At 40.6% G+C, this 57,671-nt stretch carries 39 protein-coding genes and 2 pseudogenes (2 of these 41 running past the window's edge); 21 read left to right on the forward strand and 20 right to left on the reverse strand.

Features of this window, described 5'->3' with window-relative positions:
- Both AACU25_RS12010 and AACU25_RS12015 read left to right on the forward strand, forming a co-directional pair.
- Positions 1-291, forward strand: the 3' end of a protein-coding gene (locus AACU25_RS12010) for a 2OG-Fe dioxygenase family protein (protein ID WP_096575866.1). Its footprint begins 378 nt before the window's first position; 291 of the gene's 669 nt are visible here — the last part of the coding sequence; its start codon lies off the left edge, out of view; the stop codon is at positions 289-291.
- Between the two features lie 373 nt (positions 292-664).
- Entirely contained in the window at positions 665-1,933 is a 1,269-nt protein-coding gene (locus tag AACU25_RS12015) for a tetratricopeptide repeat protein (RefSeq protein ID WP_096575868.1), read from the forward strand.
- A gap of 244 nt (positions 1,934-2,177) precedes the next feature.
- On the opposite strand, the gene AACU25_RS12020 is transcribed toward AACU25_RS12015, so the two are convergent.
- From AACU25_RS12020 to hoxU, 5 genes are all read right to left on the reverse strand, one after another.
- Entirely contained in the window at positions 2,178-4,982 is a 2,805-nt protein-coding gene (locus AACU25_RS12020) for a bifunctional acetate--CoA ligase family protein/GNAT family N-acetyltransferase (RefSeq protein WP_096575870.1), read from the reverse strand.
- Positions 4,983-4,991: 9 nt separating this feature from the next.
- Entirely contained in the window at positions 4,992-5,429 is a 438-nt protein-coding gene (locus AACU25_RS12025; RefSeq protein WP_045870643.1) for a hydrogenase maturation protease, read from the reverse strand.
- Positions 5,430-6,081: 652 nt separating this feature from the next.
- Positions 6,082-7,530 carry a Ni/Fe hydrogenase subunit alpha gene (locus AACU25_RS12030; protein WP_096575872.1) on the reverse strand — a complete coding sequence of 483 codons (1,449 nt, stop codon included), beginning with the start codon at positions 7,528-7,530 and terminating at the stop codon, positions 6,082-6,084.
- A 197-nt stretch (positions 7,531-7,727) separates the two neighbouring features.
- Positions 7,728-8,270, reverse strand: a complete 543-nt coding sequence (locus AACU25_RS12035; RefSeq protein WP_096575876.1) for an NADH-quinone oxidoreductase subunit B family protein — start codon at positions 8,268-8,270, stop codon at positions 7,728-7,730.
- Entirely contained in the window at positions 8,258-8,974 is a 717-nt protein-coding gene (gene hoxU, locus AACU25_RS12040; protein ID WP_096575878.1) for a bidirectional hydrogenase complex protein HoxU, read from the reverse strand. Before hoxU ends, AACU25_RS12035 begins: the two co-directional genes overlap by 13 nt.
- Positions 8,975-9,455: 481 nt before the next feature.
- Between hoxU and hcp the strand changes: the two genes are divergently transcribed.
- Positions 9,456-11,090 (forward strand): hydroxylamine reductase, encoded by a 1,635-nt coding sequence (hcp, locus tag AACU25_RS12045; RefSeq protein WP_096575879.1) that lies wholly within the window; start codon positions 9,456-9,458, stop codon positions 11,088-11,090.
- Between the two features lie 288 nt (positions 11,091-11,378).
- Here the strand turns inward: hcp and AACU25_RS12050 are convergent, their stop codons facing one another.
- The gene (locus tag AACU25_RS12050; RefSeq protein ID WP_096575881.1) at positions 11,379-11,858 is read right to left on the reverse strand and encodes a hypothetical protein; all 480 of its coding nucleotides are present in this window, start codon (positions 11,856-11,858) and stop codon (positions 11,379-11,381) included.
- Positions 11,859-12,101: 243 nt separating this feature from the next.
- On the opposite strand from AACU25_RS12050, the gene AACU25_RS12055 reads away from it, so the two are divergent.
- On the forward strand, positions 12,102-14,549 hold the full coding sequence (locus tag AACU25_RS12055) for an ATP-binding protein (RefSeq protein ID WP_096575883.1): 2,448 nt from the start codon (positions 12,102-12,104) through the stop codon (positions 14,547-14,549).
- A 341-nt stretch (positions 14,550-14,890) separates the two neighbouring features.
- On the opposite strand, the gene AACU25_RS12060 is transcribed toward AACU25_RS12055, so the two are convergent.
- From AACU25_RS12060 to AACU25_RS12075, 4 genes are all read right to left on the reverse strand, one after another.
- Positions 14,891-20,308, reverse strand: a complete 5,418-nt coding sequence (locus AACU25_RS12060) for a trifunctional serine/threonine-protein kinase/ATP-binding protein/sensor histidine kinase (protein WP_321206588.1) — start codon at positions 20,306-20,308, stop codon at positions 14,891-14,893.
- 201 nt (positions 20,309-20,509) lie between these two features.
- Positions 20,510-20,860, reverse strand: a complete 351-nt coding sequence (locus tag AACU25_RS12065; RefSeq protein WP_096575887.1) for a DUF952 domain-containing protein — start codon at positions 20,858-20,860, stop codon at positions 20,510-20,512.
- Positions 20,857-21,309, reverse strand: a complete 453-nt coding sequence (locus AACU25_RS12070) for a KGK domain-containing protein (RefSeq protein WP_096575889.1) — start codon at positions 21,307-21,309, stop codon at positions 20,857-20,859. The genes AACU25_RS12065 and AACU25_RS12070 overlap by 4 nt, the downstream gene beginning before the upstream one ends.
- Before the next feature lie 471 nt (positions 21,310-21,780).
- A complete protein-coding gene (locus AACU25_RS12075; protein ID WP_096575891.1) occupies positions 21,781-23,298 on the reverse strand; it encodes a thioredoxin-like domain-containing protein in 1,518 nt (505 codons plus the stop codon).
- A gap of 182 nt (positions 23,299-23,480) precedes the next feature.
- Between AACU25_RS12075 and glsA the strand changes: the two genes are divergently transcribed.
- Positions 23,481-24,368, forward strand: a complete 888-nt coding sequence (glsA, locus tag AACU25_RS12080) for a glutaminase A (RefSeq protein WP_422641102.1) — start codon at positions 23,481-23,483, stop codon at positions 24,366-24,368.
- A 10-nt stretch (positions 24,369-24,378) separates the two neighbouring features.
- Here the strand turns inward: glsA and AACU25_RS12085 are convergent, their stop codons facing one another.
- Positions 24,379-26,133, reverse strand: coding sequence for a hypothetical protein (locus AACU25_RS12085; protein WP_190445629.1), 1,755 nt, complete (start codon positions 26,131-26,133; stop codon positions 24,379-24,381).
- 721 nt (positions 26,134-26,854) lie between these two features.
- On the opposite strand from AACU25_RS12085, the gene psaA reads away from it, so the two are divergent.
- From psaA to AACU25_RS12105, 5 genes and pseudogenes are all read left to right on the forward strand, one after another.
- Positions 26,855-29,113, forward strand: a complete 2,259-nt coding sequence (gene psaA / locus AACU25_RS12090) for a photosystem I core protein PsaA (RefSeq protein ID WP_096575895.1) — start codon at positions 26,855-26,857, stop codon at positions 29,111-29,113.
- Between the two features lie 125 nt (positions 29,114-29,238).
- Complete coding sequence (psaB, locus tag AACU25_RS12095) at positions 29,239-31,464, forward strand: photosystem I core protein PsaB (RefSeq protein WP_096575897.1); 2,226 nt, start codon at positions 29,239-29,241, stop codon at positions 31,462-31,464.
- 178 nt (positions 31,465-31,642) lie between these two features.
- A pseudogene (locus AACU25_RS36900) lies at positions 31,643-31,906 on the forward strand (transposase); the annotation flags it as partial.
- Between the two features lie 190 nt (positions 31,907-32,096).
- Positions 32,097-32,537 (forward strand): cyanase, encoded by a 441-nt coding sequence (cynS, locus tag AACU25_RS12100; RefSeq protein ID WP_096575899.1) that lies wholly within the window; start codon positions 32,097-32,099, stop codon positions 32,535-32,537.
- Positions 32,538-32,630: 93 nt separating this feature from the next.
- A complete protein-coding gene (locus AACU25_RS12105) occupies positions 32,631-33,533 on the forward strand; it encodes a DNA-methyltransferase (RefSeq protein ID WP_096575900.1) in 903 nt (300 codons plus the stop codon).
- A 185-nt stretch (positions 33,534-33,718) separates the two neighbouring features.
- Here AACU25_RS12105 and AACU25_RS12110 read toward each other — a convergent pair whose 3' ends face one another.
- Positions 33,719-33,913, reverse strand: coding sequence for a hypothetical protein (locus tag AACU25_RS12110; RefSeq protein ID WP_167725788.1), 195 nt, complete (start codon positions 33,911-33,913; stop codon positions 33,719-33,721).
- A gap of 467 nt (positions 33,914-34,380) precedes the next feature.
- Between AACU25_RS12110 and AACU25_RS12115 the strand changes: the two genes are divergently transcribed.
- Positions 34,381-35,316, forward strand: a complete 936-nt coding sequence (locus AACU25_RS12115) for an ion channel (protein ID WP_096575902.1) — start codon at positions 34,381-34,383, stop codon at positions 35,314-35,316.
- A 44-nt stretch (positions 35,317-35,360) separates the two neighbouring features.
- On the opposite strand, the gene AACU25_RS12120 is transcribed toward AACU25_RS12115, so the two are convergent.
- Positions 35,361-35,555, reverse strand: coding sequence for a hypothetical protein (locus AACU25_RS12120; protein ID WP_096575904.1), 195 nt, complete (start codon positions 35,553-35,555; stop codon positions 35,361-35,363).
- Positions 35,556-35,806: 251 nt separating this feature from the next.
- Between AACU25_RS12120 and AACU25_RS12125 the strand changes: the two genes are divergently transcribed.
- Positions 35,807-37,477: an alpha/beta hydrolase gene (locus tag AACU25_RS12125; RefSeq protein WP_096575906.1), complete on the forward strand. Its 1,671-nt coding sequence runs from the start codon at positions 35,807-35,809 to the stop codon at positions 37,475-37,477.
- Between the two features lie 98 nt (positions 37,478-37,575).
- Here the strand turns inward: AACU25_RS12125 and AACU25_RS12130 are convergent, their stop codons facing one another.
- Positions 37,576-38,154, reverse strand: a complete 579-nt coding sequence (locus tag AACU25_RS12130) for a hypothetical protein (protein WP_096575908.1) — start codon at positions 38,152-38,154, stop codon at positions 37,576-37,578.
- Between the two features lie 560 nt (positions 38,155-38,714).
- On the opposite strand from AACU25_RS12130, the gene AACU25_RS12135 reads away from it, so the two are divergent.
- From AACU25_RS12135 to AACU25_RS12150, 4 genes and pseudogenes are all read left to right on the forward strand, one after another.
- On the forward strand, positions 38,715-39,545 hold the full coding sequence (locus AACU25_RS12135) for an SDR family NAD(P)-dependent oxidoreductase (RefSeq protein WP_096575910.1): 831 nt from the start codon (positions 38,715-38,717) through the stop codon (positions 39,543-39,545).
- 528 nt (positions 39,546-40,073) lie between these two features.
- The gene (locus AACU25_RS12140) at positions 40,074-41,576 is read left to right on the forward strand and encodes a glycosyl hydrolase family 57 (RefSeq protein ID WP_096575912.1); all 1,503 of its coding nucleotides are present in this window, start codon (positions 40,074-40,076) and stop codon (positions 41,574-41,576) included.
- Positions 41,577-42,101: 525 nt separating this feature from the next.
- A pseudogene (locus AACU25_RS12145) lies at positions 42,102-42,755 on the forward strand (caspase family protein); the annotation flags it as partial.
- Positions 42,756-42,887: 132 nt separating this feature from the next.
- Positions 42,888-43,379 carry a DUF2808 domain-containing protein gene (locus AACU25_RS12150; protein WP_321206595.1) on the forward strand — a complete coding sequence of 164 codons (492 nt, stop codon included), beginning with the start codon at positions 42,888-42,890 and terminating at the stop codon, positions 43,377-43,379.
- Between the two features lie 95 nt (positions 43,380-43,474).
- Here the strand turns inward: AACU25_RS12150 and AACU25_RS12155 are convergent, their stop codons facing one another.
- Entirely contained in the window at positions 43,475-44,833 is a 1,359-nt protein-coding gene (locus AACU25_RS12155; protein ID WP_096575916.1) for a sensor histidine kinase, read from the reverse strand.
- Positions 44,834-45,421: 588 nt separating this feature from the next.
- On the opposite strand from AACU25_RS12155, the gene AACU25_RS12160 reads away from it, so the two are divergent.
- The 5 genes from AACU25_RS12160 (at position 45,422) to dnaN (ending at position 51,094) form a co-directional block, all read left to right on the forward strand.
- Positions 45,422-46,477, forward strand: a complete 1,056-nt coding sequence (locus AACU25_RS12160) for a permease (RefSeq protein ID WP_096575918.1) — start codon at positions 45,422-45,424, stop codon at positions 46,475-46,477.
- 226 nt (positions 46,478-46,703) lie between these two features.
- Positions 46,704-47,480: a TIGR03943 family putative permease subunit gene (locus AACU25_RS12165; RefSeq protein WP_096575920.1), complete on the forward strand. Its 777-nt coding sequence runs from the start codon at positions 46,704-46,706 to the stop codon at positions 47,478-47,480.
- A gap of 22 nt (positions 47,481-47,502) precedes the next feature.
- On the forward strand, positions 47,503-48,996 hold the full coding sequence (locus AACU25_RS12170; RefSeq protein ID WP_096575922.1) for an Ig-like domain-containing domain: 1,494 nt from the start codon (positions 47,503-47,505) through the stop codon (positions 48,994-48,996).
- Between the two features lie 224 nt (positions 48,997-49,220).
- Positions 49,221-49,733 (forward strand): translation initiation factor IF-3, encoded by a 513-nt coding sequence (infC, locus tag AACU25_RS12175; RefSeq protein WP_096729654.1) that lies wholly within the window; start codon positions 49,221-49,223, stop codon positions 49,731-49,733.
- A 209-nt stretch (positions 49,734-49,942) separates the two neighbouring features.
- Positions 49,943-51,094 (forward strand): DNA polymerase III subunit beta, encoded by a 1,152-nt coding sequence (dnaN, locus tag AACU25_RS12180; RefSeq protein WP_096575924.1) that lies wholly within the window; start codon positions 49,943-49,945, stop codon positions 51,092-51,094.
- Positions 51,095-51,385: 291 nt separating this feature from the next.
- Here dnaN and AACU25_RS12185 read toward each other — a convergent pair whose 3' ends face one another.
- The 5 genes from AACU25_RS12185 to AACU25_RS12205 all read right to left on the reverse strand — a co-directional run.
- Positions 51,386-54,703 (reverse strand): GAF domain-containing protein, encoded by a 3,318-nt coding sequence (locus AACU25_RS12185; RefSeq protein WP_096575926.1) that lies wholly within the window; start codon positions 54,701-54,703, stop codon positions 51,386-51,388.
- 437 nt (positions 54,704-55,140) lie between these two features.
- Positions 55,141-56,313 (reverse strand): TRC40/GET3/ArsA family transport-energizing ATPase, encoded by a 1,173-nt coding sequence (locus AACU25_RS12190; protein ID WP_045869790.1) that lies wholly within the window; start codon positions 56,311-56,313, stop codon positions 55,141-55,143.
- A gap of 51 nt (positions 56,314-56,364) precedes the next feature.
- Positions 56,365-56,508 carry a hypothetical protein gene (locus tag AACU25_RS12195; protein ID WP_190445628.1) on the reverse strand — a complete coding sequence of 48 codons (144 nt, stop codon included), beginning with the start codon at positions 56,506-56,508 and terminating at the stop codon, positions 56,365-56,367.
- A gap of 13 nt (positions 56,509-56,521) precedes the next feature.
- Complete coding sequence (locus AACU25_RS12200; RefSeq protein ID WP_096575928.1) at positions 56,522-56,914, reverse strand: C6orf136 family protein; 393 nt, start codon at positions 56,912-56,914, stop codon at positions 56,522-56,524.
- A 207-nt stretch (positions 56,915-57,121) separates the two neighbouring features.
- Positions 57,122-57,671, reverse strand: the 3' portion of a protein-coding gene (locus AACU25_RS12205) for a hypothetical protein (RefSeq protein ID WP_096575930.1). It continues 20 nt past the right edge of the window; 550 of the gene's 570 nt are visible here — the last part of the coding sequence; its start codon lies beyond the right edge, outside the window — the gene reads right to left on this strand; it ends in the stop codon at positions 57,122-57,124.

Below are 57,671 nucleotides of genomic sequence, written 5' to 3' on the forward strand. Positions count from 1 at the left end.
TGTTCACCAGATAATTTGGGTAATCCAGCACCAGAAGGAATTCATCAGGATGGAACTGATTTTATCGGTATCTTCTCTGTGGCTAGAGACAATATTATTGGAGGAGAAACACATTTATATACTGCCAAGAAAGAAAAACCAATTTTTAACAAAATTTTGCATCCTGGAGAACTTTTATTAGTCAACGATCATGAGTTTTACCACTTTACTACTCCCATTAAACCAGAGATGCCAGCACCAGGCACAAGAGATGTGTTTGTGCTGACTTCTCCAAGTTTGCTGATTGAGTAGCTAAAAAGGTAATTGTTAATAAACTTGGGTCTGTAGATTGTAAATGTAGGCGTAATTTCAAGGAAATAAGTTAGAGTTAGCTCTCTCATTTTTTAAATAAGTGGGAGAGCTAACTTTTGAAGAATACTTACGGAAAACACTAAAATGAGTGCATGATTTATCCAAATGAGTACTCAATATGTGTAAATAATGAAGAGTGCTGAGTTAAAAGACCGCTACCAGGACGCATGAAACAGTCAACCGTCAACAATATTTACAAATCAGTATCATTCATTCTCAGGCGGGCTAGGAATAAAATAGCGTGAGAAATGAGTTAGAGTCACGGTGAATACTTATGTAGTCATCAATTAACTGAGTTCAGTTCATCAACGCCATGAGTGACGAATTTTATTACCGAGGGTTGGAAAAAGCTAAACAAAAAGACTACGCTGGAGCCATTGAGGAGTTTAATCGTGCTTTGCAACTTACACCTTTCTTTCCTGAAGCTTACTTGCAAAGGGGACTAGCATATTATGACTCCGGGGCAATTCTGCAAGCAGTTTCCGATTACACTGAGGCTTTGAAGCAAAATCCCCAAAGTTTAGCAGCATACTATTCTCGCGCCTTGGCTAGGGTGGCGTTGAAAAATTTGCCAGGTGCGTTGGAAGATATAGAATCTGCCATTCGTCTCAATTATAATTACGCGGCTGCTCATAGCTTGCGGGGGATGGTGCGGCGGAAACAAGGATATATTCAAGATGCGATCGCTAATTTTAAGAAAGCGGCAGAATTATATCTAGAGCAGAAAGACACAGAAAATTGTCGTCTGTGTTTGGAAAGAATCAAAGAACTACAACCTCCAGAAAAATCTCCTGTTTTGCCCCAAAATTTACCTAATATCACTATTAAATCAGAAAAAGACTATTTTACGCAATTATTAGATAAGGCAGAAAAGGGAGATACCCGCGAAGCCATTGAAGATTTAAACTGGGTGTTGCAAGCCGATCCGCAAGATGCACAGGCTTACTGCTGTCGTGGCGTGGTGCGGTGCAAAATGGGTAACTATCAAGAAGCGATCGCAGATTTTAACCAAGCATTGCGGTTGGATTTTCACGATGCAATTGTCTATCGCAATCGTGGGAAAGCACGTTATTTATTGGCTGATTATCAAGGTGCGATCGCGGATTTTAACCAAGCGCTACAAATTCAACCCCAGGATGCTTTAGTTTTTGTGGCTAGGGGGAATGCATATCGTGCGATGAGCAATTATTTAGGTGCTATTCAAGACTACAGCCAAGCGATATCAATTAATCCTGACGATGCCCAAGCTTACTATAATCGCGGGATTACTCATACTTTATTAGAAGAGATGTTAGCCGCACGGGATGATTATCAAAAAGCAATCAGTATTTTTTTAGAAAAAGAAGATTGGGAGAATTATCACCAAGTTTTAAATAGTCTCAACAAAATTCAAAAATCTCTCCCAGAAAACCAAAACCAGAAATATAACTTGCTACGTCAGCGTTTGTTACGCATGGTTGGGGGACAGTGGGAAATCGCTCAACGCTTAATTCAGCAGAAAAAAGATTATTATCCACAAATGCCAGAAGAATGGTATTTACAAAAGGTGATTGCTGATTTAGAGCGCGATCGCAATAATTAAAGTAATGGGTAATGGGTAATTGGTAATTGGTAATGGGTAATTGCTAGAGTAGTCACACTACAACTAAGTGTGAAATTATACAATTGGATAATTAACCGTAGATAAATGCAGATAAAAATACCCTTATTCCCTATCTTTGAACTTGAAGGAGAAGGGTATTTTTATAATTAAATTCAACCTGATGGGGGAATTTTGCTAATTACAAATGACGAATGACGAATGACAAAGGACAAAGGACTATTGACTACAAATCAAACTCGGCTTTAACTACTGTAGGATCTGCGGTGCGTTGAATGCGGAAACCAAGTTTTTCACAGACTTTTTGCATCCCATGATTTTCCGCTAAGATATCAGCAGTAATTTTACTGAGTTGCTCATCTCGCCCGATTTCGATGAGTCGTCCGAGTAATTCTGTACCTACACCCTGACATTGAACGCGATCGCTAACGACAATGGCAAATTCGGCGGTGTTGGTGCCATGTACTTTACTCAAGCGCCCTACTGCTAAGATTTCTTTGGCTTCTTTGGTGGAGTTTTGCGATTCTACGACTAAGGCAATTTCGCGATCGTAGTCGATAAAGCAAATCCTCGTGAGGCGATCATGGGCGACTCGTTGGCTTAATTTAATTAGATGGAAATACCGGAAGTAAACGCTTTCCTCTGAGAGGGTGTGGTGGAATTGCACCATTAAAGGTTCATCTTCGGGACGGATAGGACGGATGGTAACTGGAGTTTGATTTCTCATCGTCCATCGTCCTATGTACTGTGTAGGATAGGGGCGAATCGCTAATTTTGGTAGTTGCTCTTCTGTAATGTCGGCATCGTGAAGAATAATCCGCCCATCTAAGGCAATTAATTGTTCTTCGGAAGCTAGTAAGGGGTTAATATCAATTTCCTTAATCCAGCGTTGTTCAACAACTAATTGGCTAAATGCCACCATTAATTGTTCTAAAGCTTCCATATCTATGCTCTTACGCCCTCTAACGCCTGTTAGCGCTTTATGAATCTGCGTTTGCTCCATCATTCGCCGCGCTAGGGTAGAGTTGAGAGGTGGAAGGGCGATCGCTCTATCTTGGAAAACTTCTACTAGTTGTCCGCCTGTACCAAATAGCAATACTGGCCCAAATTGCGGATCGAGGCTACTACCAATAATTAGTTCATAACCGTGGGTTTTCACCATTGGTTGCACGGTAACACCCAGGAAGATATCTGGATTTTCGCTACCTAGTTTTGCGTAATGAGGATCGGTTTGTACCTTCTCTTGTAAGGCAGATTCAATAGCACGATATGCACGTCTCACGGATTCTGCATCGGTGATATTTAATTGCACACCGCCAACATCGGTTTTATGGGTAATAATGTGGGAAAACAGCTTGAGAACGACAGGATAGCCTAATTTTTCTGCACATTCAACCGCTTGCTCCTCATTACGGGCAATACAAGTCCCAACTACAGGAATGCCGTAAGCCGCTAAGATTTCCTTCGATTCAAATTCAGTGAGAATCGTCCGCCCTGCGAGTCTGGCTGTTTGGATGATTTTATTCACATATTGCCGATTGGGGATACCGGAACCAGAATCAATAGTAGGTAATACAGGGGTTTCGTAGATACCGCGCAAGTTATAGCTAGATTGCCACATATAGCTAAATACACGCGCCGCCGTATCTGGATAAGCATAAGTCGGGATACTTTGACGATTTAAAATCATCTCTCCGGCTGCTACATCTGCACCTCCCATCCAACTTGCCAGGATGGGTTTAGCTGGCTGAGATTTTTGCTGTGAACTTTCTACATAATGTTTCAGTTGTTCGGCTGTGGCTGTAGGATCTGTCATCGATTGCGGTGTGAGAATCACCAATAAGCCATCACTATTAGGGTCTTGAGCCGCAATTTCTAAAGCTTTGGTATATCTTTGAGGATCGGCATCACCCAAAATATCAACGGGGTTGTCGTGGCTCCAATGGGTGGGTAAAAATTCGTTGAGGGCGGTGCGAGTTTGCTCGGAAATTGGTGCAACTTCGCCACCTGATGAAATTAAAGCATCAGTAGCCAGGACACCCGGGCCGCCAGCGTTGGTGAGAATTGTTAGGCGTGGGCCTTTGGGACGGGGTTGTTTGGCTAGCACCTCTGCCATATCGAACAAGTCAGAGATACTGTTGACGCGCAGGACTCCACAACGACGGAAAGCGGCATCTAAAACTTTATCACTACCTGCTAATGCTCCCGTGTGAGAAGCTGCAGCTTTGGCGGCGGCTTCGGTACGACCGGCTTTAATAACAATAATTGGTTTAGTTAAAGCTACTTCTCTAGCCGCTGAGAGGAATGACCGGGCATCACCCACGGATTCCATGTAAATGACAATACTTTTTGTATGGGGATCGTCACCAAGATAATAAATTAAATCGCCCCAGCCCACATCTAGCATAGAACCAAGGGAAACGAAGGCGCTAAAACCAACGTTTTCCCGAAAACTCCAATCGAGAATGGCTGTGCAAAGTGCGCCACTTTGACTAATAAAGCCGACGTTTCCAGGACGCGCCATCGCACTGGCAAAGGTAGCATTTAAACCAGTGTGGGGACTCATCACACCCAAGCAGTTCGGGCCAATAATCCGCATATTACCCAGACGGGCTTGTTGCAGAATTTGCTGTTCTAAAGCAATACCTTCTGGCCCAGCTTCTTTAAAACCTGCGCTGAGGATAATGGCACTTTTAACCCCGGCTTTGACACAATCAGCAATAATACCTGGGACGGTGGGTGCAGGAGTAGCAATTACTGCCAAATCTACTTTTTCTGGAACATCAAAAATTGTTGGGTAAGCTTTGATTCCCAGGATGCTATTACGTTTGGGATTGACGGGAAAAACAGTACCACCAAAAGGGCTACTAATTAAATTCCATAACAAAGTCCGTCCCACACTACCTTGTTTTTCAGTAGCACCAATGACAGCTACATTGCGCGGTGAAAAGATGAAATCGAGGGGATTAGCTTTCTCGGTGCGAAGAATATCGTAGGCAGGTTCGATAATTGAATTTAGTGTATTTTGCATGAGTTGCGACTACCTGTAATCTTGATTAATAATTTGCGTAATTTTTTCTAAAGCGATCGCCACACCTGTTTCTGCAAATTCTGAAAGGCGATCGCCTATGGCAAAATTTTCTCCGGGAACAATTACCCACCAAGCTGGGGGACAATAACCATAAAGTGCTTGTGTTAATGCTAAAAGCGATCGCGGATCTGCTGTATGTCCGGCGATGACGTTAGAAAATTCTGGAGAGAGGGGTTTTACTTGCACTTCAGTACTTTCGGAAGCTACACAAGCATCAATAAAAATTGCTAAATCAGCACTTGCTAAAGTATCTGCAAGTTCTGGAGTGAGTTGATGAACAGCCAAAGATTTGACGTTGTTAAAATCCAAGGCATGAGCTACACGTTGTCCAATACCATCATCACTACGTAAGTCATTACCATAACCGATTGCTACTACATTACTCATTGTTTTTCGCTCTGCCTCATCTATTGTTAAGTTAAGTAAAAAACTTGAGGAACTTGTGAGGATGTAGGTCGGTACAAATAAAGTTAACTCGCTTCAGACATTATCTGTCAATAGCAAATTGAGTGAGGAGAAGCTGTTTAGATAGTTTTATAGAAAAACTTAATCTCAGAATAAGAAAAAATCAAAAAATTGTAACTACAGTTATATTTTCGGAAACTACATATATGAGTTTTATGACATTAATTATTCTTATATAAATTTCTCGGTTGATAGCTGAAATTACTGACTGAGGCAGGGAAAAAGTATAACTTGATTTCGCAAGATTAAATATTAGTAAATCTTAAGTAGGGTGTGTTACGGCTATGAAAGGATTCGGGACACAGAGACAATGAAATTTAGCCGTAACGCACCGCCGCGTGGATGGTGCGTTAGGCGCTAAAATGCTTATTTGGCGACAAACTATATTGAAAATCAACGCCTAACACACCCTACAATAATTTTATTTTTACTTTATCAATAACCTCTTGGATAACCCATTTTTTGAAAAAGTGGGGTATCCAGGTAGTATTAGTTAATGGTGCGTTGCGCTGCGCGACAACACACCCTACAATTCGCATTAATTACGAATTACGAATTACGAATTACAAAAGCATTAATCCCGCCAAACTTTTTTAACGACTGTACCATCTACACTAACTAATTCAATATGCAATGGCATTTGTCCCACTGCATGAGTTGAACAACTTAAACAAGGGTCAAAAGCACGAATACCTGCTTCCACACGGTTTAACATTCCTTCGGGAATTTCTGGGCCATGAATAAAATGTTTAGCAATTTGAGCGACGGTACGATTCATCGCTAAATTATTTTGACCTGTGGCAATAATTAAGTTGGCTTTTTGAATTAAGCCATCTTCATCTATTTGATAAAAATGGAATAATGTGCCGCGTGGTGCTTCGCTGACACCGACTGTTTCTAATTGGTTAATTCCCGCATCAGCACGAAGTCGAGTTGATAGGATATCTGGATCATCGAGTAAAATTTCAATGCGCTCAATTGATGCCAAAATTTCAATCAATCGAGCGTAATGGTAGAAGAATGATGAGGTAACTGTGCCTTTACCTTTATCTCGAAATTCTTTTAACTCTGCATCAGCTAAAGGCGTACCGATATGACTACAAACATTTAACCTTGCTAATGGCCCGACTCGATACATACCACTTTCTGACTGATTACCATTGCCGTTAGGAAAACCTAAAGGACGATAGTAAGGAGATTTTAAATAAGAATCAGGCTGGACGATTTCGCCAATAAATTCGTAATAGCGGCTTGGGTCGAGTTTATCAGCAATAATATTGCCGTCACTGTCTACAAACCGCAGATTGCCGTCGTAATTTTCCCATAAACCTTCAGGTGTAACTAATCCCATAAATAAACTAGGGAAATTACCAAAGGTTTGGGCTTCTTTTTCATAGGGTTCAAGTAACTTCTTGAACATTCCCAATGCATTGAGTACTGTTTCTCGCGCTTCGGGAATCCGGCCTTGAATATGGGCGCGTCCTTCTGCGGATAAGGGTTCGCGCACACCACCAGGAATCGCCCAGGATGGGTGAATCTTCCGCCCGCCTAAGATTTCAATAATTTCTTGTCCAAATTGGCGCAAGCGGATACCGCCACGGGCAATTTCTGGTTCAGCAGCAATCAAGCCAAAGACGTTACGTTTTTGGGGATCGCTATCCATTCCTAAGAGTAAATCCGGGCCGCTGAGGTGGAAGAAACTCAAAGCGTGAGATTGGACAATTTGCCCCAAATTCATTAAGCGACGCAGTTTTTCTGCGGTTTTTGGAATTGTCACCGAGAGTAGGCGATCGCCTGCTTTTGCGGAAGCTAATAGGTGGCTTACCGGACAAATACCACAAATGCGCGCCGTAATTCCTGGCATTTCCCAGAAAGGACGACCTTCACAAAATTTTTCAAATCCGCGAAACTCGGTTACATGAAACCGCGCATCACTAACTTGTCCCGTATCATCCAAATAAATCGATATTTTGGCGTGTCCTTCAATACGGGTGACTGGATCGATGATGATTTTTTGAGACATAGATGTTGTTGGGATTGGGGAGTGGGGAGTGGGGACTGGGGATTGGGGATTGGGGATTGGGGATTGGGGATTGGGGATTGGGGACTGGGAGATGAGGTGCAGAAGCCGGGGAAAAATAACCTATGCCCCATGCCCTATGCCCCATGCCCTATGCCCCATGCCCTATGCCCCATGCCCTATGCCCCATGCCCTTTGAATTAACCAAACTTCAATAAATCACGTCCTTCTAAATGTGGTTTTTCGCCCTTCAATAAAGGTTCTAGTACGGCGCGAATTCTATCGGCAGAAGGGGGACAACCAGGTAAGTAAATATCTACTGGAACGAGGGTATGTACTGGCTGTACTTTATCTAATAATGGCGGGACAATTCCTGGTGCATCTGGTATGGGGCCGTGAAGATCCGCTGCTTCCACATAACAACTCTGCAGGACGGATTCGGTGCTTAAAGGATTGCGTAAAGCGGTAACATTACCAGTAACGGCACAGTCGCCAAAGGAAATGAGAATTTGCGATCGCTCTCTGACTATGTGCAGAATTTCTAAATGTTCTTCGTTGGCGATCGCGCCTTCTACTAATACCACATCCACCCATTCGGGGTATTGTTTAATATCAACGAAGGGGCTATAAACTACATCTACCTGTTCTGCTAAGTCAATTAACCATTCATCTAAATCGAGAAATGACATATGACAGCCAGAACAACCACCTAGCCAAACCGTTGCAAATTTCACACGAACCATTGTTTTTTCTCCCGTGCTGTGACAAGGAACTCTAGTTTTGCGCGATCGTGTTGCATTTCACCGACGCTGGAACCTTGGTAAAAAATTGCACCTGTGGGGCAGGCATTTACACATTTACCGCAGGAAGTACAAGTGCTTGAGGTTCCCCAAGGTTGATTTAAATCAGTAATTACATGGGAATTAGAACCTCTACCTGCCAAGTCCCAAGTGTGTGCGCCTTCCACTTCGTCACAAACACGGACGCAGCGAGTACAAAGAACACAACGGTTATGGTCAACACCAAAGCGATCGTGAGACACATCAACTTTGCGATCGGGGAAATGGTAATTGAGACGCACATGATCCATACCTGTCTCAATTGCCAAGTCTTGCAATTCACAATTGCCATTGGCTACGCACACAGAACAAACGTGATTGCCTTCTGCAAACAGCATTTCAATAATTGTGCGGCGGTATTTTTGCAACCGTTCTGAATCGGTTTTCACCTCCATTCCTTCTCCCACCTTGGTAACGCAAGCTGGTAAAAGGCGATTGCTACCGGCAATTTCTACCAAACACAGCCGACAAGCACCTATATCGGAGACTCCTTCTAAGTGGCACAAAGTGGGAATATGAATTCCCGCCTCTCGCGCCGCGTCGAGGATAGTTTCCTCCTCACGGGCGCTAATTAATTGGTTATTGATTGTTAAAGTTTTAACTGACATTGCTTCTAGTCTCTATCAGAATTAGCCTTTAGTCTTAAGCGTCTTAAATACCCTGCGCCTTGAGTTATAGGCAAAGAGTTTGAGGAACTTGTGAAGATAACAAATGATGAAGTTGTATCATTTACAGCGAAAACTCAAGTAATTGGTTGACTGTTAACGGTTGACGGTTGACTGTCTAGACGGAAAAATTTGTGGCGTTAGAGTCAAGGCAGCTTCATCCTAATTCAAAAAATAAATTCAGGAAAACAATGTTCAATTTACTTAGTTAAGTATTTTAAACTGTTAATTTGGTTGAGTAAAAAGCTTATAGGACAAGGTTTATAGCTTCTGAATTTGCTCCTTTCCCCTTTCCCCCTTTTTCCCTTTCCCCATATTCCTACTGATATCTTTACCAAACTTTGCAGATTCTCTTGACTTAGATCAAGGTTTTACTTGCAAATTGTCAATACTCTAAAGGCATAAAGATTGGAGTGAAAGACTTATGTTCTGTAATCAGTGTGAACAAACAACCCGCGGTGATGTATGTTATCAGTGGGGAGCCTGCGGTAAAAGTCCAGAGGTAGATGCATTACAAGATTTACTGGTGCATTGTCTGCGGGGATTGTCGCAAGTAGCGCTGCAAGCCAAATCTTTTGGTATTACTACTCGCGATCAAGATGAGTTCACCTGTGAAATGCTGTTTTCCACGCTGACGAATGTGAATTTCTCGGCTGATGATTTTGTCGCGTTTGTGAATCGGGCGATCGCTTTACGTGAGAGTCTGAAGTTACAAATTCAAGCATTAGGTAACCCGGCGATAAATTCTGCGATCGCTAATTTCCAACCTGCTGGTGATCAACAACAGCTAATTAAACAAGGAAAAGACTTAGAATTTGAGTTTATTGGTCAATCTGCTAAAAATGTTGATATTTTCTCGCTGAAGCTCACAATATTATATGGTCTTAAGGGCGTAGCTGCTTATGCTTTCCATGCTTTAGAACTTGGGGAGCATGACGAAGATTTATATGTATTTTTCCATGAAGTTCTAGCTAATCTCGATGCCCAAGACAAGAGTTTGCAAGAATGGCTAGATATTACATTGCAAGTAGGTAAGATGAACCTAAAAGCAATGGAATTGCTGGATGCTGGTAATACCAATACTTTTGGGCATCCTACCCCCACTCCTGTAACTCTAGGTGTGACAGTTGGTAAAGCCATCCTTGTATCAGGGCATGATTTACTCCACTTGCGCGCTATTCTAGAGCAAACAGCCGGAACCGGGATTAAAGTTTATACACATGGTGAATTGCTACCTGCACATGGCTATCCCCAGCTAAAACAAACTTATCCTCACCTGTATGGGCATTATGGCACCGCATGGCAAAATCAAACCCATGAGTTTGAGCATTTCCCTGGTGCAATTGTGATGACAACTAACTGCCTCATGCCTCCTCATGAAACTTACAAAGATAAAGTATTTACCTTGGGGCCTGTAGGTTATCCTGGTTTACAGCACGTCAGCATTCGCGACATTACACCGATTATCCAAAAAGCTTTGGCATTACCTGGCTTTGTAGAAGAGAGCGATCGCGGTACAGTAACTACAGGTTTCGCTCGGAATGCCGTCTTAGGTGTAGCTGATACTGTAGTTAATGCGGTGAAATCAGGTAATATTCGCCACTTCTTCTTAGTTGGTGGTTGTGATGGTGCCAAACCAGGACGCAATTACTACACAGATTTAGTAGAAACGATTCCTAGCGATTGCGTAGTCATGACTCTTGGCTGTGGTAAGTTCCGCTTCTTTGACAAACAACTCGGTGATATCGGTGGTATTCCTAGATTGCTAGATTTGGGACAATGTAACGATGCATACTCTGCCATTCAAATTGCTGTCGCCTTAGCACAAGCATTCCAAGTCAATGTTAATCAACTACCACTGTCACTGGTACTATCTTGGTACGAACAAAAAGCGATCGCAGTGCTGTTAACCCTACTTTACTTGGGTATTCAAAATATTCGCATCGGCCCCACGCTTCCAGCTTTCCTCACACCTAATGTTGCGAAGTTACTTTCAGAGACATACAATCTCAAACTCATCACTACCCCAGAACAAGATTTAGCCGCTTGTCTTGGCTAAAGATACTATCTGGAATGTATAGCTAATAAGCTGATCTGCTGCTAATTAGATATTCTGGTGTTAAGAATGTCAAGGGTCAAGAGTCAAAAGTCCAAGCTAGACTTTGACTTTTGACTCTTGACTTTTGACTGCCTAAACGCGAAATACATAATTTAAATGTGTAACAGCATAGAAAGAGAGAGGCGAAGCAAATTCGTCTCTCTTGTTTTATCAATAGCTATTAGAGGAATCAGGTTTTATGTTGGCAATAGAATTGTCTACATCAGCAACTTCAAGAATCAAATCGAATTAAAAATTCTGAGGTGGTAAAGGTTTGCCTTTACTATTAGGAACATTGGTGACTTTTAAAGCTTTAGCAATTGCGATCGCATCATTATCTAAACGCCTAGCTTTAGCATTACCAGGACAGCTAATATCTGTGGATTGCTGACCACCTAAACTGACAGTAGTAGTTGTGCCAAAAGAAGTAGACTTGAGGCACTTTGGCTTCACTGGTAAATCTGATAATGGTTCAGCAGCTTTTAAATCACGGAAAAATCGGTTCGTCAATTTCTCAGGAAGTTTACCTTTACCAGAACCATTTCCATCTACATAATTGGCTTCTCCAGTTGGAGAAACGTAAATCCGGTAACCAATGGTATTTGTGGAACCACTGTTGAGAATTACTCCCACATTATTGGGTACAAGTGCCATTAGAGGTTGAGATAAGCAAACCAAAAATGTTGCACCTGCCATTCCCAGCAAACTTTGAGAAACTAGCTGTTTCATATTATTAACCTCTTGAAAAACACTTAATAAATCTATCGAGCTAAACTAGTTATTCAGAAGAATAACTGAGGCGTATGTCACAGATATGGAGTAAATATGTCTGATTGACAAATGGGTTGGTGGTGTCGTGATAATTGTAAAATGCGATCGCCTGTGTAAGTTAACTAGACATCTCGCGTAGGGAATTATATACTTGCTACCCTTAGGGATGCTTGCTTAACAATTACGACTAGAAAATACAAAATGTCATATACAGGCTACTTACGCTCAATTAAAAATGAACTTCAGCGAACTGGTAGAACTCAAAAAAGCCTACGTGTTAAAACCATTATGGAACAGTTGGGGTACCAGCGTCGCAGTCAAGCTTTTGTAGATAATTTTAATAATGCGCTTGCTGAATTGGGACTTTCCACAGATCCCCTATTTGATTTGTATATTCCCTTAGATACTAAACTGGCTATTTCTCTTAAAGATGTCACTCCTGATGTGCAAATTGCTGATATGCAACCAATTTTTAGTAAATTGAGTGCAGCATTTCCAGTTAAGCATGATTTTTTCTATTACTTATTCGATTTTGGTTCTGAGCAAGAATATGAAAGGTTTCAAGCTTGTTTAGACTCAAATCAACCAGTGGGAATTTTTCTCATTCCCCAAGTAGAAGATTTCTTTTCTGATGTTGTGACTAAAATATTAAATTATGAATTAATTAGAAAATATCAATATAGGGGTAATAATAACATTCCTACAGCATCAAATCAAAAATTCAATACAAATATTACTACTGATGATGATGATGACGATGATGATTATTCGCTATCTGGGGCTAATATTTATCACTTTTATTTTTCTACCATGACTAGTGTCATTCTCGGCACTACTGGCTTAGATTTACTAGATTGCGAAAAATTTGATGAGCAGTTTGAACAGATATCAGTCTACGCCAATAAATATAATTCTGAACAATTATTTATAGTATTTCATTGCCCACCTGTATCAGAAATTCAAGCACAGCAACAAGAAGATGCTTTAGGCTATTTGGTAGATAGAGTAGCTAGTAAAATTCCTTTTACATTTACTCTCAGATGTAAGTACCCCAATGAAGCTGCTATTCAGCATAAAGAAGAAATTTATGCTCATTTCCGTCTGCTTTTGGAACTGCCGCATTATGAGATTGAAGAAGATGAAGCATCTTTATTAAATTACTTTCTAGAATTACAAAAAGCGCAAATCCTGGCTGATTCTCAGTTATTAATTGGGATGAAAGCCGAACATTTTTACCGTTTGAAGTGGCGAGGGGAAAGTACAGAGTATATTTATCTCAAATATTTTGCGATTAAAACCTTAGAAGCTTTAGGTTATGATTTGTCTAAAATTAACTGTGAAGTAGAATTAACTTCCAGAGATCAGGAAGCAAGCGATGATGAAGATAGCTATGATTATGAAGAATATCAAAGCGAAATCATTCCTATATATGTAGATAATCAGGTAATTGTTGAAATAGAAACTCTCAAATATCAAGATTTTGAAGATAATAATCTATTTTTAGATTCACTGAGAAGGATTTTGCAAAAATCTAAAGTCTGGCCGAATAAATTAAATACTGTGTGGTTAGTATTTCCTGGTTTTGAAATTGCACGAAACTCTTACCAAATTAAAAAGATTAAAGAAGTTCTCGAATATAAACTAGCTAACTATTATGATGATCATTTTAAAATTGTGGTTATGGCACCAGATTATGAAAATCATCAATTAGTTCCAGTGTCTTTTGATGCGCTTGAATATCCAGCTTTTGAATATGCAGCTAAAAAATCCAGTTTAGCCCCGACTTATCCCTTGACTCAACGCCTCCCAGAAACCAAGCTTGATTTTAGCCAAGTAAAAGGTTTGAAGGAAGAAAAGGAAAAATTAACCAAACTTTTGAGGTTACAATCTAAAGGCTATCAAGATGCGATTAGCGGGATTCTCTTCTATGGATTACCTGGATGTGGTAAGACACTTTTAGCAAATGCATTTGCTAATGAATCTGGCAGATATTTCTTTAAATTCTCCCCTGCTGATATTATCAGTGTATGGATCGGGCAAAGTCAGAAAAATATTCGAGATATCTTTGCTCAAGCTAAAAAGAAATCGCCTTCGGTTTTATTTATTGATGAGTTAGATAGTATTGGCTTTAACCGTAATGAAGACAACGCCCATACAGACCAAAAGGCGACAATTAATCAATTATTGATAGAATTAAATAATCTGCGAAATAGTAATGTAATTGTGATAGGCGCGACGAATTATTTAAGTGGTATAGATAGCGCCTTAAAGCGTTCTGGTAGATTAGATTGGAAAATTCCTATCTTTCCCCCTGATCAAAGGGAAAGGATAGAGTTATTCCAACATTATCTAGCAAAAATTGATTTCAATCAGATAATTAACTTTGAAATGCTAGCCGAAAAGAGTATCAGGTTTACCTCATCTGATATCGAATTGGTGTGTAGAGAAGTGAGAAACGCAGTTTTACTAGAAGAAATCAGTGCATCTCTAACAACTGCTGATATCATCACTTACATTCATAATCTGCAAGAAGGTGGTTTAACTCTCAACGAAGAACAGGTAAAAGAATTTTTAGATGAGTGTAAAAGATTGAGCGTCAAAAATCCCAAACTAGAAACGCTAAAGTTGGAATGGGGATTAACCGAATAAAAGTAGGGTGTGTTGTCGCGCAGCGCAACGCACCATTCAATTCTCAACGGTGTTGTAATATTGGGTATTTAATTTTTATAATTACCAATTACCAACCTATGCCAAAATATATTATATGAAAATACAGTTCATATAAGATTATTAGTGATTGATTGGTCACTTGTGGAAAAAGCTAGCTCAATTGGGGGATTCTCCCCCAAACCCCCGATTGGGTGACGGTTGCGTCCCCCAAACCCCCTCCAAAATGATTGTTCGGTTTTTTGTTGAGTAACTAGTTTTTTGGTTTCGTTGTCAATTAATATTCTTAACTGAACTGTCTTGTATTATAAATTACTTGATTATTAATTCCTATCAATGGGAATCTGAATAATAAACTCTGCACCCTCACCAGGGGAAGAAACACATTCAAAAGTACCACTGTGGACTTTGGTAACTATTTGATGACTAATAGATAAGCCTAAACCTGTACCTTTACCTTCTGGCTTGGTGCTAAAAAATGCTTGAAATATTTTTTCCTTGACTGAATCAGAAATTCCTAACCCATTATCAGCAATGCAAATTTTGACTTGTTGATTGCTTGCTGTAGTAGAAATTGTGATGACATTGGGATGCTGTTCTATAAAAGTATAATTCTTGCCTTCATTAGACTCTTCTAAAGCATCAATAGCATTGGCTAGCAAATTCATAAATACCTGATTTAATTGCCCAGGATAACAAGCAATCAGGGGTAAATCAGCATAATTCTTAACTACTTGAATTGCAGGACGATAGGGATAAGCCTTTAAACGATGGGATAAAATCATCAGCGTGGTTTCAATACCCTCATGAATATTTACCGCCTTTTTATCTAAGCCATCTTTGCGTGAGAAATTGCGTAGAGATTGCATAATATCTCGAATCCGATGGGTTCCTTCTTTCATGGAGGAAATCATATTTGGTAAGTCTTCTAAAAGAAAATCTAAATCTATAGCTTCTATTTCATCTGTAATTTCTGCTGGGGGATGAGGTAGATGCTGTTGATAAAGATGTAGTAAATTAATTAAGTCTTCGATATAGCGCTTGGCATGAGTTAGGTTAGTAAAAATAAAACTAACCGGATTATTTACCTCATGGGCAACTCCGGCTACTAACTGCCCTAAAGAGGAAATTTTTTCTGTATGTACGAGTTGAGTTTGAGTTTGTTGTAGTTGTAATAAAGCTGCTGCTAAATCTTGAGATTTTTCTTGTTCTTTGGCATATAGGCGGGCATTTCTAAGCGCGATCGCAGCTTGAGAAGACAGTATTTTCAATAGTTCTAGCCGTTCGGGTGTAAATGCGCCAGTAATTAAATTATTCTCTAGGTAAAATATGCCGATGAACTTGGCTTGATAAAAGATAGGTACACATAATATTGATTTACATTCATGATTTTGAATGTAGATATCTTTGTTAGAAACTGGATCAAGTTTGGCATCTCTAATTACCAAAGGTTGCTGAGTTCTCGCTACATAATTGATCAGCTTTTTGGGTACTAGTTCGCTTTCTTCTACAGGAGTTGATAGCAAAGTAATTTGGGAATCAATCATACTGCTATCAATAGCTTCAATAATTAATTGCTCATCTTTGACTAAAATTAAGCAACCTTTTTGAGCCCCAGCATTTTCTAAAATGATATGTAGTAGTGTGCGCGGTAAACTTTCTAAGGAGATTTCATTATTAATCGCCTCACTCGCTTTGACTACTGTGGCGATATCCAAGCTGATACCACTACTGGTTGTGGAGTGCGAACTCAGAGATGCATCTAATTTGAATGTTCTAGAGATGCTACCAGTAGAAGCGTAGGCGTAGCCCGTCGTAGACATCGCATGATTGCTGCGAAGAATTAAATCGGGGTATCGTTTCTCAATCTGTTTGACTTTGGCTGTACTACCCCAACGGTGGTAACCATAATAAGCTTCTGTGATGTAGACTTGGGCAATTTTTTTCTTACCCATTGACAGGTACATTTCAGCAGCGAGTTCATTTGCTAGGGCTTCTTCGTGAATGTAACCATGTTCAGCAGCACCAGCAATGGCGCGATCGTAATATTCCATTGCTTCTAAATATTCACCCAATGCGCGATGGTACTCGGCTTTAACTAAACAATACTTATGCTTGTGGTTCATGGGTGCATGATTTGCCCATGTTTTCAGCTTTTCTTGGTTAGCAACTACCCGCAACCATAAGGATTCTTTTTCTAAGCTGGGGGTGTAGGCTAACATCGCTAGCTGGGTGAGAGAATCATAAAAGTGGAAAACTGGCACCATAAACGAACCAGTTACCCCATCTAAATATTCTTTCGCCAAGTCAGCTACTTCTGCAGCTTGCTGATATTCGCCAAATAGATAACAGAGAATTAATTTGTTGACGTATAAAGTACCAATGGCATAGCGATCATTAGCTTGCAAATGTAGCGGTAACATATTTTCTTCGTCATATGCTACACCTGCCAACTTCCCAGGGAATGAAATATCACTGATTAGATGTAATAGAGATTGGCGAAAGACTTTGAGATAATTATGGGCTACTTCCTGCTTGATTTTATCTAAAACCTGACTGTAGATTGCCATCTCTGGTTCTAAGGTTTTCAGTTCCTTACCCAGGAAGTAAGAAAGGCTGCAATAATTGTAAGCACAGTAAGCGGAGTATTCTAAATCCCCTGTTTCTAAACCATTATGATGTGCATCTAATAATGGTAGTAGGGACTCGCGAATATGATGCTTCCACGGCTTCACAAATGGGTAAATCATATTGAAAGTACTAGTTTGCAGCGCTTTACCCTGGAGATTTGATAGCAAATCCAATGCTAATTTCCCAGCGCGATCGCCTGCATCAATATCCCCGATGACTCCACAGAGAATCACTCCATACCAAGCGTAGGCGAGAGTAGAAACTGGCGCGTTGCCATATTGTACTGATAGTCTTACCTGCTTAAAAACAATTAAAGGTAACAGCATCGGTACGGCTTGATAGACAGCCGCCGTCACTGTGGCGATAATCCGCATCACTGCTAAGATTTGCGGATCTGTCATTGCTGGTAGATCGATTAAATCCTCAAAACTTCTGCCTGTTAATATCAGTTGCGTGGCTTGTAAACTTTCGCTGATATCTGCCTCGCTTGGCGCATCAGGGAACCTTACACCCAAAAGTTCTAATACAGTTAAAGCTGTTTTGATAGCTTCCGGTTGTTTACTTTGGGCAACATAAGCCTGAATCTTCACCTCATAAATTTTTACTTTATCAAGTAGCGTGCGAGCATTTTGCAATACTTGACTAGCTAAATTCTCCATCAACTGATAATCGCCACCGAGATATGCTGCTTCTGCGGCTTCCACCATCAAGGCTAAAGTCAAGTCATATTCACTGAACCAGCTATCTGCGGCTAAAAGTTTGATACCAGTATTTAAATAGGCGATCGCTACTAAATATGCTGTAGCGGCTTTAGCTTTTTTCCCCGCCAGCAAATTTAATTCTGCCAAATGTTGCTTTTGGGATGGCTTGCTGATTAAGCTAGCACCCACATTCAGTTGATTAATAATATCAAAAATATTTTCTTCTAATTGTTCAGCAGGTGTATTTTGCAACAATTGCTGCCCAATTTTTAAATGTGTAACTTTTCTTTGATGGTTGGGAATGAGAGAATAGGCTGCTTGCTGGACGCGATCGTGCAAAAATTTATAGCTAATATGAGATTCATCAAAATCTAAAACCGCTAACTCTTCGGTAGCAAATAGTAAAGGTATACGATATTCATTATTCAAGGGTAAAATTAGGCCTAATTGCAAAGCAGGTTGCAATGCTTCTGCCAATCTTTGCAGATTATTACTACTGACAATTGCCAATACATCTAAACTGAAACGATTGCCAATACAAGCTGCTAATTGTAGGGCTGTTTGCGTAGCTTCTGGTAGCTTTTGAATGTTTCTCGCAACTAAATCGACAACATCTTTATCTACCAGATTCTTTGTTTGAATTTGCTGTATATCCCAACACCAAACTCCTTGATTAAAATCAAATTTTAGGATATTTTCTTGATATAGCGCTTTGATTAATTGGGTTAAAAAGAAAGGATTACCTTGGGTCTTATTAAATAAAATTTTCGCGAGTTCTAAAATTATTTCGGAATCCCCTAAAGTATCTATCAGCAATTGATATACATAGGGTAATTCTAGTGGGCGTAATACAATACTATTAATAACTGTGTCAGCTTGGGCAATTTCCTCTAAAGTTTTGATTAATGGATGGCTGGGGCCGACTTCATTATCTCGATATGCCCCAATTAACAGCAAATAATGACTATCTGGATTAGTCATTAACACTTGAATTAATTTTAAAGAAGCAGAATCAGCCCATTGTAAATCATCCAGAAATATTACTAAAGGGTGGGATTGTTGAGCAAAAACTTGAATAAAGGACTGAAATAAGCGATGAAAGCGATTTAAACTTTCGGCTGCACCTAATTGTGGAACTTCCGGTTGTTTACCAATAATTAACTCTACTTCGGGAATCACATCAATAATTACTTGCCCATTGCTACCCAGCGCTTGCAGGAGTTTTTCTTTCCAGGCTGTTAACCTGTCGCTACTTTCAGTTAATAATTGCTGCATTAAAGATTGAAAAGCCTGGATCACAGAGGCGTAGGGAATATTACGTTTAAATTGATCAAATTTCCCATCAATAAAATAACCCCTCTGTCTGACAATCGGTTTATGTACCTCATTCACCAGCGATGATTTGCCAATCCCAGAGTAGCCAGAAACCAACATGATTTCGCTTTTACCTTGGCTAATACGCTCAAATGCTTGCAGCAAGGCGATCGCTTCTGATTCTCTGCCATATAATTGTTGTGGAATAAGTAATTGAGAAGTGCGATCGCGTTGTCCAGGGGTAAAATTAGGAATATGACCTGTAGTTTCTAATTGCTCAAGGCATAATTCTAAATCAGCTAATAGACCCAATGCACTTTGATAGCGGTCTTCAGCATTTTTCGCGATCAATTTCATCACAATCGCAGCTATTGTTCTCGAAACTTCTGGTTTTAACTGGGTAATTGGTGTAACTGGCTTGGCAATATGAGAGTGAAACATCTCTAGTAAATCATCAGTTACAAAAGGCAATTGACCAGTCAACATTTCATAAAATGTAATCCCCAAAGAATAAAAATCACTGCGATAATCGACAGCGCGATTCATTCTTCCTGTTTGTTCAGGAGACATATAAGCAACTGTCCCTTCCAATTGATGAGAATTTGTCAGTTGCGGTGTTTCTTTATCTAAATGTGACGCAATACTAAAGTCTGTAATTTTAACAATACCAGTCTGGGGATTAACAATAATATTTGCAGGTTTAATATCTTTATGAATAATGCGGTTCTGATGTAGCGATAACAATGCTTTAGCTAATTGCACAGCAATCTTTAAAAAATTAGCTTCACTAAGCTGTTGCAAAGAGAGAAACTGTTTGAGACTGATACCACCAAAGTCTTCTGCTACTAATACCAGGCGATTTTGATAGCTCTCTAGGCTGTAAACTTTAACAATACCCTCGCAGTTAAGATTTTCTGTAGTTTTATATTCGTGCTTGAAGCGAGTAATTTGCTCAAAAGAGGGATATTCTGCCTTGAGAACTTTCAGAACTACACGCTGCTGGTTTTTTTGCGACCTAGCTCGGTAAACAGTTGTGTTAATTCCTTCAGATATAATTTCTAGTATGTCATAACCTGGTATTATCGAGGTTAACACTATCGTTTCTCCTTTCCCTAGAGTTGGGCGCTCACTTCCTATATTTCCCAACTGGAAAGGCAGAATATAATAATTTACATACATTTACGCAAGCAATAATTGACCTTTTTCATCGGGTATTATTACTCAGCGTTTTTAAGCGGTTACTAGCAGCAAACTCTTCATCTATCAGACTTTTCGTATTTCTACCTGCACGATTAATTAACTTAAATTTAAAACCTCTTGCGGTAAATTAAACAATCCATCTTCCCCAGATTCAAAATCAACCACCTGAAACACTGAATCGATATTTAACTCTCCATAGATATGAGGAAATAACTCACCTATTTCCGCTTCCTCATAACGTACCTCAGCTTTTACTTTATCAGCATCAATAAACAGTATTACCAATCCCTTTTGATGTTTGAAAAATCTATTTGCAACTTGAACTATTTGGCTAGATTCTGAACAGTGGATAAAACCTTCAGTATCCAAAGAATCAGCGCGATAGATACCGAGTGTTTTTGCCTCTTCCCATTGTCCAATTTGCGTAATATGGAGGATAGTTTTCATGTTGTTTGCATCATTTTGCGAATATCATCTAAAGGGGATTCTGGTTCAAGAGGTTCATCAGGGCAAAATTCTATAATTACTTGAACTTTGACTTTAGGATAACTGCTAATTTTATGGACACCAATATGATTTTCTTTAGTAATTTCTGTAGATGTGATTATTCTTAGTCTTCCTATTTCCCATCCTCTAGAACCAACTCGTAAAATTTGGCATTTTATACCTTTAGAAGAAGACTTCCATGTTATATCTTCAACTTTAAAAATTGCTTCACTAATCGATACAGACTGAATAATGCTTGCAACTGTTTGATGACCATTACTCAATTGAGTATGTAATTTTTCTCCAAAATTATGATGTATTAACTCCTTGAGCCTTATGACAGTGTATGCATCCTTTTCAAATAATACAACATCAGTATCATTATCTAATACTTGAAATATATTATTCATATTAATTTTATGAGAAAATTGAAAGTATAAATTCGCTATTGATGATTTCAAGCTATAACAAGTTTAATAGTTAATTTATAAGATTAATTGAGTATAAATACTGATATTCAATCTGCTAAAGATGTTAGTAATCAATGATTAGACACAAAACTCTTATTTGCGCCTTTGCGCTTACCCTCCGGTAAAAATTAATGTAGAATGCATCAGAGGTAATGTATAAAGTAAAAATAAAATAACTGTAGGGTGTGTTAGGCGCTCATTTCCAATATAATTTGTCACTAAATAACTATCCTAACGCCTAACGCACCGTCGCATGGATGGTGCGTTACGGCTAAATTTCAATTGTCTCTTTTTCCCAAATCCTTTCATAGCCGTAACACACCCTACTTAAGATTTAAACTAGTTAGTTAGGTTTCACATTTCATGAGAAGATATAAGTTTATTCTTTGCGCCTTTGCGTGAGAAATCATCCTACAAATTAGACGGCACACAAACATTCGGCGCACACAAACCCTCAAACTTTATTGTTGTCACCTCAAAAGAATTTAAATCTACACAACGAATAGCATGATTATTCGTATCAGCAATATATAACTTTGAACCCATAACACTCAATCCCGAAGGCTCAAAAAATCTACTATTCTTACCTTGTCCATCCAGCAAACCCATTGCACAATCACCCAAAATTGTTTGACAATTACCTGTGTTAGGACTAACTAATTTAATTTTGTGATTGTAAGTATCTGCTACCCACAAAAAATTATCTGCATATTCCACTCCTAAGCAATGCTGTAAGCGGACATTTTCACCCTGTCCATCAACATCACCAAAACCAAATAAATCTCCGCTACCGCACACAGTTCTAACTACACGCGGTTCCACAATTCCCACACCGCGAATTGAACTTATTTCACTATCAGCAATATATAATTCTTCGCCATTGCTAGTTATACCACTTGGTTGAGCAAAAGCAGATTCAGTTAGTAAACCATCAACACAACCTTCTGCACCAGTACCAGCATAAGTTTTAATTACACTAGGTTCTAAATTCATTTCCCAAATTTGATGAGGCCCAGCCATAGCAATAAATAGGGTATTTCCTACTTTCACCAAATCCCAAGGAGAATTTAATTTAGTTTCTAAAGCAGCACCACCATCAGGGCGAATATTACGGCTTTGTTCACCAGTTCCCGCTATGGTTTCTACCACTTGGCGCTGTAAATCAACTCGCCGCAAAGCATGGTTTTCTGTATCAGCAACATAAAGAATTTGATGATCTGCATCAAACGCCATTCCTTGAGGTGAAGAAAACTTAGCTTCACTGAAATTACCATCAGTTAAACCAGATTTACCAGTGCCAATAATGTGTATAATTTCGCCTTCTAAGCTACTCATTACCAAGCGATGATGACCAGAATCAGCAATAAATAAACCTGCTGATGTGGCTAATACTTTACCAGGAAAAGCTAAGGGTGTAATTAATGGTTGACGCTGCTTTTCTAAATTTAGGCTGAGTTCTTGAAAATTTATCGTACCTTTTTCTTTGTGTTCAGAAATCAGTTTTTCTAGTAGTTCATCTAAAGCATCACGATGTCCTTCACCGGAAACATAGCCAATTACATAACCTTGCGGATCTATAATCATTAAAGTCGGCCAAGCACGCACAGTATATTCTTGCCAAACCCGAAAACCACTATCTACTACAACAGGGTGTTCAATGTCATATCGCAAGATTGCTTGACGAATATTTTCAGTTTCTTTTTCGTTATCAAACTTCGCAGAATGAACGCCAATAACTGTCAGACTCTCTTTATATTTTTGTTCTAAATATTTTAAGTCTGGTAAAATATGCAAGCAATTTATACAACAGTATGTCCAAAAATCTAAAATTACGACTCTGCCCTTGAGTTGCTTAATAGATAATGGTGTATCGGTATTAAACCAAGTACTATTTTGTGGTAATTCTGGCGCTCTGACACGGGGCATCATAAATAATCTAAAATTCCCAATGAAACGACATAATTATGAATAAGCGTTCTACCTATCAACCAATGCAAATTGAATAGATGATCGCTTCGGCTATTCTTATCTTTTAGGGTTGCCTTTTTACTTTATCGAGAAATCTTGCAAAGGCTGTATCTATTTTGAAAGGACTGACAGCAATCACCACTATGGAGTTATCTGCTTGGGTACAGCAAGCCAAATCCCAAGCCGATAGCGGAAGAGTCGCCGATCGCACTCCCCGATTGAATATGGCTAACCCTGATTGGTTTGCGGTTAGCATCTGTTGTGTAACGGGACAAACTTACAGCTTGGGTGATATCAGTTGTGTGTTTCCCCTGATGAGTGTAATCAAAGCTTTTTCTCTACTCTATCTCTTAGAACATTTCGGTGCGGAGAAGGTTTTGCGATGGGTAGGAGTGGAACCCTCAGATGCGCCATTCAATTCTCTAGATCAATTAATGAGCGATCGCGGATACCCCCGCAATCCCATGATTAATAGTGGCGCAATTACCCTAGCCGATAAATTACCGGGAGAAAATGCAAGCGATCGCACTCAACGATTTTGTCTCTGGCTGAACCAATTAGCTGGCTGTCAACTCAAGCTAGATGAACTTATGCTAGCTTCAGTCCGATTAACTCGTTCCCCAGGTAATCAAGCGATCGCTAATCATCTCGCGCAAACCGGATACCTGAAAAACCTTGATATAGCTCTTGATACCTACGAGCAAATATGCTGTCTTTCAGGGACTGTAGAAGATTTAGCCAAACTGGGACAACTTTTAGCTTGTGAAAATCCCCTAGTAGCAACAAAAAACCGCAGGATTGTGAACGCTGTCATGCTAACCTGCGGCTTATATGAAGCATCTGCGGAGTTTGCTGTCAAAATTGGTCTACCAATGAAATCCGGTATTGGTGGGGGATTGCTAGCAATAGTACCAGGTGAAGGTGCGATCGCTTGTTATAGCCCCGCCTTAGATAAAGTAGGTAATCCCGTAGCAGGGCTAGCATTTATAGAAGTTTTAGCCCAAAACCTCAATTTAAGTATCTTTGGGTAAATTCTAACCGCTATTCCTGAGCGCTTTCCCCTTCAGCAGCAGGTGTTGGCGTAGCTTCTGGTGATGGCACTGTTTGCGGTGCAGGAGATTCGATAATTTCCGGTGGTGTTGGCGCTAAAGTGGGCGATGTTTCAGGGGTAGGGCGTGGACGACGCTGGAAATATTTACTCAAATCCGTTCTTGTTCGCTGTTTTACCTGAGGCTTGGGCAATTCCGTCGCCGCAGGCGTTGGCGTTACCTCTGGTTGAGGTGATTCCGTCGCCGTAGGTGTTGGTGTTACTTGAGGTTGAGGTGATTCCGTTGCCATAGGTGTTGGTGTTACTTGAGGTTGAGGTGATTCCGTTGCCGTAGGTGTTGGCGTTACTTGAGGTTGTGGCGATTCTTTTACCGTAGGTGTTACCTGAGGTTGAGGTGCTTCTGTTACCGCAGGTGTTGGCGTTACCTGGGGTTGAGGCTGTTCTGTTACCACAGGCGTTGGCGTTACCTGGGGTTGAGGCGATTCTGTCGCCGCAGGTGTTGGCGTTACCTGTGGTAATGTTGGCGACACGCTAGGAGATGGTGTAGCCGTAGGGCGAGAACGGCGTTGGAAATATCCGCCTTTTGGTTTTTCTAGTTGTGGAGTGACTTTTTCAGGTAATTCAGGCGCAGCAGGTGATGGTACAACTGGCTGTGGTTCTGGGCTAGTTTCTGGTGATGGTAGAATTGGTGGTTCTGTTATCGGTGTTTCTGGAATCTCAGTTGCTGGAGTTGGCTTAGTTTCAGGTGTGGGTTCAGGGCTAGGTGCAGGTTCAGCAGGTGGTGTCTTCGGAATATAGTTTGGATCGACAATGCCACGCACATCATCAGCTTTGAGTTCGCCGCTCACAATTCGTGAAAGAGTATCTTTACCTTTAGGCTGGTAATCAATCAACCCAACTGTAGTATTAAAGACATTTTTGACAGGATTACCCTGGTTATCAAGAAATTCCAGCTTCACCCAGTTTTTACCGGGTTTGAAACCTTTGAGGTAAACTGCTTGCCAGCGATCGAGAACAAAGCTTTCACCATTAATTGTGCAACGAATCCGCCAATCACTGATTCCGCTGTTGGAGTTTTCTTGCGAAACAAGGTGTAGGGGAGCGTTAGTTAAATAAAAGTCCAATAGTATTGGTTCTGCCCCATAGTCACCTTGAGGGCTGCTGTAGGTTAGTACAGGTAGTGCTGGCTCGGGATTATTATCATCAGTTTTGGCTAAAATGTGAAACTTTATCTGGGCGTAAGCACCTTCATTTTTAAAACTTTCATCCCAAGGGCGAGATGCGAAGACACGTAAGCTGTGAGTTCCTGGGGCTAAGTCCGAGAAAACTAATGGCTTATTTAAGTCATAAACAGCTATATGTGGTTGGTTATCCAAAATTACATGGAGATGAGTCCCCAATTTCCATTTTGGATCTTTAAATATAGGCAGATCCTTAACTTGAAAGCGGACTGTTACCTGATTATCCGGCAAGACTTCATCAGCTTGAGGTGTAACTATAGCCACCTGTGGCTGGTAGATATCCAATGCGGAGCGCAGTTCTTGGATTGTTGCTGGTGGAGAAACTTCCGCAAATTCCTGAAAACTTTTTTGTGGAGTTGCTCGATTACCCACTGCTACATCTTGGCTGACAGCTTTATCACCACAGCTTGCCAAACTCAAGACTAGTAAAAATGTTATTAACCATCTCACAACAGCAAACCTCCTAGAGAGGAGATGCTCTAAAACTGCTTTGTGCCACGATTTCATGCCTTCTACCCAGCGTATAGTTTCCAACAACTGACAAATTATTTTGGCTCAAAGTGTCCATAGGGAACTATAGCCCAAAAGCATGGGCGCCGGTGACAAGTAGACAAGAGAACAGGGGAGTATAAGGAGCAAAGGAAGTAGAGGACATTAGACATCTCCATACCGATTACCAATTACCCATGACCAATGCCCAATTCCCCAGAGCGCATTACCTAAAAAATTTCTAACTATATGAATAAAAAATACTAATACCTAGCCCCTAGTTGCTTCTTAATACCTTGTTAATTTATGTAGTTTATGAAAAGCAAATAATCTTTACTTTGTGTTTTTTTAATAACTGCCGCAATATGTCTTCTTCTTGACAGTTTTTTTTACCAATAGCAAATTTTCAGTCCACAACAGCAAGCACAACCGCTGAAATCCTTGCTGTGGGCTGGTAAACCATAAATTTTACGAATTGTTATAGTTTGTAAATAAAATGGATAATCTATTGACTTTTTGTCAATTAGTTTGAACTTCAAAGGCAGAGTAGACAATTATTCCAGTGATTTTGAATTATTGTTAAATTCTCTCCAACAATGTACAACTTAAGACTTTATAATTCAACAGAAACAAACTTCCACATCGGGTCTTCATCGCCCCCCAGAAAATCTGGCGGATGCGAGAATGGTTAACTTTGTGGTTTCCTGATTCCTCATTCCTTATCTTGAGAGGAGGTCGAATGACGATTAGTCCTCCGGAGCGAGAGGAAAAAAAGGCAAAAGTAATAGTCGATAACGATCCGGTACCTACCTCTTTTGAGAGATGGGCACAGCCTGGACACTTCGACAGAACCTTAGCCAGAGGTCCCAAAACCACCACATGGATTTGGAACCTACATGCCCTCGCCCACGATTTTGATACACATACAAGCGATCTACAAGATATCTCCCGCAAGATATTCGCAGCCCACTTTGGTCACTTAGCTGTAGTGACCATTTGGTTGAGCGGGATGATATTCCACGGTGCTAAGTTCTCTAACTATGAAGCTTGGCTCAGTGACCCACTAAACGTTAAGCCTAGTGCTCAAGTCGTTTGGCCTATTGTTGGGCAAGACATCTTAAATGGTGATGTTGGCGGTGGCTTCCACGGTATTCAAATCACCTCTGGCTTGTTCCAAGTATGGCGCGGCTGGGGTATCACCAACTCATTCCAGCTCTACTGCACTGCCATTGGCGGTTTAGTATTAGCAGGCTTGTTCCTGTTTGCTGGTTGGTTCCATTACCACAAGCGTGCTCCCAAACTGGAATGGTTCCAGAATGTGGAATCCATGCTGAATCACCACCTGCAAGTATTGCTGGGCTGTGGTTCTTTGGGATGGGCTGGACACTTAATTCACGTGTCCGCGCCGACCAACAAGCTATTGGATGCAGGGGTAGCTATTAAAGATATCCCCTTGCCCCATGAGTTCATCCTGAACAAGAGCGTCCTAATTGACCTATTCCCTGGTTTTGCAAATGGTATAGCGCCTTTCTTCACCTTGAACTGGGGTGCTTATGCTGACTTCCTAACCTTTAAAGGTGGTCTCAACCCAGTCACAGGCGGCTTGTGGATGACTGATATATCTCATCACCACTTGGCGATCGCTGTACTGTTCATCATTGCTGGTCACCAATACCGCACAAACTGGGGTATCGGTCACAGCATCAGAGAGATCCTCGAAAACCACAAAGGCCCCTTCACTGGTGAAGGTCACAAAGGTCTTTACGAAAACTTGACCACATCTTGGCACGCTCAATTAGGTACTAACCTTGCCTTCTTGGGTTCACTGACAATCATCATCGCGCATCACATGTACGCGATGCCCCCCTATCCATATTTGGCAACTGACTACGCTACGCAGTTGTGTATTTTTACTCACCATATTTGGATCGGTGGTTTCCTGATTGTTGGTGGTGCTGCTCACGCTGCTATTTTCATGGTGCGTGATTACGATCCAGTTGTTAACCAAAACAACGTACTGGATCGGGTGATTCGTCACCGAGATGCGATTATCTCCCACTTAAACTGGGTGTGTATCTTCCTAGGCTTCCACAGCTTTGGACTTTACATCCACAACGATACAATGCGTGCCTTGGGCCGTCCCCAAGACATGTTCTCCGATACAGCAATTCAATTGCAGCCAGTATTTGCTCAGTGGGTACAAAATATCCATGCCTTAGCTCCAGGTGGAACAGCACCCAATGCTTTAGAACCTGTTAGCTATGTATTCGGCGGCGGTATTTTGGCTGTAGGCGGTAAAGTAGCAGCTGCTCCCATTGCTTTGGGCACAGCAGACTTCTTAATTCACCACATTCATGCCTTTACCATTCACGTAACCGTTCTCATCCTGTTGAAGGGTGTGCTGTATGCTCGTAGTTCTCGTCTGATTCCAGACAAGGCAAACTTGGGCTTCCGCTTCCCTTGCGATGGGCCTGGTCGTGGTGGTACATGTCAAGTATCCGGTTGGGATCATGTATTCCTCGGACTATTCTGGATGTACAACTCCCTGTCAATTGTGATTTTCCACTTTAGTTGGAAGATGCAGTCTGATGTTTGGGGAACTGTAGACGCAGCAGGTAATGTGACTCACATTACTGGTGGTAACTTTGCCCAAAGTGCCATCACAATCAACGGTTGGTTGCGTGACTTCTTGTGGGCGCAAGCTTCACAGGTAATCAACTCCTACGGAAGTGCGCTGTCTGGTTATGGATTGATGTTCTTGGGCGCTCACTTTGTTTGGGCATTCAGCTTAATGTTCCTGTTCAGTGGTCGTGGTTACTGGCAAGAGCTAATTGAGTCTATCGTTTGGGCTCATAATAAACTGAAGGTAGCACCAGCAATTCAACCTCGCGCTTTGAGCATCACTCAAGGTCGGGCAGTAGGTGTAGCTCACTACCTCTTAGGAGGAATTGCTACCACCTGGGCATTCTTCCACGCACATATTCTTTCAGTAGGGTAGCAATCAGCTATAAGGAGTACTGAGTGCTGAGTAGTGAGTGCTGAGAATTCAGAAATTATTACTCAAAACTCAGAACTCCCAAAGCTGAAACATGATGGCTAAAGGTCAGAGGAATTATCAAACCTATGGCAACAAAATTTCCAAAATTTAGCCAGGATCTCGCACAGGACCCGACTACGCGTCGGATATGGTATGCGATCGCTACAGGCAACGACTTTGAAAGCCATGATGGCATGACTGAAGAAAATCTTTACCAAAAGATTTTCGCCACTCACTTCGGTCACTTGGCAATCATCTTCCTGTGGGCTTCCAGCCTCCTGTTCCACGTAGCCTGGCAAGGTAACTTTGAACAGTGGATCACAGATCCCCTTCACATTCGCCCCATCGCCCATGCGATTTGGGATCCCCACTTTGGTAAACCAGCTATTGAAGCTTTTACCCAAGCTGGTGCTAGCAACCCCGTAAACATTTCTTACTCTGGTGTTTACCACTGGTGGTATACCCAAGGGATGAGAACCAATGCTGACCTCTACGCAGGTTCTATCTTCCTGCTGTTGTTCGCATCAGTTCTATTGTTTGCTGGCTGGTTGCACTTACAACCCAAGTTCCGTCCAAGCCTGGCTTGGTTTAAGAATGCTGAATCTCGCCTTAACCACCACTTAGCAGGTTTGTTTGGCGTTAGCTCTTTGGCTTGGGCTGGTCACTTGATTCACGTTGCTATCCCCGAAGCTCGCGGACAGCACGTAGGTTGGGATAACTTCCTCACTACTCCTCCTCACCCAGCAGGGTTACAACCCTTCTTTACTGGTAACTGGGGTGTTTACGCTCAAAACCCTGACACAGCTGGTCATGTATTTGGTACATCCCAAGGTGCAGGTACTGCAATTCTCACCTTCTTAGGTGGTTTCCACCCTCAAACAGAAGCCCTGTGGTTGACTGACAATGCTCATCACCACTTGGCGATCGCTGTTCTCTTCATCGTTGCTGGTCATATGTACCGTACCAACTTTGGTATTGGTCACAGCATCAAAGAAATGATGAATGCCAAAACTTTCTTTGGCAAACCTGTTGAAGGGCCATTCAATATGCCTCACCAAGGCATTTATGACACCTACAACAACTCCCTGCACTTCCAATTAGGTTGGCACCTAGCTTGTTTGGGTGTTCTCACCTCTTGGGTAGCGCAACATATGTACTCCATGCCTTCCTATGCGTTTATCGCTAAGGACTACACAACACAGGCAGCGTTGTACACCCACCACCAATACATCGCCATCTTCTTGATGGTTGGTGCTTTTGCTCACGGCGCTATCTTCTGGGTTCGTGACTACGACCCCGAACAAAACAAAGGTAACGTACTAGAGCGTGTGCTACAGCACAAAGAAGCGATTATCTCCCACCTCAGCTGGGTATCTCTCTTCTTAGGTTTCCACACCTTAGGTTTATACGTTCACAACGACGTAGTAGTTGCTTTCGGTACACCTGAAAAACAAATCCTGATTGAGCCAGTATTTGCTCAGTTCGTCCAAGCAGCTAATGGTAAGGTACTGTACGGATTGGATGTACTGTTGTCCAACCCCGACAGTGTTGCTTACACAGCTTATCCTAACTACGCTAACGTCTGGTTACCTGGTTGGTTAGATGCTATCAATGCTGGTACCAACTCTCTGTTCTTAACAATTGGCCCTGGCGACTTCTTGGTACACCATGCGATCGCCTTAGGTCTGCACACCACCACCTTGATTCTCGTTAAGGGTGCTTTGGATGCTCGTGGTTCCAAGCTGATGCCCGATAAAAAGGACTTCGGTTATGCATTCCCTTGCGACGGCCCTGGTCGTGGCGGTACTTGCGACATCTCTGCTTGGGACGCTTTCTATCTAGCTCTGTTCTGGGCATTGAACACAGTAGGTTGGTTAACCTTCTACTGGCACTGGAAACACCTGGGTATTTGGCAAGGTAACGTTGCTCAGTTCAACGAAAACTCCACATACCTCATGGGCTGGTTCCGTGATTACCTCTGGGCTAACTCTGCTCAGTTGATCAACGGTTACAACCCATACGGCGTGAATAACCTGTCTGTTTGGGCTTGGATGTTCCTATTCGGACACCTAGTATGGGCAACAGGCTTCATGTTCCTCATCTCCTGGAGAGGTTACTGGCAAGAGTTGATTGAAACTATTGTTTGGGCACACGAGCGTACTCCTCTAGCTAACCTAGTTCGCTGGAAAGACAAGCCCGTTGCACTCTCCATCGTTCAAGCTCGTTTGGTTGGTCTAACTCACTTCGCTGTGGGCTATGTTCTCACCTACGCAGCATTCCTAATTGCTTCTACTGCTGGTAAGTTCGGTTGATCTGGCTGCTAGTTTTGTAGGTAATTAATAAAAAATCCCCTGCCGCAAGGTGGGGGATTTGTTGTTGGGATAGTAACAAGATTAAATTTTATTTTTATTAATGGGAAAGATGAAGAAAGGGCGGGCAAGATGCCCACCCCACAAGAAAAACCACAATAAAAATAAATAATTAAACTCAATGCAAGAGCCAAGGTTAAAAATTTTTCAGAGAAGATTGCCTCATTGGGAGTTAGAGGGGGCAGTTTATTTTATTACCTTTAACACTTGGGAGAAGTTAGAACTTAGCCCAGAAGCTAGAGAAATAGTTTTTAATTCTTGCTTGTTTTTTGATAAAAACAGATATAAGTTATTTGTCTTTGTAGTTATGACAAATCATGTGCATTTACTCATTCAACCATTACTCAAATCTGAAAATGAGTTTTGGTCACTGAGTAGCATTATGGGCATCTTGCCCGCCCTTTGTAGACTTAAGTGCCAGTTTAAAATTAACTATTTAATCGATTTAATTCTCTCTATTACCTCTGAATATTTTTTTGTATCCCCTTGTTGTAAATAAAGGTTAGCAGCAAGCTGCCAATCTTTAATGGTAAAATTTGACTCTAGCAAATTTAATTTACTGCCATAACTACCCAATGTCTCTTCCCGAAATTACCCAAACACTATTAAAAGCTAAGAAAGAGAAAGGTTTGAGCTTTGCTGATTTAGAAAAAATTCTGGGACGAGATGAAGTCTGGATTGCTGCTGTATTTTATCGTCAAGCTAGTGCTTCTGAGGAAGAGGCTAAGTTGCTACTTGAGGCATTAGAATTAGGGCCTATATATATTAAAGAGCTAACTGAATGCCCTGTAAAAGGATTAGGCCCAATAGTGCCAACCGATCCCCTGATTTATCGCTTCTACGAGATTATGCAGGTGTATGGTTTTCCTATTAAAGATGTGATTCAGGAAAAATTTGGCGATGGGATTATGAGCGCAATTGATTTTACCTTGGATATCGAAAAAGAAGCAGATCCCAAAGGCGATCGCGTAAAAATTATTATGTCAGGAAAATTTCTACCATACAAAAAATGGTAGGGTAGGTTTTTATATTTGGATAGGATCGGTTCTTTCCTATCCTTTTGTAAGTAAATATTATTTTTAACTGCTAATTGTAAACATTAACTACTCTTGACAAAAAAAGCTCAAAAATCACAGAAATCGAGTAATTTTCAACCTTATTATACTCAAAATAATGGTGCATTATATTTAGGTGACAGTCTAGAACTGATCAAATGCATTGATGACAACACTATTAATTTAATCCTCACTTCACCGCCATTTGCACTGACACGCAAAAAAGAATATGGTAATGAAAGTGCAGAAAAGTATATTGAATGGTTCTTACCTTTCGCCTCAGAATTTAAAAGAGTACTCACTGACGATGGCTCATTTGTTTTAGATTTAGGTGGCGCTTACCTTCCCGGAAATCCCGTGCGGAGTATCTATCAATATGAGCTTTTGGTGAGATTATGTAAAGAAATTGGCTTTTTTCTCGCTCAAGAATTTTATCACTATAATCCAGCAAGATTACCTACCCCTGCTGAATGGGTAACAATTAGGAGAATCCGCGTTAAAGATTCAGTGAATGTGGTTTGGTGGTTATCCAAAACTCCCAACCCTAAAGCAGATAATCGAAAAGTTTTAAAACCATATAGCCAGAGTATGCAACAATTACTCAAGCATGGCTATAAAGCAAAAATACGTCCTAGCGGACATGATATTTCTGATAAATTCCAAAAGGATAATCAAGGCGCAATTCCGCCTAATTTGCTAGAAATTGCCAATACAGAATCTAATAGCGCTTATTTACGTCGGTGTAAAGAGGCAGGTATAAAACCTCATCCAGCTAGGTTTCCCCAAGCCTTTGCAGAGTTCTTTATTAAATTTTTGACTGATGAAGGAGATCTAGTATTAGATCCATTTACTGGATCTAATACTACGGGATTCGTTGCTGAAAATTTGCAACGTCAATGGATTGCTTTTGAAATTAATGAAGATTATGTTACTGGAAGTCGTTATCGTTTTAGCTAACAATCAGTAAAAAGCGGACAGTGAGCAGTTTTTCTCGAGAATACTGAATTATTCACTGTAATAACTACTAAGTTTTTGTGAAGACTAAATCGCCAATTCTAACATTGAAGCCACTAACTCTTTTAATAGTTATTCAACTAATATTTTTACCTAAGATTGTAAACTTTTGACTCCTAGCAGTAAGTTTAGATTTCACCATTAACCTGCATTTTATGCACTTCGTCTGCTAGCTCTTGACGACTTTGTTCGTCCATTTTGTCAATTGCTATCATGCCCATGAGAATAACCTCTTTTAAAGTTAACCGTGTTGAATGTGCTTGTTTTTGCACAATCTCCTTAATGATGGGACTAACTCCTATCGCTGTACTCGCTCTTGCCACAAAATAATACTTAAATATGAACGACTGCGCCTAAATCTTAGCATTTTCTTTCGCGTTATTCTACATAAGTTGAGTAATAAATTAAATTACTCAAATGCATAATATGCATAACAGCATGAATAACACACACACTTAGATATAGCAGATTAAAGGAAATTTTTCCTACTCCTATAGCTATAAAATTGGCAAAATTTTGATAATTCTATCGGATAGTTAGCGAGTCTGTATTAAGCGCAATTAAGCGCATTTTGATACTTTTTCTTAGTTCTGATGTGATAGCTGTGTTGAGCCTATCTAGAGTTGAATTTATGAAAACGTTGTTATACATGGGTTATGGGAAATCAAAAGATTTTCTCATTCATCAGCAGAATGTGGGTTAATAAAAATAATTGCACATTAGATAGATGTCAATTCCATATAGTGGCACTAGTTCTCCTACTGATTAGCAGTGATTTTGGCTACTCCCAATGAGATTCCCACTCAAGAAACTTTTTCGCAAGCAAGGGGCGCATAGGCGATCGCGTGTACATATTAAAATCAGGGATGGGCAATTCCAGATTGTGGGGATGGGTGTTTGGTATTCTTACTGGCGTGATCCCTACCATCTGCTGTTAACAATTCCCTGGCCTGGGTTTTTCTTACTGATTGCTGTAGCATATTTGGCTACTAACGCCGTATTTGCTTTAGCATACCTGGCTGGAGGAGATTGTGTAGAAAATGCTAAACCAGGCTCTTTCTTAGATGTCTTCTTTTTTAGCGTGCAAACCTTGGCATCCATCGGCTACGGTGCTATGTATCCTAAAACACCTTATGCCAATACCATTGTGACTATTGAAGCAATGGTAGGTTTGATGGGAATTGCTGTCATGACAGGGTTAGCGTTTGCGCGGTTTTCGCGTCCTACTGCTCGTGTGGTTTTTAGCCGAGTTGCAGTGATTACACCCCATGAAGGACAGCCGACGCTGATGTTTCGCACCGCTAATAAGCGCCGCAACTTGATTTTGGAAGCACAGATGCGGGTGTACCTGATGCGAGACGAAGTTACCGCTGAGGGACATTATATCCGTCGCATTCACGAACTCAAACTACTAAGGAATCTATCACCTAGCTTCACATTAAGCTGGTTAGCAATGCATATTATTGATGAGTCTAGCCAGCTTTATGGAATGACTACAGAATCTTTACTCAAAACAAATAGCTCTATTGTGGTTTCACTAAGCGGTATTGATGAAACCGTAGCCCAAGTGCTTCATGCCCGTCATACTTATAGTGCCACTGATTTACTGTGGAACTATCAGTTTGTCAATATTATGCACGAGACAAGTGATGGACATCGCTACATTGATTACCAGTATTTCCACGATGCCGTCAGTTTAGATGAAATTAGCCATGATGAGTCCTGAGTTTTGAGCAAAAGCAGAAGGTTGCTAATTTATTGCGTTAAAAGCTAATCAATCTTTTTGAAAGGTGGTGTTTGTAATGGTTTAACTACTACTCGACCATTTTCAACTACTGTGCAATTTTTGACAGGGATGTTGCTGTAGTTAACCGGTTCATCCTGACAATGCTTTTGGTGAGAGATATTTTCTTCTTGTTGTTGAGTTAGCACAACCACACAACAAGGGCATGGTGTTAATGACATATAAAAACTATGATCTCTAACTTAATTATCGCGCTAATTAGAGGTTTAAGCGGAAAAATTAGGCTTAATACAGCTTATAGGGATGCAGAGAAGCAGTAAAGAAGTATTAACGCCTAACCTCTAGGATATATGTGCATTAACGAGGTATTTGGTATATCTAAATGTAAATCAATAAGAAAGCGGTATTTATCCCGCCCCGCTTTCTTCGCCGCCCAAATTTGTGTTTATTGGGTAAAAAGCGGGTTTTGCTCATGAAAAAATTTCTAAAATATCTCAGTTTAGGTTTACTATCTACATTTTTAACTGCATCGCCAGGATTAGGAGCCGAGCGCATCAGTTTTTTTTATCCACCATTTGGGGAATTTTCTTTATCGGCTAAATCTTTAGAGAAATTTGCGAAAGAAGGCAAAATCGACAGCGAATTATCATTTTATGCCAGTCGTGCTACTCCAGAACAACTTGCTCAATTAAGGCAGCTTTTACAGCAGAAATTTGATATTACACCTGTTTTGGTTTCTCAGTTTACCTATTCGCCTCTCGGGGAAGCTGTACTGAGACGTTTAGGGGAATTGTTACTTACTGACTCGCGCCAGAATGGTTTTTATGCGATCCGTGCTGCTTTGATTTTATCTGCTGCCGATCCTCAAGGCTTAACGGTTGTGAACTTATTGCGTAAGTACCCAAGTGAAAGTTTGCGGTTAAATTTTTCTGAGGGTTTACAGATAGTCAATAGCTTGTCAAATTTGGTAAAAGCCCAGGATCAAATTGTCTCGTTGATTAAACAACAGACAACCACACAAGCTCAAACTAATAATGCCACGGTTAACTATGCTCAGTTGCCAGATTTGCGATCGCCTGGAAAATTACCTTGGCAGAAAACCAGCTTCCAATTCAACGATACTGCGCGCAATCGCAATCTCCCTGTAGATTTGTATTTACCGCAAGTTTCAGCACCAAGTCCTCTAATTGTCATTTCTCATGGTGTCGCTTCGGATCGCTTCGCCTTTGTTTATCTTGCTGAACATTTAGCATCCTATGGCTTTGCGGTAGCTGTCTTAGAACATCCTGGTAGTAATGCCGAACGCTTTCAGCTATACTTTTCTGGCTTGGCTGGGCCTCCAGAAGCACAAGAATTTATTAACCGTCCTTTAGATGTCAAATTTGTTCTCGATCAACTCCAGCAGCGAGACAAAAGCGATCGCAACCTCCAAGGTAAAATCAATTTTCAACAAATTGGGGCGATTGGACATTCCTTTGGCGGTTACACTGTTTTAGCTTTAGGGGGAGGAAAGCTGAACTTTGCACAACTACGCCGAGATTGTGCGCCTAATCGCACCTTGAATATATCAGTCTTTTTACAGTGTCGCGCCTACGAGTTACCTGCTCAAAATTATCCATTGCAAGACGAACGCATTAAAGCTGTATTGGCGGTTAATCCCATTGATAGTTCTGTTTTGGGCGAAACTGGCATAAATCAAATTAAATTACCGACAATGTTAGTCTCAGGTACCCAAGATATTTTCGCACCCCCTGTAGCTGAACAAATTTACCCCTTTACTTGGCTACCAAACCCCGACAAATATCTTGTAGTTATAGAAAATGCTACTCACTTTAGTGCGATCGCAGAACCCACAGCGGAAAATAATGTTTTACCTGTACCAGAAGCCTTATTAGGGCCAAACCGTGCGCCTGCTTATTCCTACTTAAAAGCTTTAAGCGTTGCTTTCTTTGACACCCATCTTTTAAACCGCCAAGAATATCGTCCATACTTGCAGCCTGGCTATGCTCAATATATTAGTCAGGCTCCGCTTAATCTCAGTATTGTCGAATCTTTAACTACAGAGCAATTAAAACAAGCATTAAGTGGTGTTGATCCGCAACCAAAAGTCCCAGCACCACAGCCAACTCCGGCTGTGCCATGAGGGGATTGGGGATTGGGGACTGGGGACTGGGGACTGGGGAATTGGTAATGGAACAAACACCAAAAACCAAACACCAAACACCCAACCCTAAAATCAATTTATGGTATTGCGTCTTTGAGATAAAACCTCAAATATGCATACCCATAAAAGAGATTGGTTGCTATTAATAGCCCTTTGGTGAAAGGCGATCGCATTGTGGGAAACAAATAAATACTAGCTACTAATACTAAGGAAATCTCTACGAAAGCTACGATCCCGCCGTAATGGTTGCGATCCCAATAGGAAATCGGACTAATAAAACGGTAATTACTAAAGGGGAAAAAGTGCCGATGGGCATCATTATTGTGAACTGGTAAATCTAAAAGTGAGTGCAGCACCATACTGCTAAACCCAATTTCTATAACTTTCCAATTGAAAAAATGGGCAATTATTAGCCCAATTAATGCCAAAGGGATGGAGTGAAAAGTACTGATTATGACCTGCCAAAATGGCTGGTAGTAAGCTTCTGACCAAATTTCACGTGATGGTAAACGATAGACAAATTTCATCAAAAAGTAAAACAAGAATATCGGCACGTCGGGCAAGATTGCACCAATAAAGATTGCATGACTCGCCTGATTTCTCAGTTGTTGGTTAAAAACAACCAGATTGAGAATCGCATGGCTAGGAGTATTCATAAAGTAAATGTAATCAGTATATTGACGGAAATTTATCTAATCAAGTTTCCTCAACTATATGTATTTTTCTTGTATCAGCGATGACAAATTTTGTCATAATTCAGCCATATTGAGGATTTTATTAAATTTATTTTGGTAATTTAGTCTGATTGTCAAGAAATTTCTATATTAGACCAGCAGTATTTATAAAAACTTATTTCCCAAAAAATCACTTATATATATACTTGTTGTAAACAACTATTAAGAAATTCTTATTAAAAATTGTTGCTAGAACTTGATTTAGTTGTTAACGTGTGTATGGAAACGCTCCGGTGAACAATTGAGGAAATGTTAAAACCTATGAGCTATATCCAAACAGACGATAGTAGGAAGTGCTGATGATTTAAAGCAAAGTGAGAAATTTCTGTGGTTTAGGGACTGACGATTAAGGGTTGTAGATTAACTCAGAAATATCTCCTACTTACAGGCTTAGTTTTGATTTAAATAACAATTGCTAATTTGTCTGCGCTGCGAATGCAATCAGTAACGCAGTAGGACTGACATTTTGGAGGTAAAAATTTATGAAGATTCAAGGTAAGGTTGCCTTAATTACTGGGGCTTCCCGTGGTATTGGACGTGCGATCGCTCTAGAATTAGCACAGCAAGGCATTAAGCGAGTTATACTCATAGCGCGCGATCGCCAAAAGTTAGCGGAGGTTGCAGAGGAAATCTCTGCACTAGGTACAGAAGTCTCAACTTTAGCAATCGATTTGACGCAAACAGTAGAGGTAAATATTGCTGTTGCTCAACTTTGGCGGAATTATGGCCCCATACATCTACTAGTCAATTGTGCCGGAGTTGCTTATCAAAATTCCTTTTTGCAATCTAAACTTCCCCAAGTTCAAGAGGAAATCTCCGTCAATTTAATGGGAATGTACAACCTGACTAGCCTTGTGGCGCGACGCATGGCTAGCCACAGACAAGGAACAATTGTGAATGTATCCAGCTTGATGGGCAAAATTGCTGCACCGACAATGGCGACATATTCAGCCACAAAATTCGCCATTTTAGGATTTACCCAAGCTTTACGCCATGAACTAGCGCCATACAATATTCAGGTAAAAGCATTACTTCCTTCCCTCACAGACACAGACATGGTGCGGAATTTTCAATTATTTCGCTGGGTAATTCCCACAACTGCCCAAAAAGTAGCACAAACGCTTGTCTCAGGATTGCAAAGAGACTCACCAGAAATTTTAGTAGGATGGCAAAGTCATCTAGCAGTGTGGTGTCAACGCCTTGCACCTTGGCTATTAGAGATAATTTTAAATTTCACCACCCCTTCAGCACCAAAAAGCAAACAGCCATACAAACAACTTAGAAAACTTATTCCCAGTACATTGGAACAATAGAAATTTTTTGGTACAATAAAAATCTCTACCCCCTGTTCCCCTCGTTACCAGGCCCCACCTGGTAACGCCCTACAGGACGCTCTGCCTCAACCCCATGAGGCAGAGCTTCAAAATATTTATAGTTATACCAAGCATAGAAATTATCGCGAGTCAGGTTATACAGCCTTGCGACGCTTTAAATAAGCAAGCTAATACCTGAGCGCAGAAAGTGCCGAGTAAATTTGGCTATTTACTCCTCTATATGCTCAAGCACCTTGAATTCTTGGCGGTGCGTTGCGCTTCGCGACAACACACCCTACTGTTAAATCTAGATGCTGAGAGAGTTTCACCATTACGAATTACGTAGACGCGCAGCGGCTTCCCGCAGGGTATTACGAATTACGAATTGGTTTAACACTTGAGTAGAAACATTACTGAGTGTTGAGTAAATTTGACTTTTGACTCTTAACTCTTGACTCGCGATCGCTTCACCAGTAATTATGCAAGTTTAGCGTCACAACCTATTACCTTATTTCGGAGCAACCAGAAATGCAGACTTTGCCTGAGACTCTCCCCGCTTTGCCCGAAATTATAAATGGTTTACCGAATATTTGTGGTTGGGAAACAGAAGTTCTCTCAGTAGTGAATCATGATGCGCCTGTTTTCTTACCAAAAACCAATCTCCACTTAGAAGATATTAACGCCGGATTTGCGATCGCCTTACATATGCATCAGCCAACTATCCCAGCTGGCTATGATGGCGGACTGATCAGTAATCTGCAATATATGTTTGAACATCCCGGCGAAGGAGATAACCATAATGCTGGGCCTTTTGCCTATTGTTACAGCCGCATGGGAGATTTTATTCCCGAACTCGTCAGCCAAGGTTGCAATCCCCGTGTGATGTTGGATTACTCAGGGAATCTGTTCTGGGGATTGAGGCAAATGGGACGCAGCGATATTATTGATAACCTCAAGCGTATTACTTGCGATCGCACTTATCAACCTTATGTAGAGTGGTTGGGTACGATGTGGAGTCATGCTGTGATTCCTTCCACGCCCATAGCAGATATTAAATTGCAAATTTTGGCATGGCAACAGCATTTTGCTGCCATTTTTGGTTGGGAAGCGTTAGCAAGAGTTAAAGGATTTTCACCACCAGAAATGCATCTACCAAATCATCCTGATACTTTTTTTGCTTTTGTCAAAGCACTGAAAGAATGTGGCTATCGTTGGCTACTTGTTCAAGAACATAGTGTAGAAACAATTAGTGGTCAATCTCTGATCCATAAACATTTACCACACCGTCTAATTGCCCGCAATTCCCAAGGCGAAACTATTAGTATCACTGCTTTAATTAAAACCCAAGGTTCGGATACTAAATTAGTAGGTCAAATGCAACCTTACTATGAAGCTAAAACTTTATCTAAACAGCAACTAGGAAATGTCTTAATACCACCCATTGTCAGCCAAATCGGAGATGGTGAAAATGGCGGTGTAATGATGAATGAATTTCCCAGCGCCTTCAACCAAGCTTGGTGGGATATGGTAAATCACGGCGGAGGTAAAACTGGCGTAGTGGGAATGTGTGGTACGGAATATTTAGAATTAATCACAGATGCTGGTTGTCAACCCGAAGATTATCCCACCTGTCAGCCAGTGGGACAACATTATATTTGGGAAAGGGTTTCAGCAGATAATGTACAACCCGAAGCGGTAGAGAATGCCATTTTGGAATTAAAGCAAACTAACCCCAATTTTCATATGGATGGAGCCTCATGGACAAATCATATCAGTTGGGTGAAAGGATATGAAAATGTCTTGTCTCCTATGTATCAATTAAGTAGTGCATTTCATGAAAATGTGAATGAATTATTAGCAACCCAATCACCAGCATCTCTGACAAAGAAATCAAATTATCGGAACCTTCTCTTACATAACTTATTGCTGCAAACTAGCTGTTTTCGTTATTGGGGACAAGGTACTTGGACAGACTATGCCCGTGAAATTTTCCAACGCGGGGAAGAGTTGCTGCAAGCCAACAATTGGTAATTGCTAATTCACGTAAATGTGGGATGCGTTACGCCAAAGGCTAACACATCCTACAGGCTTCTATACCCATATTTCAGAAATTAAATATGAATTGTATAGCTGATACCAATTCACGGAATCTTTGCAATGCATGAATAATTTATAGAGATGCAATGCTTTGTACCCCTACTTCATCTATTTGTCACATTCTTTTTTAAAAGTGGTATCAGATAGAATTACACTGATATAATGAATAGTCAATTTTTTTGAATTTGACCTCACTCTTAAGAGAGAAGTAACAAAATGTTACGTCGAAAATGGCTACTCTTATTAACAACCACAGCACTGCTGTTACCCCTAGCATCAATTTTAATAGTCAAAAAAATCTGGAAAATTCCCGAGTTCGCCTCTGATGAATGGATAGCGACAACTGAAGAGAAAATCATCAATGTTGCTAATAACTTGCCAGTTGCCAGCGATAATTCAGTGATGGATGACAAGCTGAAAAACGTCATGGGAGAGTTAATTGCCCAAAATCGTTTGGCTATGCAAAAAGAATACCGCACAGCACTGGTAATTGGTAATTCTAAATACAAGCTAGCGACGGAATTAGCTAACCCCACCAATGATGCTACAGATATTGCTAATTCCTTACGTAAATTAGGATTTGAGGTGACACTCCTCAAAGATGCAGATTTGCGGCAAATGGAACAAGCGATTGATAATTTTAATCGCAGCCTACGTCAAGGTGGCACAGGATTGTTTTACTATGCTGGACATGGAACTCAAGTAGATGGAGAGAATTATTTAATTCCCGTAGATGCACGTCTAGAACGAGAACAAGATGTGCGATATGAATCTCTACCTGTGGGTAAATTACTAAATGTCATGGAAGATGCATCTAACGATGTCAATATCATTATTTTAGATGCTTGCCGCAATAATCCTTTTGGGCGCAAATGGCGTTCTCTTCAGCGCGGTTTAGCGCCACCTACACAGACAGTTAAAGGAACATTAATTGCTTACGCCACTTCACCAGGGAAAACTGCTTTAGATGGTGAGGGTCGCAACAGTCCTTATACTACAGCTTTATTGCAACACATGAAAACTCCCAATTTAGATGTGGAGCAAATGTTTAAGCAAGTCAGAACAGATGTCCTCAAAGAAACTGGTGGTAAACAAACTCCTTGGGAATCTTCTTCTCTAGTTGGTTCATTTGCCTTTAATGCTGTTGGTAATAATGTGGCAACTTCAGCAGGTAAATCTTCTCCATTACCAACAAGTACAACACCAATAACAACTCCTTCAGCTTCGCCAATTACATCACTTGTTATCACCCCATCGCCAACTTTATCGCCCACTACTGGAACCAGAACCGCATATTTTACCCAACCACCAAGCTTGCTGAAAGCCTCAACTACATACAATCGAGTTAGTGAACCAGGCGCAGTTTATTACTTTACTATTAACCTGCCAGAAAATGCTGGCGAACCATTACAAAAAATTACCATTCAACAGCGCGAAGGTTTAGAATATATTCGCTTTCAGCTAGATAAAAGTGTCGCTTTTGAAGGAACAGAATCTCAAGAAGGACAAAAAATAGAGTTCAACGATATTAGCAGTGATCAAAAAACTCAAACAGTCTCAATTGCTTTTAACCCACCAGTATCTCCGGGTAAAAAGATTACGATTGGTTTAAAAGCCAGGCAAAACCCACAATTTGATGGCGTGTATCTCTTTGGGGTGACTGCATTTCCTCAAGGTGAAAAATCTCATAGCCAATTTTTAGGTTTTGGCAGGTTACATTTTTACCGCCGTAACTAAATTATGAATGATGAATTTCCAGATATAGGGTGTGTTATTCTCCGGCATAGCACACCTAGATTTGCTGATTATATATATTGTCAAAATTATTTTGATTAAAGTAAGGGTAGCAATACTTGAAATTCTGTACCCTGTCCGAGACGGGAATGGAAATTTAATTTACCTCCATGTTTACCAGTAATAATTCGATAACTCACAGCTAAACTAGTAGCTTTATCAGCGCGTTTTTCTACTGAAAAAGAATCAATAATTTGCTGTTGCAATGTAGGCGACATTCCCGGGCCATTGTCAGCAATAGAAATTGAAACCCAGCGAGAATCTGGAGAGCCTGGTTTAGTGGCTTCTTGTGTAATAATTTTGGTAGTAATTTCAATCTGGGGTTTGTCATTACTTTTTGTTATTTCTGGATGAAACTCCTGCCGTACTGTTTCATTGAGCAAAGTATCTATAGATTCGGTAAAAATATTCATAAAGACTTGGCTTAATTGCCCCATAAAACAATATACTGGCGGCAAATGCCCATAGTTTTTGACTATTTGAATTTCGCCATGAATTCGGCTATTAATTAATAAAACAATACTATCTAAACAGGCGTGTAAATCTCCCGGTTTCGGATAAACTTCATCAATATGGCAAAAGTTTTGTAAACTAGTGACTAGTTTTTTTAATCTTTCAGCCCCAGTGCGAATACTAGCCAGGGATTTAGTTAAATCTTCTTCTAAAAAATCAAATTCAATTTCTTCCTTCAGATGATTAATATAATTGGGAGTAGGAGATAATTGCTGGTCGTAAGCGGCTATGAGTTTGAGCAAATCTTGACTATAGTTAGAAACATAAGTTAAATTACCCCAAATAAAACTGACGGGGTCTAAAATTTCGTGGGCTACGCCATCAACTAAACGCCCCAGACTTGCCATTTTATCAATTTGAATCATTTGAGTTTGGCTGCGTTCATAACGTACTTGAGTTTCAATTCCGCGAATTTGCCAAGCCGCCAGATTTAATTCATGTACATCCAATAATTTATAAGTATCGGGTGCCGTTTGTACCACCAATGGTTCTGCCAAAAGTTCAGGCGATCGCCTTAAGGTAAGTTGCATCGCTGTCAAAATTGGAGTCGTATCGGGCAATTGTAAAATCGTGTTACGGGCATAGCTATAGAGAATACTTAATGGTTTTTGCCAAAACAATTCTTGTGCTTGGGGATGAATCCAAAATTCTAGGAGTCGCCGCCGCGAAATCATGCCGATGAACTTTCCATCGTCAAGTAAGATAGCTCCTGGTAGCACAGGATATTTTTCAAAAAATTGGGCAACTTCCACAGACATACAGCTAATATCCACTTGGAAGTCATACATTGACAGATCCTTGAGGGTAGAATCTAAATCGAGATCGCGATCGCTACCTTGCGATAGAAATGGTGCTGATATTTGAGTACTGAAATTTTGTGGCACTTGACACTCTAATTGGTATAAAAACTGGCAATGAATAAACTAATATTTTAGCCTCTACCCATCTTTACTCAATACCCTAGCTTTAGCTATGATTTACGACTTCATAACTCAGTAATCTTCGCTGAGTACTATGCAACTTCAGATATTCCAGGTTACCTGACAGTCAAAAATGTTGCCTGAACTTAACAAACCCCTAAAGCAATTGCTATTAATTGCGATCCCCAATTGTTTAAATACTGTAAACTCTTGATAAAAATCTGCCCAAGACAAAACACCAAGCTGCTAAATTGCAGTAACTATAAACATAGCCAATTAAATGTAGTACATTAAGTGATTACTCGAGAATATTGGAACCATAAATCGGGTTTGATATTCTTACATAGTAGTCAGCATCCGTAAATACACTCAAGTAAACATAAGTATCTTCAAAGTAACAGTTGCTTTCTAACGCTGAAGCGTTAATATAAATCCCATATCAACTTTTGACTGAAATGAGCTTAAATTGTCCCGATCTGCTTTTGATCCCCATTCCGATAGAATGACTAGGCATAACCTAAAAACTCCAAACCGCTTTTGACTGCGAGGCCCATGAATCAACTGAACAATGGTTTCACTATTTTTCTGAGTCTGCTAGTCGAGGCGATTCCTTTTTTGCTTCTGGGAGTTTTATTCTCCAGTTTGCTGCTATTTTTTGTAGATGAGCGCAAACTGGTCGAAAAAATGCCCAAAAATCCCATACTGGGAGCTTTATTTGGTAGTACAATCGGCTTTTTGTTTCCGGTATGTGAGTGCGGTAATGTGCCAGTGGCGCGGCGCTTACTTATGCAGGGAGTTCCTACACCAGTGGCAATTGGTTTTCTCCTAGCAGCACCGACAATTAACCCGATAGTTATTTGGTCAACTTGGACAGCATTTCGCGATCAGCCAGAAATCGTGGTGTTACGAGTCGTATTTTCTTTATTAATCGCGACAATTATCGGTATTGTATTCAGCTTTCAAAAAGACTTGAGTCCGATTGTACAACCTGCGATCGCACGTTACCTCAAGTTTAATCCTCCCGCACAGCCGGAAGTGAAAAAGCGTGGCAGACGTTCTCCACCACAACAGAACAACACAGGTTCTAGTTTGTTAAAATCTGGAACCTATTTATTAGGTGGAAAAGCAGGTATGACTACCCGCATTGATAGTAATTTAATGCCAGAAACTACAGCATTATCTAATAGCAATAAACCTTTACCAGATAAACTGCGGTTGTTATTAGATAACATTATCCAAGAATTGCGCGAGTTAGGCGCAGTGATGGTCTTGGGTAGTGCGATCGCAGCAGCTATTCAAGTACTAGCACCAAGAGAAATTATCCTTGGTCTGGGTGCTGGCCCGATTACTTCAATTGTGGCAATGTTGGTATTAGCAGGGGCTGTGTCAATTTGCTCAACAGTAGATTCTTTCTTCGCGCTGTCTTTTGCTTCTACTTTTACTAGTGGTTCCCTGCTAGCTTTTCTTGTCTTTGGCCCCATGATTGACATCAAAGGTGTGGGGTTGATGTTATCAATCTTCAAAGCGAAAGCTTTATTTTATCTATTTGCTCTAGCAGGACTATTAACATTTTTGTTCACCTTGTTTTTGAATTTACACGTCATGTAAATAAATAAGTCAAGAGTCCAATGTCAAAAGTCCAATGTCAAAAATTTTATCAAATTGGGCATGGGGCATTGGGCATTGGGCATTGAAAACAATTTTCAATTTTGGATTTTAGATTGGAATCCAAAATCGCAAATCTAAAATCTAAAATTCTCCCTACTGCATCCCTTTATGGTGTAGTCAATCTAAAATCCCAAATCTAAAATTGGTTGACCCTTGACCATTTCCCATGAATTCCAACCCAAATCCTACAGTTAAACTCCGAAATTTATTAATGCCTTGGCTGGATGTTTTAGCAATTACAGCTTGGGGAATTTTAATTCTCAAATACTGGGCTACAGGCAAACTTAACTTATTGATTCACCCCGATTACTTCTGGTTGGCAATTGCGGGTGGTATCGCTTTACAAATTGTCGGTTTCTTAAAAGCTGGGCAACTGTTGCGGCGACGGCGGCGAGATAATGTTGCCAATCCCATGCACTTAAATATATTTCCCCCTGGATGGGGAAGTGCTTTGCTGTTGACAGCAGCCATTTTGGGTTTCATCATTACACCACAAGTCTTTGCTAGTGACAAAGCCCTGCAACGAGGTATCACCGTTGATTCCTTGGGAACTACCCGTGTCAAACCCCAAGCATTTCGTGCTACTGTTCGCCCAGAAGAGCGATCGCTTGTAGACTGGGTTCGCACACTCAATGTTTATCCTGAACCAGATGCATATACTGGTCAAAAAGCCAAGGTGCAAGGATTTGTCATTCACCCACCAGATTTAGGGAAAGAATATATTTTCTTAGCCAGATTCATCCTCACCTGCTGCGCTGCTGATGCCTACCCAGCAGGTTTGCCAGTGAAATTGGCAGACCCTAACAATCAGTATCCAGCTGATACCTGGTTAGAAGTAGAAGGGCAAATGATCACAGAAACCCTCTCTGGTAAACGCCAACTAACCATCGCTGCTAGTTCTGTGAAAACGATTCCGCAACCCAAAAATCCTTATGTTTATTGACATTTGACCCTTGCTCTGAAACATGACTACATCCAAAGCATTCATTCAACCACTGGATCGCGTCGCGATCGCACTGATGCTGCTCATCAGTTTGCTAATTGGGTTAATCATTTGGCAAGGTGATGCCGTTAAGCCGAGAGTGCGAACTTTTACCTGGGAGAATCAGCAAATTGGGTCTGAAGATGTTTCCTTCACCCTCACCTTTAGCCGCCCAATGGATACCAAAAGTGTAGAGGATAACCTAAAAATTGAGCCGCCGCTGGCTGGGAAAATAAGTTGGGCTGGGCGGCGGATGGTTTATACACTTTTGACACCAGCACCCTATGGCACGAATTATAAAGTCCAATTACAAGGAGCAAAAGATAAATTTGCTTCCCAAGAAAGTAGCAACAGGCTAGTCCAGCCGTTTACAGGTGCATTTCGTACCCGCGATCGCGCCATTATTTATATAGGAGTTAATCCTGAAGAAAAGGGGCGGTTAATTCTCTACAACTTAACCCAAGAGCAAAAAAAGGTACTCACCCCTAAAGATTTAGTTGTTATGGACTTTGAGCCATTTCCCAATGGGGAGAAAATTTTATTTTCGGCTCGTACTACCAATGACCAAGATTTACTTTCGGCTCAACTTTACACAGTCACGACAGGAATTGCTAGCCAAGCCGATCAAGAACCAGAATCACCTGGCAGAGTGGACTTAGTTTTAGATAATAAAACCTATCAAAATCTTAAATTTGACTTATCACCAGACGGAGAAACGATTGTTATCCAGCGCGGAAACAAATCTAATCCCGGCGATTTTGGGCTGTGGGTAATGCCTACAAGCACTGAATCTGGAGAAAAACCCACTGCTAAACCCCTAAAAAGCCAGCCTGGGGGAGATTTTATGATTACTCCTGATAGTAAAGCTGTAGCAGTTGCCCAAGGAGCAGGAGCAGCAATTTTACCTATAGAAGGGGATGCGACTAAACCTTTAGATTTTTTGCCGCAGTTTGGGTTAGTTCAGGCTTTCTCGAAAGATGGCTCGCAAGCAGCGATGGTCAAATTCAATACAGATTACACCAGAGATTTATTTTTGGTAACTAACCAAGGTACTCAAAAACCCTTGTTAAAAACCACTGGTTCAATTCTCAATTGCCAATTTGATCCTTCTTCCCCAACCCTTTACTGCTTGCTCACACAGTTAGTTTCCAAAGAACAATACATAGAACAACCTTATGTAGTGGCAATTGATCTGAAAACCGCACAACAAAAACCTTTATTAGTGTTGCCCATTGCCCAGCGAAATGTGCACATGAATTTATCGCCTGATGGTTTAGGCTTATTATTTGACCAAGTAGTAGCCCAAGAAGTTAATGCACCATTATCAGGAAATACTTTAAAAACTGATGATGGAGAAGCGATCGCCACTAGCGATTTGTGGTTAATGCCCTTATTACCAATTGCTGACACTACTACTGCTGATATCAAGCCCGAAAAGCTTCCCCTCAACGGATTCGATCCCTATTGGCTACCGTAAAGGGGCTAGCGTTTAAGCTTTGTGTGAACTGCGAGAAACTCTACACATTGGATATGTGGTTGACAGCCAAGTCAGCTATTCAAGCATGAAAATCGGTTTTTCTTATACCCCATGCCCTATGCCCTATGCCCTATGCCCATTTTCAAGTAAGAAAGTATAGGGTTATCACGTCTTAGTTCCTAGTGAGGTTGTGTTACATTAGCAGTACTTGCATTTGCAAAGTATTGAAAAACAGAGAGGAAACCATTATCGCAGTCCAAAAGCAACTAATTAACTCACAAATCAAGGCACCTCAAGTCTTCTTGATTGACCATGAAAATAACAATCGCGGTCTAGTAGATACATCTGAAGCTCTACAACTAGCGCAGAGTGTAGAGCTTGACCTAGTTTTAGTTTCCGAGGGCAAAGACGCTCCAGTTGCCAAGATACTTAACTATGGCAAGCTTCAGTATCAAAAGAAAAAGCGTCAAGGACAGAGTGCTAGACCGACAGTCAAGGAAGTTAGACTTCGCCCAAATGTTGGTGTCGCTGATTACAACTTACGCATTCAGCAAGCACTAGCATGGTTGAGTAAAGGCGATTCAGTGAAGTTTGCCATTCGTTTACGAGGCCGAGAAAATCAATATCGTGACAAAGCTGGAGAACTATTAGAACGCATTGTCAGCGATTTGAGTGAAGTAGGTAAAGTTCAATCACTCGATAAACGTTCGTTGATTGCTCAAGTTATTCCTGCTTAGACTACGCGCACTAAAGCGTTTGTCAAATTCTTTGATTAACTGATAAATAATTGATCGCTTACCGTTCTTGCCAGTCAGGGACGGTTTTAAATTGTGTTTTACCAATCTACCTGGCAGTTTTAGAATCAAAGCTGCTTAGTAAAAATGTACTAATTTACTAAAAATATTTCTAGAGTGGTACTATAGACACTCACAAGCTGAATCTCACCATGAAATTAGTTTGCGCCCAAAGCGACCTTAGTACAAATCTTTCACTTGTTAGCCGTGCTGTACCCTCACGTCCGACACATCCTATACTTGCTAACGTACTGCTACAAGCAGATGCACAAACTAACCAAGTAAGCCTCACCGCCTTCGATCTCAGCTTGGGTATCCGCACTAGCTTTAATGCTGAGGTATGGGAAGGAGGAGCGATCGCACTTCCTGCCAAAATTTTGGTAGACATTACCTCGCGTCTGCCAGAGGGAGAAATTACTCTAGACGATGAGTCAGCAACCTCTGGCGGAGAAGGTATAATTATGACGCTCACACCCAAGAGTGGACATTACCAAGTACGGGCAATGGGGGCGGAAGAGTTTCCTGAATTACCGATTATTGAAGATACTGAACCACTGCAATTAACTGCGGCGGCGTTAATTGAGGGATTAAAAGGCTCATTATTTGCTACTAGTGGTGATGAAACTAAGCAGGTACTCACCGGAGTTCATCTGACAGTGAAACAAGATACCTTAGAATTCGCCGCTACTGATGGACATCGGTTAGCAGTAGTAGAAACTACTAATGAACGTCCAATTGAAGGTAGTAGCCAGCTAGAAGTCACAGTACCAGCAAGAGCCTTACGCGAACTCCAGAGGATGTTACCTCATAGTTCCTCTGATGATGAGCCTGTAGCTTTATATTTGGATCAAGGCCAAGTGGTGTTTGCTTGGAAAAATCAACGCCTAACTAGCCGCACATTAGAAGGTCAATATCCAGCTTATCGGCAACTGATACCGCGTCAATTTGAGCGACAAGTAACTATTGATCGCAGACAATTCTTGAGTACATTAGAGCGAATTGCCGTACTAGCCGATCAAAAAAATAATATTGTGAAAGTTAGCATTGATAGCTCTCAGCAAGAAATTACTTTATCTTGTGAAGCTCAAGATGTAGGTAGCGGTAGAGAATCAATGCCAGCACAGATATCAGGAGAAAATATAGATATTGCTTTTAATATCAAATACCTCATGGAAGGATTGAAAGAATTGCCTGCTTCCGAAGTGCAAATGCATCTCAATCAGAGCTTAACCCCAGTGATTTTTACACCACTAGGTGGTTTGAAAATGACCTATTTAGCTATGCCTGTGCAGTTGAGAAATTAATATCAAGTCCAGCTAATTACTTACGATATGGTTGGTTTTGTTGGTAATCGGTAATTGGTAATTGGTAATTCTTAAACTGTATTTTTCTTTCCCATTAACCATTACCAACCTTCACAGATATGATAAGTTTTCAAACGGACATGATATAACAGGTATTTTTTTTTTAATTCATTTCAAATCTAGTAGGGTGTGTTGTCACGCAGTGCAACGCACTAAATCATGATTAATAATAAAAGGTGCGTTAGCCTACGGCATAACACACCCTACTAAAATGCATTTTATTAATCAATTTTAAATATGATGATGGCTATTTTGATCAATAGGAATTTCAATCCAGAATTCTGTGCCTAACCCTGGCTCAGATTCACAATTAAATATGCCGCCATGTTTATCTACCACAATCTTGTAACTAATTGATAATCCTAAACCAGTACCTTTTCCTACTGGCTTAGTAGTGAAAAATGGGTCACAAATTCGGGATCTCAAAGATTCTGGGATTCCAGGGCCATTGTCAATAATGCGAATTACCACACTTTTAATATTGCCCTTCATTTCTCCAATAGAAGTATAGATAGTAATTAGTCCTTTATCAGGTTTGGATATTGGCTCACGTTCATCCTCTAGAGCATCGATCGCATTGCTCAAGACATTCATAAATACCTGATTCAATTGTCCGGCGTAACACTCTACTAGGGGCAAATCGCTATACTTCTTGACTATCTCAATTGCAGATTTGTCTGGTTTTGCTTTCAGGCGATGTTGCAAAATTAGCAGAGTATTATCAATTCCTTCATGAATATTAACCGCTTTCATTTCCGCCTCATCGAGACGAGAAAAATTCCTTAAACCTAAGACAATTTGGCGGATGCGATCAATGCCTACTTTCATGGAAGAGAGAGTTTTGGGCAAATCTGCTGTGATGAATTCTAAATCAATCTCTTCAGCCCTCTCCTGCATATCAGGGCTAAGATTTGAGACTTGCTGTTGATAGAGTTGCAACATACTGAGTAAATCTTCAGCATATTGGCTGACGTGGAGCAAGTTACCAGAAATAAAGTTGACAGGGTTATTAATTTCATGGGCGACACCTGCAACTAGTTGTCCTAGTGAGGACATCTTCTCAGTTTGAATGAGTTGGGTTTGGGTTTCTTGTAACTCGTGCAGGGCTTGAGTTAGCTGTTCTGTTTGCTGCTGCGTTTGCAAGAGTAAGTCAACTTGTTGCAGTGCTACCCCCAGCTGATTGGCAATTTGGGCTAAAAATTGAATTTCTGAGAGTTCCCAGTGGCGGGGTGCAGAGTTTTGATAAGCCGCTAGTAAACCCCAAAGTTTTTGCCCAATAAAAATAGGTGCGATCGCATAGGCTTTAACTTGATATCGCTCTAAACACTCAATATGACATTCACTATGCCCTACCTGATAGATGTCATTGACTGCAAAGGTTTCATTGTGGCGATATCGTCCGCCTTCGGTTTCTTGCAAATAAGTATCTTGCCAAAATGAGTTGATGGTTCCACCTACCAGTTTTTCCCAACCTGCAACAACAAACTCAGCAATAAACTCACCACTCCAATCTGGGAGAAATTGGTAAACAGCTACCCGATCTGTCTGCAGCGATTGGCAAATTTCTTGAGTCGCAGTTTGAAAAATAGCATTGAGGTCGAGGGATTCGCGGATTTTTGTGACAACTTCAAACAAGACTCGTTGTTGTTCGGCTGCTTGTCGCAAAACTATTGCTTGTTGCTGTGTTTGTGTCAGTAACTCAGCTTGCTGGAGTGCTACCCCTAGTTGCGCTGCAATCTGGCTGAGAAAGTTAACTTCCGAGTCCAACCATTGACGCGGGCCAGAATGTTGATAAGTCGCTAGTAAACCCCAAAGTTGTTGTCCTAAAAAGATAGGTGCAAGTACAAAAGCGTAAATTTGATACTCTTCTAAATTGTCAACATGACACTGAGTAAAATCTTGATGGTAAATGTTATCTACCGCAAATGTTTCGTTAAAGCGGTAGCGTCCTCCCTGTGTATCTTGTAAAAAGGTGTCATTCCAAATTGTATTGACTCCCAGTTTGGAAGAACTTGACCAGTGGGGGCTAGCAACTTCAAAATCTCCCACAAATTCACCACCCCAATCAGCATCAAAGCGGTAAATAGAAACGCGATCGGCTTTGATTAATTGACAAACTTCTTTAGTCGTAATTTGAAAAATAGTTTTAGTATCAAGAGACTCGCGAATTTTGGCAATTACTCCAAATACAGTTTGTTGTTGTTCCGATGCTTTTTTGAGTTCAACTGTGCGCTTTCTAACTTGTTTTTCTAAGCTACTATTAAAAGCTTCTACCTGTTGGTATAGTTCATATTGCTGAATTGCTGAAGCAAAATGTTTACCAATTTCTCTGGCCATTTCTATCTCTTCAACAGTCCATTTTTGCACTTGTGCTGTTTTAGTTTCGCGCCAGACATCAAAAGATAAACGTGGGTAAGTTTGCCTTTGATCGGAATCGAATCTTCCCGCCCATAAGGTTTCTGTATCTATTTCATCTCGAAAAATACTTAAATAACCTACTAATTCTTGACGATACTCTAGTGGAATCATCAAAATACTGCGAACTTTTGTAGGTTGAAAAGCAATTTGTACTGTTAGTAGATGAGGCGTTTGGTATATGTCTGAAATTGCCCAAACATCATATTTTCCAGATGCATAGTGTTCTTGCCAGACATTATATTGCTCTATGAGTGGATACACATTTGGTTGTGGCATCACAGGTTGCTGTCCGCAAATATAAAGCCTGACACAATCACTTCCTGGGATTAAACATTCTGTAAAGGGCTGAAAACTACTGTTTTGAAAATTAAAAGCATTATGTCTGATACAAAGCCGACCGCCAGAACCTCCGAAGGCAGCAACAGCCTCTTCTAAAGCTGGCTGTAATACAATTGTGGGCAATGAATGCAGTAAAGTTGCAATGCGGTTAATACTAGCTTCCCGTTCGGCTTTGTTATGGGCTAGGGTGAGGAGATTACTTTGAGCGATCGCTACTGATAATTGATCTACTACCATCTGTACAGCTTCTAGTTCCTGCTTGCCAACCCCAAAGCTTTCGGAGTGATGCGATACCAACAAACCCCAAAGTTGATCTTGATGTAAAATTGGTGCTGCTAGAGAACACTCCACTCCCATCGCTTTTAAGTATTTGAGATGGCAAGAATCTACAGTGCGATAATATATGTCTTCTGCGATCGCTTCTCCTGATTCCAAAACAGTTAAAAAGCTGTGACCAATCTGCTGCTTCTCAACATCAACAATAGAACGCACTCGTGACTTGACAAACAGTTCTCTAGCATAAAGCGGTATATCATCCGCCGGAAAGTTTAGCCCCAAAAGTGATGGTAGCCTATCTTGATAAATTGATTCAGCAATGACCTGACCGCTACCATCGTCATGGAATTTATAAATCATCACCCTATCAGTACCTAGTAGCGATCGCACTTCCGTTGTTGTCGTTTTGAGGATCTCTTCCAAATTTAAGGTGCGACGAATACGGTCTGTGATGCGGCGTAATAAACCTTCTTGCTCAAGGTTTACCCGTGAGTCTGGTTTGGCGATCGGAGTCATTGCTTTTACTTAAATAATTTTTCGGTCAGAAAAAAACTAAAAATTAAAAAATATCTATATCTGAAAATATTATTAAATTTATTGTTTCATGTGTCTTCAGTAAAATTACTGGCTAATAATTGTTGATAAATTAGGTTTAAATTTAAAAAAACATCATATTTTTTTATAGTAAAAATATGATGTTTACTGCTCTTTTAATCCGATTTATTGCTGATAATTGAGATTTATCAAAGTGTGGTATATTTAAAAGTCTCTGAAAAATTATAGAAAATAAAAATCATTAATAACATCTGGCTATTAAGCCTTTACCAAAAATTATACTTATCTATAGTGTAAGAAGATACATTTTAAATACTTAATAAACATAATTTGCGCTTAAAAATGCTTAATAATATTTAATTCTGCTGATATATCCAGCAGAATTAAACTTGTACATATTAGGCAAAACGGATTTTTAGATAATCTTCATCCATTTTTGCACCTGAGGGTTGGAGCGCTGCCAGCGCTTGCGGCAACACTAAATTACGGCGGTGGTTACCAATCGTAATATTTAGTTCATCTCCACTTTTACTCAGTTGAACTTGATTTTTAGGAATCCCCGGTAAATACAGTTCTAAACTGTATTGGTTATTTTCTTGAACAACTCTAATAGTTGTTTCTTTGTGATAAACCTGTGTGGGATCTTCATCCTGATAAAGGGTATCTTTCAACCTTTCTAAGGCGGCTAGACCACACATCTCTTCTGAGAATAGGGGTATTTCCTTGATAGGTAAAGGATGAAAGTCATCATAAATTTGCTGACGATATTGCTGCTGATTTTCTTTCCAACGTTGGAAAAATGGGTCTTTCACTTCCGGGGGAATGATGCGATTAGCTACTACTAAATCGGTGGCAACATTATATAAACTCAGATAGGCATGAGCACGCAAAGACTCTTTAATTACCATCTTTTCTGGGTTAGTAACTAAGCGCACGGAAGTTTGAGTGTTGTCCGTTAATACTTTCTCCAGAGCTTCAATTTGTTCATAAAACTCATAAGGAGCATCCATTACCTCTTTATCTGGTAGAGAAAAACCAGCAATTGGTCGAAATAGAGGTTCAACCAAAGGGCGAAGTGCAACAGAGATATTTTGGAAGGGTTTGTAAAAACGGCGCATATACCAGCCACCGACTTCTGGTAAACTCAGCAGTCGCAATGCTGTCCCTGTAGGAGCAGAATCGATAATCAACACCTCAAAATCGCCTTCATCATAATGGCGTTTCATTCTTACCAAGCCAAAAATCTCATCCATGCCTGGTAAAATGGCTAATTCTTCTGCTTGTACCCCTTCTAAACCTCTAGCTTGTAAAACTTGGGTAATGTAACGCTTCACAGAACCCCAGTTTCCTTCTAGTTCTTGTAGTGCATCTAGTTCCGCACCCCACAAATTTGGGCGAATTGCTTTTGGTGCGTGTCCCAATTCCAGATCAAAGCTATCCGCTAGGGAGTGGGCGGGATCTGTACTCAACACAAGTGTGCGGTAGCCTAATTCTGCACAACGGAGTCCAGTGGCCGCTGCTACAGAGGTTTTGCCAACGCCACCCTTGCCTGTCATTAAAATTACCCGCATGAATGATTTTTTCCTGCCTGAGAATTGTTTACATTTATTTACCTATCTCTATTATCGACTGTTTGCAGGGAATAAATGCTGTTGCTGCACATCCAGGGGCCTAAAGTTGCCAAACATGGCTTGAGAAGAGAATTCAGCTTGGTGGGAATAATGGCTGCGATCGCTGATCTGGAGATTTTGACTTGTCCACAACATTTTAATGAGCGGCTTACTGAGCAGTTTTTAAAGCAAATAAATGTTGCTTGATCACATCCAAACGCGAACAGTTCCAATAATCAATGTGAGAAACAATCAAACCTTCAGAGTTAAGACGTAATTCACTCCAGCCGGAAATTGATATTCTTGGTTTCCAAGGTAAGGGGCTATTCCAGCTAAGTGTCCACTCTGTTTTAATGGTGTCTCCCAGAGATTGGATATCATGTAAATCCATTTTGAGGTTTAAAAACGCAACCTTAATGAAATTAATCATCAGTTTATAGCGTTGTATCCCACGAAATTTAAACACAGCATCTTGGAAATAAACATCTGGAGCATAAATGCTGTAAGTTTGATTAACTGGGAATCTTTGATAGTCTTCTTTGAGAATTGAAATTATATCCATATATTGAAAAAGCTGAAGTATGAAAATGAAAAAACAAAACTAGATTCAAAAGTCAAGTTTATAAACAGTTATTCATTTTGAATTTTGCGGAAAGTTGCGTGCGGTGAACCACTTGCGGTGGACGGGTTTCCCGGCATAAGCAAAGTGGTGAATCCGAAGGAGGGTTCCCCCCGTTGAGCAAACTTTCCAAGACGAATTTTGATTTTTCTATGCTTCTATTTGATTCCACCAGCGTTCTAATTGATATTGCCATACAGCTAGTACTTGTTCCCGTGCTTCTGGGGTTTGCTCAATTTCTCCTAATAATCCTTCTGTATAGAAACGTTCCAGATTTTGCATTGTAGAATGCAGGGATTGTCCTTGCTGTTTTGCAGCTAAAATAATTTGTCGAATGCGGCTTTCAATGAGTCGATTGAAAACATCATTTAATCCAGTTTCATAAAGAGATGTGAGTTTAGCGATCGCACTAGACAAATCCTCTTTTACCAAAGTGCTACTATTATGCTGAAACACGCCCCATACTACCCCTTCATATAAAGCGTAGCGAACCTCTTGGGTTTCATCAAAGTTAGCTTCTAGGAACTGTTCTAAAAATTGTTGGGCTGCTTCTATGGGCACAATGGGCAATAAAATCCGCAACCAGGTATTATCTTCGGCAAGTAGCACCAACAGCCGAAAACTCTCAGTTTCTACTTGCCACGATCCAGGTGCGATCGCACTCACTGCTGCTGTACCAAATAATTCTGCTAGCGTCCCC

It is taken from the genome of Tolypothrix tenuis PCC 7101, assembly GCF_963874875.1.
GTDB classification, from domain to species: Bacteria; Cyanobacteriota; Cyanobacteriia; order Cyanobacteriales; family Nostocaceae; genus Aulosira; species Aulosira tenue.

Coding starts and splice junctions, on each gene's coding strand:
- AACU25_RS12020 (WP_096575870.1), bottom strand. CDS start 4,982: ATGCAAAATACACTAAATTCAATTATCGAACCTGCCTACGATATTCTT.
- AACU25_RS12125 (WP_096575906.1), top strand. CDS start 35,807: ATGAAAAAATTTCTAAAATATCTCAGTTTAGGTTTACTATCTACATTT.
- AACU25_RS12030 (WP_096575872.1), bottom strand. CDS start 7,530: ATGTCTCAAAAAATCATCATCGATCCAGTCACCCGTATTGAAGGACAC.
- AACU25_RS12140 (WP_096575912.1), top strand. CDS start 40,074: ATGCAGACTTTGCCTGAGACTCTCCCCGCTTTGCCCGAAATTATAAAT.
- AACU25_RS12190 (WP_045869790.1), bottom strand. CDS start 56,313: ATGCGGGTAATTTTAATGACAGGCAAGGGTGGCGTTGGCAAAACCTCT.
- psaB (WP_096575897.1), top strand. CDS start 29,239: ATGGCAACAAAATTTCCAAAATTTAGCCAGGATCTCGCACAGGACCCG.
- AACU25_RS12165 (WP_096575920.1), top strand. CDS start 46,704: ATGAATTCCAACCCAAATCCTACAGTTAAACTCCGAAATTTATTAATG.
- AACU25_RS12185 (WP_096575926.1), bottom strand. CDS start 54,703: ATGACTCCGATCGCCAAACCAGACTCACGGGTAAACCTTGAGCAAGAA.
- AACU25_RS12160 (WP_096575918.1), top strand. CDS start 45,422: ATGAATCAACTGAACAATGGTTTCACTATTTTTCTGAGTCTGCTAGTC.
- AACU25_RS12075 (WP_096575891.1), bottom strand. CDS start 23,298: ATGATGCCCCGTGTCAGAGCGCCAGAATTACCACAAAATAGTACTTGG.
- AACU25_RS12085 (WP_190445629.1), bottom strand. CDS start 26,133: ATGAAATCGTGGCACAAAGCAGTTTTAGAGCATCTCCTCTCTAGGAGG.
- AACU25_RS12050 (WP_096575881.1), bottom strand. CDS start 11,858: ATGAAACAGCTAGTTTCTCAAAGTTTGCTGGGAATGGCAGGTGCAACA.
- glsA (WP_422641102.1), top strand. CDS start 23,481: ATGGAGTTATCTGCTTGGGTACAGCAAGCCAAATCCCAAGCCGATAGC.
- AACU25_RS12120 (WP_096575904.1), bottom strand. CDS start 35,555: ATGTCATTAACACCATGCCCTTGTTGTGTGGTTGTGCTAACTCAACAA.
- cynS (WP_096575899.1), top strand. CDS start 32,097: ATGTCTCTTCCCGAAATTACCCAAACACTATTAAAAGCTAAGAAAGAG.
- hoxU (WP_096575878.1), bottom strand. CDS start 8,974: ATGTCAGTTAAAACTTTAACAATCAATAACCAATTAATTAGCGCCCGT.
- AACU25_RS12070 (WP_096575889.1), bottom strand. CDS start 21,309: ATGAATAATATATTTCAAGTATTAGATAATGATACTGATGTTGTATTA.
- AACU25_RS12170 (WP_096575922.1), top strand. CDS start 47,503: ATGACTACATCCAAAGCATTCATTCAACCACTGGATCGCGTCGCGATC.
- AACU25_RS12025 (WP_045870643.1), bottom strand. CDS start 5,429: ATGAGTAATGTAGTAGCAATCGGTTATGGTAATGACTTACGTAGTGAT.
- AACU25_RS12130 (WP_096575908.1), bottom strand. CDS start 38,154: ATGAATACTCCTAGCCATGCGATTCTCAATCTGGTTGTTTTTAACCAA.
- AACU25_RS12015 (WP_096575868.1), top strand. CDS start 665: ATGAGTGACGAATTTTATTACCGAGGGTTGGAAAAAGCTAAACAAAAA.
- AACU25_RS12200 (WP_096575928.1), bottom strand. CDS start 56,914: ATGGATATAATTTCAATTCTCAAAGAAGACTATCAAAGATTCCCAGTT.
- AACU25_RS12115 (WP_096575902.1), top strand. CDS start 34,381: ATGAGATTCCCACTCAAGAAACTTTTTCGCAAGCAAGGGGCGCATAGG.
- dnaN (WP_096575924.1), top strand. CDS start 49,943: ATGAAATTAGTTTGCGCCCAAAGCGACCTTAGTACAAATCTTTCACTT.
- AACU25_RS12195 (WP_190445628.1), bottom strand. CDS start 56,508: ATGTTGTGGACAAGTCAAAATCTCCAGATCAGCGATCGCAGCCATTAT.
- hcp (WP_096575879.1), top strand. CDS start 9,456: ATGTTCTGTAATCAGTGTGAACAAACAACCCGCGGTGATGTATGTTAT.
- AACU25_RS12035 (WP_096575876.1), bottom strand. CDS start 8,270: ATGGTTCGTGTGAAATTTGCAACGGTTTGGCTAGGTGGTTGTTCTGGC.
- AACU25_RS12135 (WP_096575910.1), top strand. CDS start 38,715: ATGAAGATTCAAGGTAAGGTTGCCTTAATTACTGGGGCTTCCCGTGGT.
- AACU25_RS12065 (WP_096575887.1), bottom strand. CDS start 20,860: ATGAAAACTATCCTCCATATTACGCAAATTGGACAATGGGAAGAGGCA.
- AACU25_RS12055 (WP_096575883.1), top strand. CDS start 12,102: ATGTCATATACAGGCTACTTACGCTCAATTAAAAATGAACTTCAGCGA.
- psaA (WP_096575895.1), top strand. CDS start 26,855: ATGACGATTAGTCCTCCGGAGCGAGAGGAAAAAAAGGCAAAAGTAATA.